A 45,393-nucleotide genomic window follows, 5' to 3' on the forward strand; every position below is an offset into this window, starting at 1 on the left:
GAGATGCCGGCGCCACGGCCGCGCTTCATCGCTTGACCGCGCCCGGGGAAATGGGTCACCTGTTCAAGGCGCTGGCCTTCTGGCAACCCGGCGCGCCGGTGCCGCCCGGTTTCGAACCCTTGGACAGGTGATGCAGACCACGCTGGAAATCCTGACCCATCCGCTGCTCGACACGGTGCGGCATGGCTTTTTCACCCGGCGCGGCGGCGCCTCCTCGGGGCTGTTTTCCGGGCTGAACTGCGGCTTCGGCTCCAGCGACCAAGCCGAGATCGTGGCCATCAACCGCGCCCGCGTCGCCGAGGCCATGGGCGTCGCGCCCGGCCGGCTGGCGACCGTGCATCAGGTGCATTCGGCCGAGGTCGCAGTGCTGCGCGCCGGCGACGAAGCCGCTGATTTCACGGGAATTCGTGCCGATGGCATCGTTACCGACCAGCCCGGCGTGGCGCTGGCGGTGCTGACCGCCGATTGCCAGCCGATCCTGCTGGCCGATCCGCAGGCGGGGGTGATCGGCGCCGTCCATGCCGGCTGGCGCGGCGCGCTTTCCGGCGTGATCGAGGCCGCCGTCGCCGCAATGCAGGACCTGGGCGCGACCCGCATCCGCGCCGTGATCGGCCCGACGATCAGCCAGCGCGCCTATGAGGTCGGCCCCGAGTTCATGGACGAGGTGCTGGCCGAGGATCCCGGCCACCAGCGCTTTTTCGCCGGAGGCCCGAACGGCCGGCCGATGTTCGACCTGCCGGGCTTTGGCCTGATGCGGCTGCGCGAGGCCGGGGTCGAGGCGGAATGGACCCGGCACTGCACCTATGCCGACCCCGAGCGGTTCTTTTCCTATCGCCGCAGCACGCATCAGAACGAGGCGGATTACGGGCGGCTGATCTCGGTCATCGCGCTGTGACGCAACGGGTGTGCGCAGCTTGCGCAACGCCGGTGCCAAGGGGTTGGTTTTTCTGAAAAACCGGGGGTGACAGCCGTACACTGCGCGTACACGGGTCGTGCACCGGGGGGCGGACATTCTGGAGCCGTCGCCAAGGGTGGCGTCCGCCGGCGGATGTCCGTTCTGCGGGGCGTTGCGGACATTTGCCACGGCTGAACGGCCTATCAAGGCCGTTCTAGCCATCATGGCTTAAGTCAGATTCAAACCGCCATCCGACAGCAGGATTTCCCCCGTGATGTAATCCGCCCTGATCAGCATCATAACCACCTGAGCAATGTCGGCTGGCCGCGCTGCCCGCTTCATCGGAGACTGCGCTTGCCACAACGCCTGCGCTTCGGTCCAGTCGGCAGTCAGCGGCGTGTCAACCAGCCCCGGCGCGACCGCGTTCACTCTGATCTCAGGCCCCAAGGTCCGCGCCAGAAGCCGCGTGACATGGTTGAGTGCCGCCTTCGTCGCCGCGTAAGGGATCGATCCGCCTTTAGGCCGCACACCGGCGTGCGAGCTGATATTGATAACGCAAGCGCCGCCATTTCTTTGCGCCGAGGCGCGCAGATGCTTCTCGCTCAGCGCGATAAGCTGAAATGGAGCGATGACGTTGACCTCATACTGCGCTCGCCAGATGTCAGGACTTGCCGCTGCAAGATCGTCATGCGGGATCAGCCCGCTGATCCCCGCATTATTGACCAGAACATCCAGCCTTCCAGTGATGGCAACCGCCTCTGAGATGAGCCTCACTCTCTCCGCCTCTTGAGAGAGGTCGGCCTGAATGTAGGCCGCAAAACCGAGCTCCGCGGCAAGCGCCGCGCCTTTTTCAGGTGACCTGCCTGAGTGCAGAATTACGAACAGGCCTTCGTCGACAAGCCGACGCGCAATCGCGGCCCCTATGCCAGATGTGGACCCTGTTACCAAGGCAACCTTTCGATTGGGCGCAGCCTGGTTTATCATCTCTCTCATGTTCTTCTCTTGTGCACGAGTAACCAAACCAAACCGACCGTCTGCGATGGGCTCGAAGCATCGCTCACCAGATTCGAGGCAGGATCAAGGCGCGCGCCTCCGGCGCGGCAGCGGCGATTACGAACACAGCGATTGTTTCAGTGAGCGAGGTTGCCAAAAGCAGCAAGACGACGTCGACTGCCGGCGGAGGGCTTTCTGCCCCCTCACCCCACTGCCGCCGCGCGTTCCTCGACCACGGTGAAGGGCACGCCCGGCTCGTCCTTGGCGCAGCGGATCACCAGCGAGGTCTTGACCGAGGCCACGTTCGGCGCCGCGGTCAGGCTTTCGGTCAGGAAACGCTGGAAGCTCGGCAGGTCGGGCGAGACGCATTTCAGGATGAAGTCGATCTCGCCGTTCAGCATGTGGCACTCGCGCACCAGGGGCCAGTCGCGGGCCAGGGCCTCGAAGGCCGAGAGGTCGCGCTCGGACTGGCTCTGCAGGCGGACCATGGCAAAGACCTGCACCTCGAAGCCCAGTTCGCGGGCGTCGATCTCGGCGTGATAGCCGCGGATATAGCCCATCTCCTCCAGCGCGCGGACCCGGCGCAGGCAGGGCGGGGCCGAAATGCCCACGCGCCGCGCCAGCTCGACATTGGTCATTCGACCGTCGCCCTGCAGCTCTGCCAGGATTTTTCGGTCGATCTCGTCAAGTCTGGCGCCGCTCATCTTTTCCTCTTGGGCCGTCTTCCGGCCAAAATCATGCGGGAAGCTACCCCGATGGGCAGGTTTGCGCAATATTCTTTCCGCCGTCGTCCTGCGCCCCGGGACGGATTGCATGAGGCGGCGGGGGTGATTACCTAGGCGGCGCAACGCGAAAGGTCCACATCCCATGTCACATGCCGCCGAAAGCCCCGATGCCGTGCTGCCCGCCCATACCCGGGTGCTGATCGTGGGTTCGGGCCCGGCGGGCTATACCGCCGCCGTCTATGCCGCGCGCGCGATGCTGAGCCCGGTGCTGATCCAGGGCATGCAGCCCGGCGGCCAGCTGACCATCACCACCGAGGTCGAGAACTGGCCCGGCGAGACCGAGATCCAGGGCCCCGACCTGATGGTGAAGATGGAGGCCCATGCCCGCGCCATGGGCGCGCGCATCTTCATCGACACGGTGACCAAGCTGGATCTGCAGGTGCGGCCCTTTGTCGCGACGCTGGATTCCGGCGCGCGCCTCACCGCCGATGCGGTGATCCTGGCCACCGGCGCCCAGGCGCGCTGGCTGGGCCTGCCGAGCGAGGAGAAGTTCAAGGGCTTCGGCGTTTCGGCCTGCGCCACCTGCGACGGCTTCTTCTATCGCAACCGCGAGGTGGTGGTGATCGGCGGCGGCAATACCGCGGTCGAGGAGGCGCTGTTCCTGACCAATTTCGCCAGCAAGGTGACGCTAGTGCATCGCCGCGACAGCCTGCGGGCCGAGAAGATCCTGCAGGAGCGGCTGTTCCGCCATCCCAAGGTCTCGGTCCTGTGGGACCACGCGCTGGCCGAGGTCGAGGGCACCGAGGCGCCGCTGGGCGTGACCGGGGTGCGGGTGCGGCATGTCACATTGGGGACCGAGCAGGTGATCCCGGCGGACGGGGTCTTCATCGCCATCGGCCATGCGCCGGCATCCGAGCTGGTCGCGGCGCAGCTGGAACTGCACAACGGCGGCTATGTGAAGGTCGAGCCGGGCACGACCCGGACCTCGATCCCCGGCGTGTTCGCCGCGGGCGACCTGACCGATCACATCTATCGCCAGGCGGTGACCAGCGCCGGCATGGGCTGCATGGCGGCGCTGGATGCCGAGCGCTGGCTGGCCGAGCATGACATGGCCGGCGCGCCGAACCCGCATGCGGCCGAGATCCCGGCGTGAGCGCCTTCGCCCCGCTGCCCGAGCTTTACGTCACCGAGGCCGCCGCCGAGGGCTTGCGCAATGAGGCCACCCGGCGGTTGCAATGGCGGCTGACGCCCGGGCAGATGCGCGATCTGGGCCTGCTGATGGACGGCGCCATGCTGCCCCTGCGCGGCTATCTGGACGAGGCGGATCACGCGGCGGTGCTGGCGGAGGGGCGGCTGGCCTCGGGGGCGTTCTGGCCGCTGGCGCTGGTGCTGGAGGTCTCGGACGGTTTCGCCCATGACCTGGAGACCGGCGAGGACATTGCGCTGTGCGGCCCGGACGGGGCGGTGCTGGCGATGATGTCGGTGACCGACCGCTGGGGTGCGGGGCCGGTGCGGCTGGGCGGGCGCGTCAAGGGGCTGGCGCCGGTGCCGGGACGCGACGGCGCGCTGACGCCCAATGCGCTGCGGGCGCAGTTCCGCGACCTTGGCGCGGGCCGGGTGGTGGCGGAACTGGGCGAGGGCGTGGTGCTGCGTCCCGATGCGGGCGAGGCGGTGGTGCTGCCGGTCACCGGCGCGGCCGCCTGGCAGGCGATCGCTGCGCGCAATCATGGCGCCACGCATCTGGCGACCGGCGGCGACGCGGCGCTGCGGGCCTTGGCGGCCGAGGTCGGGCTTGAAGCCGCCTAGCCGCGCGTTGACCGGAACGGAGGCATCGCCTATCGCTGGGCCAGCAACATGAGAGCGCCGATGACCGAGCCCGTCCTGATCTTGACCATGAAATGGGGCACCCTCTATGGGGCCGAGGACGTGAACCGGCTGGCGCGGCAGGTGCGCCGCCACCTGGCGCGGCCGCATCGCTTCATCTGCTTCACCGACGATGCGCAGGGCATCGACCCGGGCGTCGAGGCGCTGCCCCTGCCGGAACTGGGCCTGCCGCCCGGCCATGGCGACACGCGCTGGCGCAAGCTCGCGCTGTTCCGCCGCGACCTGGGCGGCTTTGCCGGCGCCACGGCGCTGTTTCTGGACCTGGACCTTGTGGTGGTTGACGATCTGGCGCCGTTCTTCGATCTGCCGGGCGATTTCTTCATCATCCGCGACGACGACCTGTTCCGGCCGAAGCCCTTGCGCAAGGTGAACCCGGCGCGCGACCGCTTCCTGCATTCGGTCGGCAATTCCTCGGTCTTTCGCTATGAGGTGGGGGCGCATGGCTATATTCTGGACGCCTATCTGGCCGATCCGGGGGCGGCGACGGCGAATTACGAGATCAGCCAGCAGTTCCAGAGCGCGCAGCTGGCGGCGCATGGCAACCTGCATTACTGGCCGCAGGGCTGGTGCGTCAGCTTCAAGAACGACTGCGTGCCGCGCAACCTGCTGAGCTATCTGTCGGATCCGAAACTGCCCGCGGGGGCGAAGATCGTGCTGTTCGCCGGCGCGCCGAAGATGGAGGACGTCTTTGCCGGGCGCGGGCACAAATGGTATCGCCGCATCGGCAATATCGACTGGCTGCGAAAGGCCTGGCAGGGATGATCGCGGATGCCTTCCGGCGCCTGAAGCAGGCCCGGCGCATCAGGGCGGCCGAGGCCGAGATCCTGGCCCGGCGCAGCGCGCCGCGGCCGCACGGGCTGGACGCGCCGCTGGTCGTCAGCCTGACCAGCTATCCCGCGCGTTTTGCGGCGCTGGAGCTGGTGCTGCGCTCGATCCTGACGCAAAGCGTGGCGGCGGATCGGGTCATCCTGTGGCTGGACGCGGGCGACGAGGACCGGCTGCCGCCCGGCATCCGCGCCTTGGACGTCGAAACCCGGATCTGCCCGAACTGGCGCAGCTACAAGAAGATCGTGCCGACCCTGGCCGAGGCGCCCGAGGCCTATGTCGTCACCGCCGACGACGATGTCCATTACCGCGCCGACTGGCTGGAAGGGCTGGTCGCCCGGGCCGGGGCGGGGGTGGTCTGCCACCGCGCGCATCGGGTGCTGCTGCGGGATGGCCGCCCGGCCCCCTATGGCGAGTGGCAGCGCAATATCGGCGCGCCCGAGGCCGGGCCGCTGGTGTTTCCGACCGGGGTCGGCGGCGTGCTCTATGCGCCGGGCGTGTTCCATCCCGACGTGACCGATTCCGAACTGTTCCAGCGGCTGGCGCCTTCGGCCGACGATGTGTGGCTGTACTGGATGCACCGGCTGCGGGGCTCGCGGCCGGAAAAGATCGGCGGGCGCTATCGCATCCTGGAATGGCCGGGATCGCAGGCGCAGAACCTGCGCGCCGGCAACCTGGCGGGCGACGGCAACGACCGCGCCGTCGCCGCCATGCTGGCGCATTACGGCTTTCCGGGCTGAGCCGCGCCTAGACCAGCTGCTTGTGGGTCAACCGGCCCGGGTCCAGCACCCGGATCATGCCGCGCCCCATCTCGATGATGCGCTGGTCGCGCAGCTGCGCCAGCGTGCGGTTCACCGTCTGGCGCGTGCAGCCGGCCAGCAGCGCGATCTGCGACTGGCTGATGTGGACCTCGTCCCGGTCGGTGCTGAGCCGCAAGAGGTGCAGGCAGATGCGCGCCTCGGCCGGGTAGAACTGGGCGATGGCGTGCAGCCGGTTGTCGCGCACCAGCCGGCCATGCAGGATGGCGGCGAAATTCTTCAGCAATCGCTCGGCCGGGACATATTTCATCAGCAGAACTTCGTTGAAGATCAACAGCTTGCTGTCCGGCAGCGCGCGGCAGGTCGCGGCGCAGGTCTTGCCCGAGAACAGCTCGACCTCGCCCATCACCTCGCCCGGGCCGGCGACATGGGCAAGCACGGTATTGCCGTTCAGGTCGACGAAGGTCACCTCGACCCGGCCCTCGACGATCAGATAGGCGGCATAGGCTTCTTCGCCCTGGCGCAGGATCTCGGCCCCCTGCGGATAGGCGCGCGGCGTGCATTCGGCGTAAAAGGCGCGGCGGCGTTCCGGGGACAGGCCGTCCAGCAGGTCGGGCAGCAGGTTGTCCCAGCGCGCATAGGGAAACCAGGGCAGGCCGTGATGCGGGTCGCGCGCGGTTCGGCCGCGCGAGGTCTCGCCTGTCGTCTTCTGCAAAACGGCGCCTCCCGAACCAGCCTTTCGTGATGGTAGGGATAGATCGCACAAGGCCGGCCAAAAAGGAACAAAAAAACCCGCGAAATGGCGGGTGGGCCGGCTTACGCGCCAGGGGATCCGCACTCATGACCCGATGCAACCAACAATGGATCCCCAGACGTGTCTTCTGATTTAGCGGATTTCCGCCGCAGCTATGTCAACTACCGGACACTTGGTGCGGAAAAATTCACCTTCCGGTAATTTTTCCGCGCCGCGAGGGGGTTAGTGGACGCTGACCGGCGTCAGCTCGTTCTGGCGCGCCAGCATGAAGGCCAGGCTGCGGTCCTTGACCAGGGCCAGCCGCTCGCCGTCGATGCCATGCACGGCATAGAGCGCATCGACGCCGGGCACCTGGCGGCGCACCTCGTCGGGCAGCGTGTCCATGGCCACGCGGCGGATGTAGACAGTGTTGCCGGTGCTGTCGTTCAGCGCCGGTCCGAAATCGAATTTCTCGTTCATCTGCGATCCCCTTTCACTTGCGGCTGATCGGTATGGTCTGGACGATGCTGTCGGGCACCGCGCGGCGCAGGTCTATGTCCAGGAGCCCGTTTTCCAGCCGGGCGTCCATCACCTCGACGCCATCGGCCAGCACGAAGCTGCGCTGGAAGGCACGGGCGGCGATGCCCCGGTGCAGGAACACCCGCTCATCCTCGGGTTCGGCCTGGCGGCCGCGAATCACCAGCTGGCGATCCTCGAGCGTAATGGCCAGGTCGTCCTCGGAAAAACCGGCGACGGCCAGGGTGATGCGGAAGCCGTTCGGCCCCTGGTGTTCGATATTGTAGGGCGGATAGCCCTCGGCGCCCTTGGCGGCGCGTTCGGCCAGGCGCTCCAACTGGTCGAACCCCAGCAGGAACGGATGAGCGGCCAGACTGATCTTGGTCATTCGCCAAGCCCTTTACATCAAAGCGACTGTCGGCCGGACCCCGGAACGGCGATCCGGCAGGACCAATATGTGAACGCGGCGGCCTGTCCGCAAGGGGCAGTGCCCGCGTTAACCCCGATTGGCAAAGCCATTAACACCGCGGTATCGGTGCGTTATAACCAATCGAGTCCAGCCCGAGGCCCGACATGAACGCCCAACACGAGATGTCCCACGAAGAGATCGCGCGCGCCCGGCTCGAGGTGCTTCGTCGCGAACATCGCGACCTGGACGAGGCCATCGCCGCGCTGGTCAGCCAGTCGCTGACCCATTCGCTGACGCTGCAGCGGCTGAAGAAGCAGAAGCTGGTGCTGAAGGACCGCATCGCCCGGCTCGAGGACGAGCTGACCCCCGACATCATCGCCTGATTGCATCCCGGCCCTGCCCGCGCTAGGGCGGGAAAAAAGGGGGCGATGATGGAAAAACCCGTCGGAATCATCATGGGCAGCCAGTCCGACTGGCCCACCATGCGCGAGGCGGCCGCGATCCTGGACGAGCTGGGCATCGGCTACGAGGCGCGCATCGTCAGCGCCCATCGCACGCCCGACAGGCTGTGGGATTACGGCAAGACGGCGGTGGCGCGGGGCCTGCGGGTCATCATCGCCGGCGCCGGCGGGGCGGCGCATCTGCCGGGCATGATGGCCAGCAAGACCCGGGTGCCGGTGATCGGCGTGCCGGTGCAGACCAAGGCGCTGTCCGGCGTCGATTCGCTTTATTCCATCCTGCAGATGCCCAAGGGCTATCCGGTCGCGACCATGGCGATCGGCGCCGCTGGCGCGGCCAATGCCGGGCTGATGGCGGCGGGCATCCTGGCGATTGCGGATCCCGATCTGGCGGCGCGGCTGGATGCCTGGCGCCAGGCGCTGAGCGATTCCATTCCCGAGGAGCCGAAAGATGAGTGAACTGCCGCAAGGATCGGTGATCGGCATCCTGGGCGGCGGCCAGCTGGGGCGGATGCTGTCCGTCGCGGCCAGTCGCCTCGGCTACCGCTGCCATGTCTACGAGCCGGGCGCGGCCCCCGCCGGCGACGTGGCGCATCGGGTGACGAATGCGCCCTATGAGGACGAGGCGGCGCTGCGGGCATTCGCCGACGCAGTCGATGTCATCACCTATGAATTCGAGAACGTGCCGACCTCGGCGCTGGACCTGCTGGAATCGCTGCGCCCGATCCGGCCCAATCGCCGGGCGCTGGCGGTGTCGCAGGACAGGCTGACCGAGAAGGATTTCCTGGCGGGCATCGGGCTGCGCACCGCGCCCTATCGCAATGTCGAAACCGAGGCCGATCTGCCCGCCGCGCTGGCGGCGCTGGGGGTGCCCGCGATCCTGAAGACCCGGCGCATGGGCTATGACGGCAAGGGCCAGGTCCGGTTTTCCGATGTGGGCCAGCGCGACTGGACGGGCGCGCCTTCGGTGCTGGAGGGGTTCGTGGAGTTCTCGGCCGAGATCAGCGTTATCGTCGCACGCGGCGCCGACGGCCAGGTCGCGGCCTATGATCCCGGCCTGAACGTGCATCGCGAGGGCATCCTGCGCACCACCACCGTGCCCTGCGGCCTGCCGGCCAGCCTGTTGACCGATGCGGTGCTGATGGCGGCGAAGATCGTCAATGCGCTGGATTATGTCGGCGTCATGGGTGTCGAGCTGTTCGTGACGCCGCAAGGGTTGGTGGTGAACGAGATCGCGCCGCGGGTGCATAACTCGGGGCATTGGACCCAGGCGGGCTGCGCCGTGGACCAGTTCGAGCAGCATATCCGCGCCGTTGCCGGCCTGCCGCTGGGCGACGGCCAGCGCTATGCCGATGTCGAGATGGAGAACCTGATCGGCGACGACATCCTGCGCCTGCCTGAACTGCTGAAGCGCCCGCGCACGCAGCTGCATCTTTACGGCAAGGGCGAGGCGCGCCCCGGTCGCAAGATGGGCCACGTCAACCGGCTGCTCTAAAGCGCCGCCGCCACGCGGTCGAATTCCTCGCGACTGCCGGGGATGCCGAGGCGGATCCAGCGCGGATGCCAGGGAAAGATCCGGCTCCAGATCCCGGCGCGGGCCAGCCGGCCCTGCGCCGCCGTGGCGTCGGGCGTCTGGTAGAGCCGGAACAGATGCGTGCCGCCGACCAGCGGCCAATGCGGCGTTACGATCTGGTCGAGATGCAGCGCCGCCTCGGAGAGCCAGGTCACGGTGTCGGCGTGCCAGGCGTCGTCCGCCAGCGCCTGGGTGCCGATCTGGATCGCCGGGCCCGAGACGCTCCAGGGTCCGGCGCGCTGCGCCAGCCGGGCCAGCAGGTCGGCCTCGCCCAGGGCAAAGCCCAGCCGCAGCCCGGCCAGGCCCCAGAACTTGCCGAACGAGCGCAGCACGGTCACATTCGCCGGCCGTCGGCCTGCGACCGACAGGTCGGGCCGGGCATCGGCAAAGCTTTCGTCCACCACCAGATGCGTGACCATGCCGGCGATCTCGGCGATCTCGGCGGGGGTGAAGCTGCGCCCGTCCGGATTGTTCGGGTTCACGATCACCGCGAGATTGGCGGCGGCCAGCCGCAGCGGGTCGGTGACCTGCTGCACCTGCCAGCCGGCGGCGGCAAGGCTGGCCGCGTGTTCGTTATAGGTCGGCGACAGCACCGCCGCGCGATGGCCCATCAGCACATGCGGCAGAAGCTGGATCGCCGCCGAGGCGCCGGCGAGCGCCAGCACCTGATCCGCCGGGCAGCCGAATCGGCCGGCGGCCGCGGCGTGCAGCGCGGTCCTGTCGGCCTCGGTCGGCAGCGCCGTCAGGGCATGGGCGGAGAGCGGTCCGGCCGGCCAGGGCCGGCGGTTGATCCCGGTCGACAGGTCGATCCAGTCGCCCCCGCCAAAGCGGCCCGCCGCCCGGTCGATGTCGCCGCCATGGTCCCGCATCCGTCGCCCTCCCGCCGTTTCCGGCGCCGGTTGAAGCCCGGCCGCGTGCTGGGGTCAAGCGCCGGCCCGGCACCGGTAACGGAATTTTCGCTTTACACCCTCATGGAACCGCACCACGATATATGGTGGGCGCACCGGGCAAGGCACGCCGGGTGTAGTCCGGGCCACAAAGGGTTGGGGATAACTCTGACCCGCAGTCAGGCAGGGGGACAGGACATGGCACAGTTGGATTTCATCCACAGCGAGGACATCCATCCCATCGATATCGTCGAGACGGTCGCCGCCCATCACGCATGGGATTTCGACCGGCTGGCCGAGGACCAGATCGCCATGGCGGTCGAGGGGCAATGGCGCAGCTATTCCATCACCCTGGCCTGGTCGGGCCGCGACGAGGTGCTGCGGCTGATCTGCACCTTCGACATGGACCCGCCGGCCGAGAAGCTGCCGGCGCTCTACGAGGTGCTGAACCTGGCCAACGACCAGGTCTGGGACGGCGGCTTCACCTTCTGGGCGCCGCAGAAGCTGATGGTCTGGCGTTACGGCCTGGTGCTGGCCGGCGAGGCCATCGCCCTGCCGTCGCAGATCGACCAGATGATCCGCAACGCGGTCGAGAATGCCGAGCGCTTCTATCCCTGTTTCCAGCTGGCCTGCTGGGGCGATGCCTCGCCCGAGGCGGCCATGGACATCGCCCTGTCCGAGGCCTACGGTCGCGCCTGATTTTCGCCGCGAGGCGCGGGGCAGGCAGGGGGCAGGGCATGGATTTTTCGGATGTGAACGCGCGCGGGCTGGTGCTGGTCGGCTGCGGCCGCATGGGCGGCGCGCTGCTGGACGGCTGGCTGAAGAACGGGCTCGCGGCGGGTTCGGTGCATGTGCTGGACCCGAATCCCCGGGCGGAACTGTCGGATCTGGGTATTTCCGTAAACGGAAAGTTGCCGGAGCACCCCGCCGTGCTGGTGATCGCCGTGAAGCCGCAGATGATGGCGGATGTGCTGCCGCGCCTGGCGGTCGGGGCCGATACGCTGGTCGTCTCGGTCGCGGCGGGGGTGACGATCGCCGCCTATGAGGCGGCGTTTCCGGCATCGAGCGTGGTGCGGGCGATGCCGAACACCCCGGCGGCCATCGGCCAGGGCATCACCGCGATCATCGGCAACGCCAAGGCCGGCCCGGCGCAGATGGACCTGGCCGAGGCGCTGATGGGCGCGGTCGGCCGCGTGGTGCGGCTTCAGGACGAATCGCAGATGGATGCGGTGACGGCGCTGTCGGGTTCGGGCCCGGCCTATGTCTTTCACATGATCGAGGCCATGGCGGCGGCCGGCGTGGCCGAGGGCCTGTCGCCCGAGCTGTCGCTGGCGCTGGCACGCGCCACCGTCGCCGGCGCCGGCGCCCTGGCCGTGGCCGAGGACCAGGATCCCGCCAAGCTGCGCGAGAACGTCACCTCGCCCGGCGGCACCACGGCGGCGGGACTGCGCGAGCTGATGGACGCCGAGACCGGCTTGCCGCCGCTGATGCGCCGCACCGTGGCCGCCGCCGCGGCGCGCGGCCGCGAACTGGGGAAGTGAGGGGGACAGGTCGATGAAACTTCTGGTGACGCGCCGCATGACCGATGCGGCGGAACAGGCGCTGAAGGCGCGGTTCGAAACCACGATCCTGGACCGCGACACCGGCTTTTCGCCCGAGGAGGCGGCGCAGGCGCTGGCCGATTACGACGCGATCGTGCCGACGCTGGGCGACCGCTTCATCGCCGAGGCCTTCGTCCAGGCGCCGCGCTGTCGCCTGCTGGCGAATTTCGGCGCCGGCTACAACCACATCGACGTGGCCGCCGCCGCCGCGGCCGGGGTCGCCGTGACCAATACCCCCGACGCGGTGACCGAGGCCACCGCCGACATCGCCCTGACGCTGATCCTGATGACCGCCCGCCGCGCCGGCGAGGGCGAGCGGCTGTTGCGGCGCGGCGCCTGGACCGGCTGGCAGCCGACGCAGCTTCTGGGCCGGCATGTCTCGGGCAAGACCGTGGGCATCATCGGCATGGGCCGGATCGGCAAGGCCATCGCCCGGCGCTGCCATTTCGGTTTTGGCATGGAGGTGGTGTTCCACAACCGCTCGGCCGTCTCGGCGCTGGATTTCCCGGCGCGGCAGGTCGGCGACCTGGACGAGCTGCTGGCGCTGTCGGATTTCGCCGTGGTGGCGGTGCCGGGCGGCGCCGGCACGCGGCACCTGATCGGCGCGTCCGAACTCGAGCGGCTGGGGCCGCGCGGCATCCTGGTCAATATCGCCCGCGGCGACGTGGTCCATGAGGCGGCCCTGGTCGAGGCGCTGGCGGCGGGCCGCATCGGTGGCGCCGGGCTCGACGTCTATGAGTTCGAGCCGAAGGTGGCGCCCGAACTTTGCACCATGGAGAACGTCACCCTGCTGCCGCATCTGGGCACCGCTGCCGAAGAGGTGCGCACCGCGATGGCCATGCGGGCGATGAACAATCTGCTGGCCTTCGACGAGGGCAGGGCGCTGCCCGACCGGGTGAACTGACCCGGCCGGCCGGCGCTTTCACCTTGGGCGCGAAGGGGTTCGACGGATGCTTTACAGCCATATCAGTCGGGGCGCCGGGCTTTTGCCGCTGCCCGAGGGCGCGCCCCTGGACGAGGCGCTGTGGATCGACCTCTACCGGCCGCTCGATTCCCAGGTTCGCGCGGTCGCGGCGCTGGGATACGAGATCCCGACCCTGGCCGACATGGAAGAGATCGAGATCTCGAACCGGCTCTACACCGACAACGGCACCATCTACATGACCGCCGTGCTGCCGGGGCAACTGCCGGACGGCACCCAGGTCGCCATGCCGGTCAGCTTCATCGTCGACGCGCACCGGCTGGTCACCGTGCGCCACCACGCCCCGCGCCCCTTCGAGACCTTCCCGACCCGCGCCGACCGCTCGAGCAGCGGCTGCGGCTCGCCGGCGCGGGTCTTCCTGGGGCTGATCGAGGAGATCATCGGCCGGCTCGCCGACCTGTCCGAGGGCGTGGCGCGCGCGCTGGACGCGACGGCGGCCAAGGTGCTGACCATGACCGCGGCCGGCGATGCGGCGTCGCTGCAGGTCTCGCTGGTGACGGTGGGTCAGCAGGCCGAGCTGATGAGCCGGGTGCGCATGGGCCTGTTGTCGATGGACCGCATCCTCGCCTATCACGCGGCGAATTCGGCGCATCAGCCGGAAAGCAGCCGCCTGCGGCCGCAGCATGCCGCGCTGCAACGCGACATCCAGGCGCTGGAGGTGCATGCCGATTTCCTGGGCTCGCGCATCGCCATGACGGTGGATGCGACCATGGGCATGATCGGCTTGCAACAGAACGACCGGGTGCGGATCCTGTCGGTGGTGGCGGCGCTGTTCCTGCCGCCGACGCTGATCGCCAGCATCTACGGCATGAACTTCACCCATATGCCTGAGTTGGAGCTCGACTGGGGTTTTCCCATGGCGCTGGGGCTGATGGTCGGCTCGGCCGTCGTCACCTTCCTGGTGCTGAAGTGGAAAAACTGGCTTTAGCCACGCAAGGGCACGTCCTCGACCAGGTGGAAGAAACCGTCCTCGGCCTCGCCCATCAGCGCCACCGCCTCGACCGGCATGGGCCGGGCGATCAGCGGCGCCAGATGCGGCGCCAGGGCCAGGCGCAGCGCCTCGGCCTGGGGCAGGGCCAGTTGGTTCGAGAGCGTCAGGTGATACTGGAACATGTCCAGCACGAAGGGATAGCCCCAATGGTCCAGATGCGCGCGGGCCTGCGGCGGCAGGGCGTCCGGGTTGCGGCGGTCGCGCTCGGCCCCGGTCAGGGGCGCGCGAAAGGCGTCGAGCCGCGTCACCAGCGCCGATTCCAGCGCCAGCAGTTCGGGCGGCTGCTGGCGCGGGCGCAGCGCGAGGAAGCCCCAGTCGATGCGCGGCTCCAGATCCAGCGCAAAGGGTGCCAGGTGGTCGCAGGCCAGCCGCAGGGCCAGGGCCAGCTCCTCGGGCCCGCGGCCTTCGGCCAGCCGGAACGGCGCCTTCAGCGTGGCGTGAAAGCCATAGCGGCGCGGCACCTCGGTCAGAGTCTCGGCCTCGGGCGGCAGGCCGTCCGGGCGCAGATGCACCAGGCCGTGGCGCGCATCCCAGCCCAGCCAAGCGCTGCCGAAATCGCCAAGCGCACCGCCGGGCAGGTGATAGACCGCATAGCGCCGGAACCGCATCGAGCACCTCCAAAGCGGGCCTTGCCTTGCCCGCCGTTGTGGCAGAGCCTATGACTTGGCCAACCGCCGCACAAGGACAGCCCGGATGAGATCGACCCTCAGCTACATGACCTGGCCCTTCATCGTGACCGGCATCGGCCTGGCGCTGGCAGCGGCCTTGGGCTGGCAATACAGCGGCACCGGCACGGGCGCGCTGGGCTTCTTCCTGATCGCGGCCATCCTCGCGGTGCTGGAAATCTCGCTGTCCTTCGACAATGCCATCGTGAACGCGCAGAAGCTGAAGCAGATGACGCCGAAATGGCAGCACCGCTTCCTGACCTGGGGCATCGTCATCGCGGTCTTCGGCATGCGAGTGATCTTTCCGCTGCTCGTCGTCGTCATCGCCGCCCGCCTCGCGCCATGGCAGGCGCTGCGCCTGGCCGCGACCCGGCCGCAGGAATATTCCGAGATCATCCACCAGGCGCATCTGCCCATCGCGGCCTTCGGCGGCGCCTTCCTGATGCTGGTGGCGCTGAACTATTTCTTCGACGAGGCCAAGGATGTCGACTGGATCAAGGGCGTCGAATCCTTCCTGCGCCGCCTGGGCGAGATCCGCGGCATGGAGATCGGCTTCGTGCTGATCTGCATGCTGGCGATCCTGCACTGGCTGCCCGATGCCAGCGAACATACCTTCATCATCGCGGCGATCTGGGGCGTCATCACCTATCTCGGCGTCGACATGCTGGGCCATGTGCTGGACCGCTGGGGCGGCGGGCCGACCTCGGGCGACATGGCGCGCGGCGGCCTCGGCGCCTTCCTCTATCTCGAGGTGCTGGATGCCTCCTTCAGCTTCGACGGCGTGATCGGCGCCTTTGCCCTGACGCAGAACCTGTTCCTGATCGCCATCGGCCTGGGCATCGGCGCGATGTATGTGCGCTCGATGACGGTGATGCTGGTCGAGCGCGGCACGCTGGCCGCCTTTCGCTATCTCGAGCACGGCGCCTTCTGGTCGATCCTGGTGCTCTCGGTGCTGATGTTCGTCCAGACCCTGCGCCCGATCCCCGAGGCCGTGACCGGCCTTCTGGGCGCCTGCTTTATCGGCATGGCCTTCATCAGCTCGGTGGCCTGGCGCCGCCGCCACCCGCAGGCCGCCCGGGAAAGCCTCGACGAAGACTGAGCCGAGGGGTCCAGCACCCCACCTCGGCCTTCTTTGCTCCCCCAAATACCCCGGCAACCGCGCCACCCGCCGGGCGGCGCCGGGTTAGCCCCTGCCGCTTCACCGTTTTCCAAATACTCCTGTGGCCGCGCCCGGATGCGCTGTCGCAGGGGTATTTCAGGAGCAAAGAAATCGTGCCGTCCGGCCTCGGCGCCGGCGGAGTATTTGAAAAACGGTGAAAGCGCCAGGCCGGGCGGCCGTCAGGCGCTGGCGCCCAGCGGCCGGGTCGCCAGATAGAGCCAGTCGCGGGTGGCCTCCGGGACCAGCGGCGCGATCTTGTCGAAGACCTCGGCGTGATAGGCGTCGAGCCAGGCGCGCTCGTCCTGCGACAGCAGCGCGGGGTCGATCAGCCGGCGGTCGATCGGGGCAAAGGTCAGGGTCTCGAAGCCCAGCATGGCGCGGCCGTCGGCGCTTTCGCGCGGCTCGACCACGATCAGGTTCTCGATGCGGATGCCGAATGCGCCCTCGCGGTAATAGCCGGGCTCGTTCGACAGGATCATGCCGGCGGCCAGCGGGATCTCGGAGATGCGCGAGATCCGCACCGGCCCCTCGTGCACCGACAGGCCCGCGCCGACGCCGTGGCCGGTGCCGTGGTCGTAGTCCATGCCCTCGGACCAGAGCGGCGCGCGCGCCAGCGCGTCGATGTGGCAGCCCGCGACCCCTTGCGGAAATTGCACCCGCGACACCGCGATCATGCCTTGCAGCACCCGTGTATAGGGCCGGCGCACGGCGGCATCGACCGGACCCATCGGCAGGGTGCGGGTGATGTCGGTGGTGCCCATGGCATATTGGCCGCCGGAATCGACCAGCAGCACCTGGCCGGGCAGGATGCGCAGGTCGCTGGCGCGGCTGACATGGTAATGCGGGATCGCGGCATGCGGCCCGGTGGCCGCGATGGTGTCGAAGCTGATGTCGAGGATGCCGCGCGCCCGGCGCAGCGCCTCGAGCTTTTCCGCGACGCCGATCTCGGTCAGCGGTTGCTCGTCCAGCTGCGGGGCGCGGCTGTCGAGCCAATGCAGCAGTTCGGTCACCGCCGCGCCGTCCAGCAGATGCGCCTCGCGCATGCCGGCGATCTCGGCCGGGTTCTTCTGCGCCTTCGGCAGGATGACCGGGTCGGGGCCTTCGGCGATGGGGGTGTTCATGCTTTCGATCAGCGTGAAGACCTGGTCCGGCGCGCTGGCCGGATCGACCCGGACGGGACCGGAGAGATTGGTCAGCGCCGGGATCAGCGCCTCGGGCGGCAGGACCGAGACCGCGTTGCCAAGCGCCGCCCGCACCTCGGCGCCGAATTTCGCCGGATTGGCGAAGACCGCGACATGGCCGTTGTCCTCGATGATGGCGAAGCCCTGCACCACCGGGTTCCTGGGCACGTCCGCGCCGCGGATGTTCAGAAGCCAGCTCAGCGAGTCGGGCAGGGTCAGCACCGCCGCGCGCTGGCCCGCCGCGCGCAGGCCGGCGGCGATGCGGGCGCGCTTGTCGGCGGCGCTTTCGCCCGCCACGGCATCGGGCCACAGCCGCACCGCGCCCACCGGCGGCTCGGGCTGGCCCTGCCAGATCGCATCGACCGGATTGTGCTCGACCGCGATCAGTGCGATGCCCGAGCCGGCCAGGCCCTGTTCCAGCGTGCGGATCTCGGCGCGGCTGTGCAGCCAGGGGTCATAGCCGATGCGGCCGCCCTCGGGCAGGGCGTCGCGCAGCCAGGCGGCGGGCTTCGTCTCGGGCCAGGGCACCGGGATGAAGGCGGCGGCGTCGACCTCGGCCTTGACCTGCACGCGGTAGCGGCCGTCGATGAAGACGCCGGCGCGGTCCGGGGTGACGATGCAGAAGCCCGCGCTGCCGGTGAAGCCGGTCAGCCAGGCCAGCCGCGCGTCCCGGGCCGCGACATATTCGCCCTGATGCGCATCGGCGCGCGGCACCAGGAAGCCGTCGAGCGCGCGCGCCGCCAGTTCGCGCCGCAGCGCCTCCAGCCGGGGCGGATGCAGGGCCGGGTTGGAATCGCTGTCATAGGTCTGAAACATGGGGTTGTCCTGGGGCTGTCCTGTCGTCTTGGCCTGCCCGTCTTACCCCCGCGCGGGGCTGCGTTCCAGCGCCTCGCGCGCGCCCGGCACGGTGCGGGCCAGCCCGTCGGCCACCGCCTCGGCGCTGCGGCGGTGGTGGAACTCGGCCGCGACCTTGGCGCGCGAGGCTTGCGCCAGCCGGCGCGCACCCTCGGGGTCGGCGTAAAGCCCGGCGATCGCCTCGGCCATCACCTCGGGCGCCTCGGCCGGCACCAGGATCGCGTCCTGCCCCGAGGCGATCAGCTCATGATTGCCACCGACATCGGTGACGACCACCGGCATTTCCATCGCCATCGCCTCCATGATCGCGACCGAGATGCCCTCGTTCAGGCTGGCGAGAGCAAAGACATGCGCACGCTCCAACCCCGCGCGCACCCGGTCCTCGCTGACCGCGCCCAGAAGCGTGACGGCATCGCCGAGGCCCTTCTCGGCGATCAGCGCGTCGAGATGGCGGTGGTAGCCGCTGCCGCCCTGTTCATCCTCGCCGGCGATGTCCAGCCGCGCGTCGATGCCTTGCGCGCGCAAGATCTCGACCGTGCGGATCAGGTGGTCGTGGCCCTTGACCGCGTTCAGCCGGCCGCAAGAGAAAAGGCGCAGCGGCTCGCCCGGCGCCGGCGGCTGCCAGGGCGCGGCGCGGCGGATCTGCGACAGGTCCACCCCCATCGGCGCGATATTCACCACCGCCGGCAGGTCCGGGCCGATGTCGCGCTGCGCCACGCCCATCAGCAGGCGTGAGATGATGGTCGCGAAACGGGCATGGCGCCATTTCTGGCGCTGGTTCGGGCCGTAGCCCTCCAAGGTCGGGCCGTGCAGCGTCAGGCTGTAGCTGGGGCCGCCCAGGCGCTCGGCGAACATGGCGATGTTCAGGCTGTCGGCGCAGCTGTGGACATGGACATGGCTCCAGCCCTGCTCGCGGGCGATGCGTTTCAGCCGCGCGCCCATGGCGAGCAGCGCCAGCATCCGCGCCCGGCCCTTCAGCCCCGGCGCCTCGGCCGTCAGCGCCGCGCCGAAGCCACGCGCCCAGCCGCCGGGCCCCGAGCGCAGGAACTCCGTCACGATTCCCAGCGCACCGCCCTGCAGCGGCATCAGATAGCGCGTCCGCCCCTGCGCCTCGGCGGCCCAGGCATGCGAGGCGACCTTGCGCGGCGGCGGCCGGGTCGAGACCAGGTCGGCCTCGATCCCCAGTTCGGCCAGCGCCTGCCGCTCGCGCCACAGGAAGATATGCGTCTGGCCCGGAAACTCGGGGATGAAGAAACCAATCTTGAGCACCTGAAAACCCGCAACAATACCCGTCCCGGAGGAGTGGTCGCACGGGACGGGGGCGCAATCAAGCAGGCGGAAAGGACAGGCTCAGCCGGCCCGGCGCAGGTTCATGGCCCGGGCGCGCTTGCGCGGGTCGCTTTCGAACAGCGCGGCCAACTGCTCGGTCATGGCGCCGGCCAGCTGCTCGGCATCGGTGATGGTGACGGCGCGCTGGTAATAGCGCGTCACGTCATGGCCGATGCCGATGGCCAAGAGTTCCACATGCTTCTTCTTCTCGATCATGGCGATCACGTCGCGCAGGTGCTTTTCCAGGAAGTTCGCCGGGTTGACCGACAGCGTCGAATCGTCCACCGGCGCCCCGTCCGAGATCACCATCAGGATCCGGCGCTGCTCGGGCCGCCGCACCAGCCGGCGATGCGCCCATTCCAGCGCCTCGCCGTCGATGTTTTCCTTCAGGAGCCCCTCTTTCATCATCAGGCCCAGGTTCGGCCGCACCCGCCGCCAGGGCGCATCGGCGCCCTTGTAGATGATATGGCGCAGGTCGTTCAGCCGCCCCGGCTGCGCCGGCCGCCCGGCCGCCAGCCATTTCTCGCGGCTCTGCCCGCCCTTCCAGGCCCGGGTGGTGAAGCCCAGGATCTCGACCTTGACCTGGCTGCGCTCCAGCGTCCGCGCCAGCACATCGGCGCAGATCGCGGCGATGCTGATCGGCCGGCCGCGCATCGAGCCCGAGTTGTCCAGAAGCAGCGTCACCACCGTGTCGCGGAACTCGGTGTCCTTCTCGACCTTGAAGCTCAGCGGCGTCGTGGGGTTCGCCACCACGCGCGCCAGGCGCCCGGCATCCAGCACGCCCTCTTCCTTGTCGAACTCCCAGCTGCGGCTCTGCTGCGCCTGCAAGCGGCGCTGCAGCTTGTTCGCCAGGCGCGAGACCGCGCCGCGCAGCGGCTCCAACTGCTTGTCGAGATAGGCGCGCAGCCGCTCCAGCTCGGCCGGGTCGGCCAGGTCCTCGGCGCGGATCTCCTCGTCGAATTCCTGGGTATAGACCTTGTAGTCGGGGCTCGCGTCGCTGACCGGAGGCGGCAGGTCGGGCGGCGTGTCGGCCTCGGACATCTCGGCCTCGTCGGCCATTTCCTCGTCCGACTGGTCGTCCATGCTGACCTGGGCCTGACGCTCCTCCTGCGTCTGGTCCTGGCTGCGCTCGGGGCTGGCCTCGGCCTCGTCGTCGGGGTTCTGGTCGCGGGACTGGTTGTCGCCGGCCTCCTCGTCCTGTTCGGCACTCTCGTCGGATTCGTCCTCTTGCGGCTCGTCCGGGTCCTCGCCCAGCTGGTCGCCATAGCCGAGATCCGAGATCACCTTGCGCGCCAGCCGCGCGAAGGCGGCCTGGTCGGCCAGCACCTCGCGCACCTGGTCCAGATCGGCGCCGGCCTGTTCCTCGACGAAGGGGCGCCACAGGTCGGCGACATGCTGCGCCGGGCCGGGCAGGGTGCGGCCCGTCGCCGCCTGCCGCACCAGATAGCCCGCGGCGACGGCCAGCGGCGCATCGGCCGGGGCCTTGATCTGGCCATAGCCCTTGCGCTCGGCCTCCTGGCCCAGCTTGGCGTCGATGTTCGACAGCGCGCCGGGCATGTCGCGCGCACCCAGGGCTTCGCAGCGCGCCGTCTCCATCGCCTCGTAGAGGTCGCGCGCCATCGGCCCGGCCGGGACGTATTTCGCATGGGTCGAGGCGTCGTGGTGGCGCAGCCGCATCGCCAGCGCATCCGCCGTTCCGCGCGCCAGCAGCACCTCGTCGCGGGTCATGCGGCGGCTGACCTGCGGCAGGCGCATGGTGTCGCCGCTGACGCCCGAGGGGTCGGCGCTGAAGGTCACGTTCAGCTCGTGCTCCTCGGCCATGGCGCGGGTGGCCTCGGTCAGGGCCTTCTTGAACGGATCGGCGGGGTTGTCGGATTTTTTCATGACTCGTTTCTGGGACAGATTGTCGCCTCTGTCGAGAGGTCTTGACGGAAAGTGGCGTGCGCACATAAATACACATATGGAGATCCTGCGGAGCAGCCGGGACATTGTGAGACGGCTGGAGGCCGAGGGGTGGGCCCTGATCTCGATCAGGGGCTCGCATCACAAGTTCCGCAAGGATGCGCGGACAGTCATCGTGCCGCATCCGAAAAAGGATCTGCCGATTGGAACCGCGCGCAGCATCGCGCGCATGGCAGGCTGGCTGGAGGGCGAATGAAAACCTATCTTGCGCTGGTGGAAAAGGATGAGGACAGCGCCTTCGGCATCCGTTTTCCGGACCTGCCGGGCTGCTTTTCGGCTGCGGATGCCGAAAACGACATCCTGCCCAATGCGGTCGAGGCCATTGAATTGTGGTTCGAGGACCAGCCCGTTACGGCACCGGGGTCCTTGCGCGATATCGCCGCGGAATGCGCCGAGGAGCTGGCGGCAGGGGCATTTCTGATCGCCGTGCCGCATGTCAGGCGCAGCACGCGGCAGCGCCGGGTGAATGTCAGCCTGGATGCCGGGACGCTGGAGGCGATTGATACGGCGGCGGGTCAGTTGGGGCTGACCCGATCAGGTTTTCTGGCGATGGCGGCCCTGAACGAGATCAAGGGCGGGCATTAGCCCGCCTTGACCGCCGCGCTCTCCGGCAGTTCCTCGTCGAACAGGCGCTGGTAGAACTCGGCCACCGTCTGCCGCTCCAGCTCGTCGCATTTGTTCAGGAAGGTCAGCCGGAACGCATAGCCCACGTTGTCGCCGAAGATCCGCGCGTTCTGCGCCCAGGCGATCACCGTGCGCGGGCTCATCACCGTGGACAGGTCGCCCTGCATGAAGGCGGTCCGCGTCAGGTCGGCCAGCGTCACCATCTGGTTGATGATCTTGCGGCCCTTCTCGGTGTTGTAGGTCGGGTTCTTGGCCAGCACGATGGCGGCCTCGGCGTCATGCGACAGGTAGTTCAGCGTCGAGACCAGAGACCAGCGGTCCATCTGGCCCTGGTTGATCTGCTGCGTGCCGTGATAGAGGCCGGTCGTGTCGCCCAGGCCCACGGTGTTCGCCGTCGCGAACAGGCGGAAATAGGGGTTCGGCGTGATGACCTCGTTCTGGTCCAAGAGCGTCAGCTTGCCGTCGGCCTCCAGCACGCGCTGGATCACGAACATCACGTCGGCGCGGCCGGCGTCGTATTCGTCGAAGACGATGGCGGTCGGGTTGCGCAGCGCCCAAGGCAGGATGCCCTCGTGGAACACCGTGACCTGCTTGCCGTCCACCAGCTTGATCGCGTCCTTGCCGATCAGGTCGATGCGGCTGACGTGGCTGTCCAGGTTCACCCGCACGCAGGGCCAGTTCAGCCGCGCGGCGACCTGCTCGATATGGGTCGACTTGCCGGTGCCGTGATAGCCCTGGATCATCACCCGGCGGTTGTAGGCAAAGCCAGCCAGGATCGCCAGCGTGGTGTCCGGGTCGAACTTGTAGGTGGTGTCGATCTCGGGCACGCGGTCGGTGCGCTCGGCAAAGCCCTTGACCTTCATGTCGCTGTCAAGGCCGAAGACCTCGCGCAGGTCGATTTCCTCGGTCGGTTTCGCGTTCACGTCCAGCATGGTCTCGGCCCTTTCATCGCAACGGCGCCTAGATTGCGCATTCGCCGGGCATAAGCAAGCGGACATGCGGAACCGGCCTTGTCCTTGCCGGATTATCCCCGCAGTTTCGGCAGGCAGGATCAAAGGGGAAAACGGATGAGCGGACTTCTGGCGCTGCTGGACGACGTGGCGGGGATCGCCAAGATCGCGGCGGCTTCGGTCGACGACGTGGCCGGACAGGCGGCCAAGGCCGGGGCCAAGGCGGCGGGCGCGGTGATCGACGACGCGGCGGTGACGCCGAAATACGTGCACGGCTTTTCCGCCGCGCGCGAGGTGCCGATCGTCTGGAAGATCGCCCGCGGCTCGCTCTTCAACAAGCTGGTGGTCCTGCTGCCGATCGCGCTGCTGCTCTCGGCCTTCGCGCCCTGGCTCATCACGCCTTTGCTGATGATCGGCGGCGCCTATCTGTGCTTCGAGGGTGCCGAGAAGATCTTCCACGCGCTCGCCCACGACCACGGCAACGACTCGCACCTGACCGTGACGCCCGGGGGCGCCGCGGGCCTCGAGGAAGAGCGCGTCAGGGGTGCGATCAAGACCGATTTCATCCTCTCGGCCGAGATCATGACCATCGCCCTGGCCGCGATTCCGAACGGCGACGCGATCTGGATGAAGGCGCTGATCCTCGCCGTGGTGGCGGTGGGCATCACCGCCGCGGTTTACGGTTTCGTGGCGCTGATCGTGAAGGCCGACGACTTCGGCCTGCACCTGCACGAGCGCGGCGGCCCCACTGCGGCGCTGGGGCGCGGCATCGTGCATGTCATGCCGGGCTTCATGAAGGTGCTGACCGTGGTCGGCACCGCGGCGATGATCTGGGTCGGCGGCCAGATCGTCGTGCACGGGCTGCACGTGCTGGGCCAGCACCAGCCCTATGAATGGATCCACCACATGGCCGAGGCGGCCGCCCAGGCCGTGCCCGCCGCGCCCGGCGCCGCCGCCTGGGTGACCACCGCCTTCTTCGACGGCATCTTCGGGGTGATCCTGGGCATGATCCTGATCCCGGTCGCGCATTATGTCGTCTCGCCTGCCATCGGCGCGGTCAAGGGGCTGTTCGGCGCGCGGGCGTAAGGCGGCCCGTCTTGCCGTCGGTCGTCGGGCGGGACTATGACCTGCCCTATCAGTTCAGGAGGAGCCCATGCCGATTCCCGCCGCCGCCGCCGAGGCGCTTGCCGCGCTGCTTGGCCCCCGCTTCTCGACCAGCGGCGCCGACCGCGAGCTGCATGGCCAATCCGAATCCTGGCACCGCGCGCCGCCGCCCGATGCCGTGGCCTGGCCCGAGACCACCGGCGAGGTCGCGCAGGTCGCCGCCATCTGCCATGCCCACCGCGTGCCGCTGATCGGCTGGGGCACCGGCACCTCGCTCGAGGCGCAGGCGCTGGCCACGCAGGGCGGGCTGGTCCTCGACATGCTGCGCATGGACCGGGTGCTCGAGATCCGCGCCGATGACCTGCAGGCGACCGTCCAGCCCGGCTGCACGCGCGAGGCGCTGAACCAGGAGCTGCGCGCCACCGGCCTGTTCTTCCCGGTCGATCCCGGCGCCAACGCCAGCCTCGGCGGCATGGCCTCGACCCGCGCCTCGGGCACTACCGCCGTGCGCTACGGCACCATGCGCGACAATGTCTTGGCGCTCGAGGTCGTGCTGGCCGACGGCCGCGTGATCCGCACCGGCACCCGCGCCGCGAAATCCTCGGCCGGCTACGACCTGACCGGGCTCTTCGTCGGCGCCGAGGGCACGCTCGGCATCATCACCGAGCTGACCCTGCGCCTGCACGGCCAGCCCGAGGAGACCGCCGCCGCGGTCTGCGGTTTTCCGACGCTGGAGCAGGCGGTGGAATGCGTGACCGCCACCATCCAGTCCGGCATCCCGATGGCGCGGATCGAGTTCATCGACGCCGACGTGGTGCGCGCCTTCAACCGCTTCTCGGGCACCCAGATGCACGAAGGCCCGCATCTGATGGTCGAGTTCCACGGCGCCCCCGCCTCGGTCCGGGGCGATGCCGAGGCCTTCGGCGCGCTGGCCGCGGACTTCGGCGGCACCGGCTTCGACTGGGCCACCACGCCCGAGGCCCGCGCCGCGCTGTGGAAGATGCGCCACAACGCCTATCGCTCGTGCCTCGCGCTGCGGCCGGGCTGCACGGCGGTCGTCACCGATGTCTGCGTGCCGATGTCGCACCTGCCGGCGGCGGTGGCCGAAGCCGCGGCCGACATCCGCGCCGAGGGCCTGCTGGGCCCGATGGTCGGCCATGTCGGCGACGGCAATTTCCACGCCCAGATCCTGGTGATGCCCGGCGACGCGGCCGAGCTCGCCGCCGCCAAGCGCGTCGCCACCCGCATGGCCGAGCGCGCGCTGGCCGTCGGCGGCACCATCACCGGCGAGCATGGCGTGGGCATCGGCAAGCTGCCCCTGATGCGCGCCCAGCACGGCGAGGCGGTCGCGGTCATGGCCGCGATCAAGCAGGCGCTGGACCCGCAGGGCATCATGAACCCCGGCAAGCTGGTGCCGGGGGTGGGCTGAGCGGTCAGGGCGTGGGGCAATCGAGGGGCGGCATCTCGGGCAGGGGTGGCGCCGAAAGCGTCAAGTCCAGTCGAAGCGCGCCGCGAGCCGCACCGTCCTCTCCATCGTTCTGATGGACGAGATGCAATTCCTTTTCGACTTGATGCAATTGCCCGCTTCCCTCGGGAAGGCTGGCAAGCAATTCGTCCACAGGCATGGTGAGACTACCGTCGAAATGACGGTTGGCAAGCAGCCTGCGATGCTGCTCCAACTCTAGCTTCACCGTCAGATCCTTGCTTATGTCCAGCCCGCTGGCCGGCATCGGCACGGTCAGGCGAAATCCGCCGGTCTTGCTGGCCTCGTATCTGTCTAGCGTGCTGGTCCGGCCGTTGATTGTCACGCGCCCCGAGACGTCCCGGTCGGCGCGAAGCTGCACGGGCAGGTTGCCCACGATCATGACGTGGGTCAGGTCGAGACGGGGGAATTTGTCGTTCAGGGCTGACCGCATCGCCGGGGCGATCTTCGCCATGGCAGGGACCTCGTTCAGCGCTTCAAGCTGAACCAGCAGTGCGTTGATCGCCTCCAGGCGGCGCAGCGACAGGTTTTCGCGCATGGCATGATAGCGACCCAGAACCTCATCTGCCAGCCGACACTGTTCGGCGCTGCCGCCTTCCTTGACGGCGCGTGCGGTGAAGTGCTTGTTGACGGCGTGCCGGCCGCTTTTCTCCATCTCTTCGGCCTTGATCCCCAATGCCTGAATGATCGCTTCGCGGGTTGCCGCCTTGTGATCGGCGATCTGCTTGCGCAGGTCCGCTTCGAAATCGTCCCGGTTGAAATACTCGTCCAGGCGGATCACCGCCGCATCGACCGCGACCCAGGCAATGACGGCGCCGCCGACACCGCAGGCGGCGGCGGCCGGCCCGCTCCACGCACAGGCCGCGGCCCCCGATCCCGCACCGGTCAACACCCCGCCCAGCTTGGTCGCGCCCTTGGCGGCCGCCTTTTGCGCGATCTTGGCCCCCAGTTTCTTGGCGACCGTCTTGGACAACAGCTTGGTCGTGCCCAGCACCGCCATCGTCGAGGCAGCCGAGGCGACCGGCGCCGTTACCGTCACCCGCTGCATCAGGTCGCCCTTGATGGTTTCCAGCAGATCGGCGGGAAGTGTTTCCTTTTCCGAGGCGGACAGCTCGTCCAGGGCCAGGCTCATCTCCTCGATGTATTTCTCGATGAACGCGATCTCGGTTTCCTTGGCCACCGCCTGCAAACGCCCGTCCAGCCCGGCAAAGACGCGCTTGTCCAGCTCCGTTTCGGACCGGTCCAAGGCGGTGCCCAGCAGTTCGGTATATTCCCCCAGAATCGAATAGTGGAAATCGGCATAGCCGTGAATCGCATCGAAAGCCGGCTGATAGGTGCGGTCGAGTTCATCATCCAGCTTGTCTTCCACCCAATCGCGGCCCTCTCGTGGAAGCTTTTCCAGCGCCTTTTCAGCCCTGGTCTTTTGCTGACGCAGATTTTCCACCTTGGCGGTTTCGACGCTTGCCGGCTTATCCGCTCCAACAGGCTGGCGCAGCGCGCCAACCACCATCAGCCCGACCGTGGCCAGCAACAATCCGACAATCGTGGCCCAGAAGAAGAACGAGGTGATCCTGCCATGCGCCCGGCGCCTTTCGGGCGTTTTCCTTGGAAGGGAAGCGGTCATGCAACATCCTCGGACGGGGTTGTCTGCTGTGCCAGCAGGAAATGCTCGGCCAGGTCGGTCATCAGGATGCTGGCGCGGGTGGCAAGAAAGCCGAACAGCGCGGCATCCATGCTTAGCAACAGGGTCAGCCAGGGATAGTTCTTGCTTTGGACCAAGAGCCATGTCTTGCCGCCTTGAAAGGCATAGAAAGGCATCAGGATTGTCTCCAGCAAGCCGTCCCGTTCGGGCATCTCTGACATTCCGAGTTTAAGGGCGTCGATGAAACCCGCTTGCAGATATGCTGGGGGATGCCCGGTATAGCTCCACGTGACCCAGGCGATCACCGGACAGGCCAGCGCCGCGCAGAGCCAGCTTGACAGGCGCAGGGCATAGGCGCGGGCAAAGGGCGGGTTGAACGAGCGCGCCAGCCGGCGCTCGATCCCCACGAAGACCCAGCCCGAGATCATGCAGGCGGCGCTCACCAACCCGGCCTCGGCCGGGGTCAGGTGCAGCGCCTGCCAAGCCAGGACCGGAATCGAGATCGCGACGAAGACCAGCGCGCCGGCCGACGAGCTCAGCCGCCCGGTCAAGATCCGCGTCAGGCGCGAACCCGGCCGCAGCGTCAGCAGCATGCGGGCCCGGTAGTCCTCGCGCAGGATGGGCATCTGCGCCAGGAACAGCAGCACCGACAGCGGCACGAGGCAGGCCACCGCCCAATCGCTGACGGCATAGACATATCGCCACAGGTAGAGGCTGCAGGCGATGATGAGCACCGCCAGAGCCGGGGACAGCAATCTGATAAACATGGGAAAACCCTGTAACCACGCGGCGCGCATCATGCCGAATTTCGCGGCTTGCACAAGCAGCGCCGCTGCTGCTCCTTCGGGCACCTCGACCGTCGCCCTTGCCTCCGCAGGCACCGCCCGGGTCGCGCCATCGGCATACGCCCTGTGTACGCGCGGTGTACGCCCGCTGCACCCGTGTCACAGCCGAAATCCGCACCTTTCCAGCGGCTTGCCGGCCCGCGCCCTGCCGACCCCGCATCCCGCACAAACTCGTGAGCGTCACGCCATCGTGACATGGCGCCCCACCTTTGCGATAAGGGGCAAAAGCGCCGAGGACAGGCGCATGGGGCAGAGGACAAGATGAGAATTCTCGGCAGAATATTGACGGTCTTGTTGCTGGTCGCCGTGGCGGCCTGCGGGCGCGGCCCGTCGCACAGCCGCGCGGTGATGGCAGGACAGGGGCTGGGGCCGAAGTTCGGCGACAGCGCCCCCCATGCCTGGGTCGGCGGCCATCCCTATGACCATCCGGTGCATGGTATTGATATCTCTCGCTATCAGGGGAATATCGACTGGGGCGCGGTGCGCGGATCCGGCATCAGCTTCGCCTTCATCAAGGCGACCGAGGGCGGCGACTGGGTCGACCCGAGCTTCCGCCGCTACTGGGCCGAGGCGGCGCAGGCCCGCATCCCGCGCGGCGCCTATCACTATTTCTATTTCTGCCGCTCGGGCACGCAGCAGGCGGCCTGGTTCATCCAGAACGTGCCGCGCGAACGCGGCGCCATGCCGCCGGTGGTGGACCTGGAATGGACGCCCTCGAAAACCTGCCCGCGCCGGCCGCCGGCCGACGAGGTGCTGCGGGAAGCCAAGATCTTCAAGGACATCCTGCACCAATACTACGGCCAGCGCCCGATCATCTATACCACGGTGGACTTCTACCGCGACAACAACCTGTCGCGCTGGCCCGAGGAATTCTGGCTGCGCTCGGTCGCGGGTCACCCGCGCATCGTCTACCCCGGCCAGCCCTACAGCTTCTGGCAATATACCGGGACCGGCGTGGTGCCGGGCATCGGCGGCAACGTGGACCTGAACGTGTTTGCGGGTTCTCCCGCCCAGTGGCGGGCATGGCTGAACCGGCGGCTTCAGTAAACCGCGCCCTGCTCCGGGCCGAGTTCGCGGCGCTCTATATCGGGGCGCCGCTGGCCATTGCGCTGTTCATGCCCGGGCATATGCTGTTCGAGGCGCTGGCCCTGTTCAGCTTGGCGGGACTGGCGCTTCTGTGGTTCACCGGCGGCTTCGACTGGCGCGGGCTGGTCTATGGCTGGGGCCGGCTGCCCTGGCTGGAAATCCTGGGCATGATCCTGATCACCACCGCGCTGGGCGCCGCGATCCTGTGGTTCTCGCGCCCCGGCGCCATCTTCAGCATGGCGCGGCAGCGGCCCGAGTTCCTGCTGGTGATCTGGAGCTTCTACCCGATCCTGTCCGCCCTGCCGCAAGAGCTGATCTTCCGGCCGCTGTTCTTTCACCGCTATGGTGCCATCCTGCCGCGCGGGCAGGCGGCCATCGCGCTGAACGCGGCGGTGTTTTCCTTTGCGCATCTGATGTACTGGTCCTGGATCGTCGCGGCGCTGACGCTGGTCGGCGGCTGGTTCTTCGCCCGCGCCTATCTGAAGTTCGGCTTCCCGGCGGCCTGGGCCTTGCATGCCGTGGCCGGGAACGCGCTGTTCACCGTCGGCATGGGGGTCTATTTCTATTCCGGCAACGTGGTGCGGCCGTTCTGATCGCTTGACTTCCCCCGGCGCAGGCGGTTCATGCGTGACCGAATACGCAAGGGGAAAATCGATGAGCGCCTATCGCAGCCACACCTGCGGCCAGCTGACGGCCGCCAATGCCGGTGAAACCATCCGCCTGTCGGGCTGGGTCCACCGGGTCCGAGATCATGGCGGCGTGCTGTTCATCGACCTGCGCGACCATTACGGCATCACCCAGGTCATCGCCGACAGCGACAGCCCGGCCTTTGCCGCCCTGGAAAAGCTGCGCGCCGAGACGGTGATCCGCATCGACGGCAAGGTCAAGCTGCGCGACGCGAGCCTGGTGAACCCCAAGCTGCCCACCGGCGCGATCGAGGTCTATGCCACCGATGTCGAGATCCTTGGCCCCTCGGACGACCTGCCGCTGCCGGTCTTCGGCGACCAGGACTATCCCGAGGAGACGCGGCTCGCCTATCGCTTCCTCGACCTGCGCCGCGAGTCGCTGCATAACAACATCATGCTGCGCAGCCAGGTGGTCCGCTCGATCCGCAACCGGATGTGGGACCAGGGTTTTACCGAATTCCAGACTCCGATCATCACCGCGTCCAGCCCCGAGGGCGCGCGCGACTTCCTGGTGCCCTCGCGGCTGCATCCGGGCAAGTTCTATGCCCTGCCGCAGGCGCCGCAGCAGTTCAAGCAGCTGATCATGGTCGCGGGCTTCGACAAGTATTTCCAGATCGCGCCCTGCTTCCGCGACGAGGACCCGCGCGCCGACCGCTCGCCCACCGACTTCTACCAGCTCGACCTTGAAATGTCCTTCGTCGAGCAGGAGGATGTGTTCGCCGCCATCCAGCCGGTGATCCAGGGCCTGTTCGAGGAATTCGGCGGCGGCCGCCCGGTCGATGCCGACTGGCCGCGCATCCCCTATGCCGATGCGATGCTGAAATACGGCAGCGACAAGCCCGACCTGCGCAACCCGATCGAGATGCAGGTGGTCAGCGAGCATTTCCGCGGCTCGGGCTTCGCGATCTTCGCGAAACTCCTGGAACAGGACGGCACCGAGGTCCGCGCCATTCCCGCGCCGACCGGCGGCTCGCGCAAGTTCGCCGACCGCATGAACGCCTTCGCGCAACAGCAGGGCCTGCCGGGCATGGGCTATATCTTCTGGCGCAAGGCCGAGGGCGGATCGACCGAGGCTGCCGGCCCCATCGCCAAGGCGCTGGGTGCCGAAAAGACCGAGGCGATCCGCCTGCAGCTGGGCCTGGGCGAGGGTGACGCCGCCTTCTTCCTGGGCGGCAAGCCCGAGACCTTCGAGGCCGTGGCCGGCCGGGCCCGCAACGAGATCGGCCGCGAGCTGGGGCTGACCGACGAGCACCAGTTCAAATTCGCCTGGATCGTCGATTTCCCGATGTATGAAAAGGGCGAGGACGGCAAGATCGACTTCTCGCACAACCCGTTCTCGATGCCGCAGGGCGGGCTCGAGGCGCTGTCGGGCGATCCGCTGGCGGTCAAGGGCTATCAGTATGACCTGGCCTGCAATGGCTACGAGCTGATCTCGGGCGCGATCAGGAACCACAAGCCCGAGATCATGTTCAAGGCCTTCGAACTGGCCGGCTATGGCCATGACGAGGTCGAAAAGCGCTTTGGCGGCATGGTCAAGGCCTTCCGCTATGGCGCACCGCCGCACGGCGGCTGCGCGGCCGGCATCGACCGCATCGTCATGCTGCTGGCGGATGAGCAGAACATCCGCGAGGTCATCATGTTCCCGATGAACCAGCGCGCCGAGGACCTGATGATGGGCGCGCCCAGCGAGCCCACGAACGAGCAGCTGCGCGAATTGCGGCTGCGCGTGCTGCCGAAGGAATGACGGGAGGCGGCCCGCGCCATGCGCGGGCCTTTGCCGCATTGCGGCACTTGAAGAAAGCGTGAACTGACCTTTGCCGCCGACCGTGCCATAACCCGTTCGGGGACGCGCGATCCCCGGCGATGGAAGGCACGCATGAGCATTGGTTTTCCCGAGATGGCGGCGATCCGGCTGGGCTTCGGCCTGTCGCCGCTGATGCCGCCGCCGGCCGATGCGGCGGCGGTGCTTACTGGCCCCGCCAATGCCGGCCCGGGCCCCGAGGCCATGACCACCGCCGAGGCCAGCCGCATCGCCCGCACCTTCCGCGAGGGGATCAAGGCCCGCCGCGAGGGCCGGCCCGAGCCGCCCGAGTCGATCGCGGCCAACCGCCAGCTGGGCACCCTGCAGGTCGATGACCTGCGTCGCCGGGTGATTCGCGCCGTGGACGACCCCATCGGCTTCGGCGAAAGGCTGGTGCAGTTCTGGTGCGACCATTTCACCGCGCGCGCCATCAACAAGGTCAATATCGGCCTTGGGCTGGCCTATCAGGACGAGGCGATCCGCCCGCATGTGAACGGCCGCTTCGAGGACATGCTCTTCGCCGCCGAGACGCATCCGATGATGTTGATCTATCTCGACCAGGTGTCGAGCCGGGGGCCGAACTCGCCCTTCGTCAAGCGCCGGCCCGACCGCCATTTCGGCCTGAACGAGAACCTGGCGCGCGAGGCGATGGAGCTGCATACGCTGGGCGTCGGCGCCAAATACAGCCAGAAGGACGTGCGCCAGCTGGCCGAACTGCTGACGGGCCTGGGCTTTTCGCATGACGAGGGTTTCACCTTCAAGCCGGCGCTCGCCGAGCCGGGGGCCGAGACGGTGCTGGGCAAGAGCTATGGCGGCAACCGGCGCGGCGGGCTCGACGACATTCGCGCCGCCTTTCGCGACCTCGCCCGCCGGCCCGAGACCGCGCTTTACGTCTCGAGGAAGCTGGCGGTGCATTTCGTCTCGGACAATCCGCCGCAGGATCTGGTGCAGGCCATGGCCGATGTCTGGCGCGAAAGCCACGGCAACCTGCCGCAGGTCTATCGCGTGCTGGTGACGCATCCGGCGCTGGCCCGGAACCTGCGCGCCAAGGTGCGCCAGCCCTTCGACCTGACGGTGACGGGGTTGCGCGCGCTGGGGGTGACGGGACAGCAGATCGCGGCGCTGGACGAGCAGATGTTCCGCCGCGCGGTTTGGAACCACCTGCCGGTGATGGGCCAGCCCTGGAACCAGCCCAAGGGTCCCGACGGCTGGCCCGAAGAGGCCGGGGCCTGGATTGCGCCCCAGACCATGGCCGCGCGCATCAACTGGGCGCTGCGCATGCCGCGCCTGCTGCTGCCGGAACTGCCCGACCCGCGCGAGATGCTGGTCTCGGCCTTCGGCGGCACGCAATCCGAGCAACTTTCCTGGGCGGTGCCCAAGGCCGAAAGCGCGGCCGAGGGCGTGGTGCTGATCCTCGCCTCGAGCGACTTCAACCGGAGGTAGGCGATGCTGCAACTGGACCGCAGGCTGTTTCTGAAAAGCGCGGCGCTGCTCGGCTGCTCGGCCGCGGCGCATCCCCTGATGAGCAGCATGACCTTTGCCGCGCTGCCCTCGGACAACCGGCTGGTGGTGATCATCCTGCGCGGCGCCATGGACGGGCTGGACGCGATCCAGCCCTATGGCGACCCGATGCTGCGCAAGCTGCGCCGCGACCTGTCGCTGGGGCCCGATGCCGGGGCGCTGGACCTCGACGGCTTCTATGCGCTGCACCCGCGGCTGGGGCCGCTGCTGCCGCTGTGGCAAAAGGGCGAGCTGGCCTTTGCCCATGCCGTCTCGACCCCCTATCGCGACAAGCGCAGCCATTTCGACGGCCAGGACGTGCTCGAGGCCGGGACCGGCAACGACCTGCCGGTGGACCGGCGCCTGGGCGGCTGGCTGAACCGCCTGCTGCAGGCGGTGCCGGGGGCGAGTTCGGAAACCGCCTATGCGGTCGGGATCGAGCAGATGAAGATCCTGGAAGGCGAGGCCGCGCATATGGCCTGGGCGCCGCGCGCCGCGCTGAGCCTGTCGCCGCAGGCGCAGCTGCTGCTGGAGCATGTCTATCACGACGACCCGCTGTTCCGCGACGCCGCCCGCGATGCGGTGCAGATCGGCGCCGAGAGCCCGGCCATGGAAAAGACCACCGGCCCGACCGGCGATGCGCAGTCTCTGGCCGCCTTTGCCGCCAACCGGCTGAACGGGGAAAGCCGCATCGCCGCTTTCTCGATCCCGGGCTGGGACAGCCACGCCAATCAGGCGCCGGTGATCGGGCGCGGCTTCGACCGGCTCGCCGCCGCGATCCTGGCGCTGCGCGACGGCCTGGGTGCGAACTGGCAGCGCACCACCGTGCTGGCCATGACCGAATTCGGCCGCACCGTGCGCGAGAACGGCTCGGGCGGCACCGACCACGGCACCGGCGGCGCGCTGATCATGGCCGGCGGCGCGATCAACGGCGGCCGCGCCTATGGCGACTGGCCCGGCCTGGGCGAGGGCCAGCTTTACGCCGGCCGCGACCTGATGCCCCTGCGCGACATCCGCGCCTATGCCGCCTGGGCGATGCGCGGGCTCTTCGGGCTCGAGCCCGGGGTGCTGGAGCGCGCGGTGTTTCCGGGGCTTGACCTTGGCGGCGATCCAAGGATGCTCGCCTGAGCCTTCAGGGAGAGCAGCATGGCAGAGCGTCCGACCGGCCCCGTCGTCACCGGCTTCGTCCCGCCGCCCGCCCCCGGTCCGGAGCGGATCGAGGGCCGGTTCGTCACCCTGGAACGGCTGGACCCGGCACGCCATGCCGAGGACCTGTTCGCGGCCAACCAGGGCCAGGATTGGGTCTGGGACTATCTCGGCTATGGCCCCTTCGCCGACCTGGAGGCCTATCGCGCCTGGCAGGCGGGCATGGCCGAAAGCCGCGACCCGTTCTTCTATGCCCTGCGCGACCGCGCCAGCGGCAAGGTGGGCGGGCTCGCCTCGTTCCTGCGCATCGATCCGCGCAACGGCGTGATCGAGATCGGCCATATCGAGATCGCGCCGGCGATGCAGCAGACCCCGGCCGCGACCGAGGCGATTTCGCTGATGATCGGCTGGGCCTTCGGTGCCGGCTATCGCCGGGTTGAGTGGAAATGCGACGCGCTGAACGCACCGTCGCGCCGCGCCGCCCTGCGCTATGGCTTCAGCTTCGAGGGCATCTTCCGCCAGCACATGATCTATAAGGGCCGCAACCGCGACACCGCCTGGTTTGCCATCATCGACCGCGACTGGCCGCGTCTGGCCCGGGCGCATGCGGATTGGCTCGCGCCGGGGAACTTCGACGGCAAGGGCGGCCAGCGCCAAAGCCTGTCGGCACTGACGGCCCCGTGACGCGGGCTCAGTGACCGCCGCCGCCGCCCGCGCCGGCTTGCGGCTTTTCCACGAACAGCAGCAGCAAGGCCAGCGCGGCGAAAAGCCCGGTCAGCAGCACGAAGATGTCGGCCAGCGACATCACCACCGCCTGCAACTGCGCCATGCCCGAGATGCTGGCCAGCGCCGCGGTCTCGGCCGCCTCGCCCAGGGATGAATAGGCCCGCTCCAGCATGCCGATGGCGCCGGTCGCGGCCTGGTTGCCCGGATGCACGCTCTCGGCGATGCGGGCATAGTGGAAATCCTCGCGATTGCGCAGGATCGTGTTGATCAGCGCCAGCCCGACCGCGCCACCCAGGTTGCGGGTCAGGTTGAACAGGCCCGAGGCGTTCTTGACCTTCTCGGGCGGCAGCATGCCAAGCGCGATGTTCGACACCGGCACCATGCAGATCATCAGCGAGATCCCGCGCAGGATCTGCGGCAGGAAGATCTCCCAATAGTCCCAGTCCTCGGTCAGCCCGGCCATCATCCAGCAGCTGAGCGAGAACAGCGCGAAACCCGCCCCCATCATCAGCCGCGGGTCCAGCTTCTGCGACAGCCGCCCGGCGACGGGCGCGGTCAGAAACATCGAGATGCCCGAGACCATCATCGCCTCGCCGATCTGCAGCGAGTTGTAGCCGCGGATCCCCGACAGATAGACCGGGAAGATGTAGATCAGCCCGTAAAGCCCGATACCGAGACCAAAGGAAAACACCGAGCCCATGGCGAAGTTGCGGTCGGTAAAGGCTTCCAGCCGCACGATGGGCTCGTCGGCGGTGAAGGCGCGCCAGAAGAACAGGAAGCCCCCGGCCAGCATCACCCCGGTCATGGCGACGATGCCCTCATCCGCGAACCAGTCGTCGCCGGCGCCTTCCTCGAGCACGTATTCCATCGCGCCCAGCAGCAGCGCCAGCCCCAGGAAGCCCCACCAGTCGAAGCGCTGGAACAGGCTCAGCTCCGGCTTGTCGAAGTCGATCAGCAGAAAGGCCGCCGTGGTGACGATGATGCCCGGCACCACGTTGATGAAGAACAGCCAGTGCCAGCTGAGATATTCGGTCAGGTAGCCGCCCAGCGTCGGCCCGATGGTCGGCGCCAGCGTCGCCACCAGCCCGATCATGGGCGAGACGATATGCATCTTGGAGCGCGGAAAGATCGTATAGGCGCAGGCAAAGACCGTCGGGATCATCGCCCCGCCGACAAAGCCCTGCAACGCGCGCCAGACGATCATCTCGGACATCGAATTCGACAGCCCGCACAGCAGGCTCATCAGCGTGAAGCCGCCGGCCGAGATGGTAAAGACCCAGCGCGTCGACAGCATCCGCGACAGATAGCCCGACAGCGGGATCATGATGACCTCGGCGATCAGGTAGGAGGTCTGGATCCACGGGATCTCGTCGCTGGAGGCCGCCAGCCCGGCCTGGATTTCGGACAGCGAGGCCGAGACGATCTGGATGTCCAGGATCGCCATGAACATGCCCAGCACCATCAGCATGAAGGTGACCAGGCGGCGCGGGTCGATGCGGTCGGGATCCGGCGCGGGCAGGGCGCCCGGCAGGGTCGCGGCCGGGCTGGCGGCAGCCATGGCCTAGCCCCGCATGCCGGGGGCGCCGGAGTCCAGCGCGCTGGTCGCGGCCGCGCCCGGTTCGACCCGGGCCGGGTCGGCGGCGGGGGCGGGCATCAGCGGCCGATCCTCGCCGGTGCGGGTGTCGACCTCGACCACGACGGACATGCCGGGGCGCAGCGGCAGGCGGCTGCGGTCCTGGTCGTCGATGCGGATGCGCACCGGCACGCGCTGCACGACCTTGGTGAAATTGCCGGTGGCATTCGACGAGGGCAGCAGGCTGAACACTTGGCCGGTGCCGGCGGTCAGGCTTTCCACCGTGCCGTGCAGCAGCTCGTCGGGCCAGGCGTCGACGCGGATCTGCACGCTGCCGCCCGGGCGGATGCCGGCGATCTGCGTCTCCTTGAAGTTCGCGCCGACATAAAGGTTCTCGACCGGGACCAGCGTGCCGATACGCGAGCCCGGCGCGACATAGGAGCCGACCTCGATCTGGCGCTCGGTCAGGATGCCGGCGAAGGGCGCGCGGATCTGGGTGAAGTCCAGATCGCGCTGCGCCTGGCGCAACCCGGTGCGGGCGGCGCGGACCTGGAGTTTCGCGCTGTCGGCTTCCGCGTTCAGGACCGCCAGCTGCGCCTCGGCCTGCGCCAGCGCCGCCTTGGCGCTTTCGACCTGGGCGGCGGCGGATTTGGCGCTGGCCTCGGCCGAATCCAGCGAGGCCTGGGTGCCGACCGACGTGGTTTTCAACTCGCGCGCCCGGCGATAGGCCTTTTGCGCGCCGTCATTGGTGGCTTGGGCGGCGGTCAGCGCCGCCTCGGCCTGCTGGATGCCGGCCCGGCCCGCGGTGATCTGCGCCTCGAGCTGGCGGGTCGCGCTTTCGGCACTCGCCAGCGTATTGGCGGCGTTTTCCAGCGCCAGCTGGTAATCCTGCGGATCGATGCGGGCAATCACCTGGCCCTTGGCCACCGGGGCGTTGGGCGCGACCAGGATCTCGGCGATATAGCCGGTGTCGCGGGCCTGCAGCATCACCAGGTCGGCCTGCAGATAGGCATCGTCGGTTTCCTGGTGAAAGCGGCCGTGGGTGAACCAGCGAAAGCCCTCATAGCCGATCACGGCCAGCACCAGCAGGGCGACGATGCCCAGGATGCGCTTGGCCTTGCCGGATTTCGGCTTGCTCGCAGGGGTGCCGGGGGCCGGGGGCGCGTCGGGGGTCGAAGTCATCACTGGGCCTTTCAGAACGCAAGCCGCCGTTGCGCGCGAACCCGGCCTTTGGCGAGTCGGGTCGGTGGTTGCGGCTCCATACCATTGACCGAACGGTTCGGTCAATGGTATCCGGGGCCGTCGGCGGGCTGGACCGCGCTGCCGGCGGCGGCGTAATCTGCCGCGCAACCCGTAAGGAGGCAGGCTTGAACGATCCCGTCAGCACCGGCTGCGACTGCGACCCGCGCGCGGACGTCGAGGACAACCCCAAGCGTCGCCAGATCCTGGACGGCGCGCGGCGGATGTTCCTGTCGCAGGGGTTCGAGGGCGCCTCGATGCAGGATGTCGCCCGGGCGGCAGGGGTCTCCAAGGGCACGCTCTACGTCTATTTCGACAGCAAGGAGGCGATGTTCGAGGCGCTGGTCCTGCATGAATGCGGCCGGTTGCAGCGCACGATCCGCGAGCTGGGCAGCGGCAAGGGCGCGGTCGAGGACGAGCTGTGCCAGATCGCCCGCACCATGATCGACACGCTGCTGCAGGGCGAGGTCCTGGCCGCGATGCGCATGATGATCGGCGCGGGCGAGAAGTTCCCGGACCTCGCGCGCCGCATCTATCGCGCCGGACCGATGCATTCGATCGAGACCCTGGCCGAATATTTCCAGGGCCGCGTGGCGCGCGGCGACCTGGCGATCCCCGACTGCACCGAGGCCGGGGCGGAATTCGTCGACCTGGTGCTGGCCGGGTTGCAGCGCCGGGCGCTGCTGATGATGGACCCGCTGGAGCCGGCGCAGATCGACGGCTTCGTCCAGCGCCGCGTCGCGCGCTTCCTCGCGGTCTATGCCCCGCCGGGCTGAATTTGCGCGTCGCCCTCGGGGCAGGCCCAGCGGCGCAGGCAAGCGGCGGAGGCGGTCGAGGATGAGCCCGGCCCGGCAAAGCTGGGCAGGTGGCGGCAGACCGGAGATGCGGATCGGCCATCGCGCAGCATCGTATGGCCGCTGACCAGCCCGGCGAGCACGACGCTGCCATGCAGAGCCCTGGATGTCCGCCGGTCCTGCCTTGCAACCACGCGGAAGCGGGCATTTCCATTGCCAAGCCCCACATCATCCGGCGGCAGGCGTCCAGTTCCGGCCAGCATGAATTCGTTCGCGCGGTGGGCGCGGGCGATGGGGCCGGCCCGGAGATGATCGAGGGGGGTGCCGGCGGCATGGAGCAGCCCTGCCTCGGTGCCGTAGCTGACCGAAAGCAGCGCCTCCTGCCCGGTCAGCCGCGCAGGTCGTCGGCTTCGGGCGGCGGCAGGGCGGGATAGCTGGAAAGCTCGGCCCAAGACACCCGCACCCCGCGCGCGCCGCGAGTTCGGCCAGGATCTCGGCCGTGACCTGCTGGGGCGCCTGGCCGGAGACCGCGCGGACCTTCCTGGCCGAGAAGGCCTATTGGTCGCAGGGCCTCGACCGCCCGCGGCTGGAACCCGCGCTGGCGGGCGCGCTGCCGATGGCGGTGATCGCGCCGGATGGGGCGATAGCGGGTTTCGCGCGGCTGTTCATGGATTACACGGTCTTTGCCTATCTGCGCGGCCTCTTCATGCTGCCGGCGCATCGCGGGCGCGGGCTGGCCGAAGCAATCCGCACCACCCCGAGCTTGCCGGAGTCACAACTTGGATGCTGGCGACGCGCGATGCCCGTGCGGTCTGTGAAAAAACCGGTTTCTGCCCGGTCCCGCATCCCGAAATTACATGGCGGTGCCGAAGGCGCTGTGCCATCGGTCCGTGGCAGTCAATGGCGAACGGGTCAGGGAGCGGGCAACGGCTTATCGCATCGGCGTGGTGTCGGCGGGTCCTTCACGGATCTCGCGGTGCTCGAGGAGGGCAGCGGGCAGTTGCGCACGCTGAAGGTGTTCTCGGCACCGGCGCCGCGTGGCCTTCGTGATGAGCCTGCAGACCGTCCGCATGTTCGGCGTAGTGGGCGGCCGGCCCTGAAAGCCCCGGAGAAGGTCCCCGTGACCCGGCCGGTTGGCCATGCCCTGCTGTTTCGGCGCCTTCACGGCGCGTCAAGCTCGCCTGCGCAATGGCGTCGATCGACAGACGCCCCTAGGCACGCAGCGAGACAAGAGGGTCGTGGACGCATTCACCGGTGCGGCCGGTCGACTGCCTGATCGGTTGGCCGTGGGCGCGGCGATAGGCCTTGCTCAGCGAAGCCGCATCGCAATAGCCGCAGCGCAGGGCGATTTCGCGCAGGCCGAGCCCGGTGCTGGCGGCCAGCTCGCGCGCCTGCGACAGCCGCAGCATCTGGAAATAGCGGCCCGGCGCCATGCCGGTCTCGGCCCGGAACAGCCGGTCCAGCTTGCTGAGCGAAACGCCGCAGCGCGCGGCGATCTCGGGCAGCGGCATCGGCGTCTCGATCGACCCGATCATCAGGTTCATCGCCTGCCGCAGCCGCGCCGTGCCCTTGCGGGGCAGGCCGGGCAGGGCCGGGCCGGCCTCGCCCCGGCCGGCGTCATGCAGAAACATCGACGAGGCGACGAAGGCATTGGCCTGGCCGAACCGCCGGGCGATGAAGGCCAGGATCAGGTCCAGCGCACCGGCCGCGCCGCCACAGGACCAGAAGCGGTCCGCCATCACATAGGGCGCGGGGTCGGCCTGCACCTCGGGAAAGGCCTCGGCGAATTCGCCGAGCAGCGACCAGTGCAGGGTGGCGCGTCGCCCGCGCAGCAGGCCCGCCGCCGCCAGAAGCCACGGCCCGCTGTCGGCGCCGATCACGATGCGGCTTTGCCGCGCCAGCGCCAGGATGCGGCGCGGCCCGGCGCCGCCGGCGTGGTCGCGATAGCCATAGCCCGCGACCACCACCAGCAGTTCGAAATCCGTCGCCGCAGCGTCGTCGGGCGCGACGGACAGCCCGCTCGAGGACCGCACCGGGCCGCCGTCGGGGGTCATGACCTGCCAGCGGATGTCGATCCCGGCCTGGTCGCGGACCGCCCGCAGGGGTTCCAGCAGGCAGGACAGGACCATGTTCGAGAAGCCGTCGAAAAGCAGGAAGCCGACGCGGACCATGAAATGCTGACCTGTTTGGACAATCCGATGACAGGATAGGACAATCCAGAAGCCGTGCAACCCCCTAGCATCGGGCATGCCAACCAGGAGTTCGCCATGCCCCTTGCCATGAATCGGGACGTCTTCATCACCTGCGCCGTGACCGGATCGGGCGGCACGCAGGACCGCTCGCCCCACGTGCCGCGCAGCCCGAAACAGATCGCGGAAAGCGCCATCGCGGCGGCCAAGGCGGGGGCGGCGGTGGTCCATTGCCACGTCCGCGACCCCGAGACCGGCGCCCCCTCGCGCAAGCTGGACTATTACCGCGAGGTGACCGACCGCATCCGCGCGGCCGAGGTGGACGTGGTGCTGAACCTGACCGCCGGCATGGGCGGCGACATCGTCTTCGGCAATACCGAGGCGCCGTTTCCGCTGAACGCCGCCGCGACCGACATGGTCGGCGCCACCGAGCGCATGGCCCATGTCGCCGAATGCCTGCCCGAGATCTGCACCCTCGATTGCGGCACGATGAACTTCGCCGAGGCCGATTACGTGATGACCAACACGCCCGGCATGTTGCGGGCGATGGGCGGCATGATGACCGCCCTGGGCGTCAAGCCCGAGATCGAGGCCTTCGACACCGGCCACCTGTGGTTCGCCAAGCAGCTGGTCGAGGAAGGCACGCTGGCCGGCCCGGCGCTGGTGCAGCTGTGCATGGGCGTGCCCTGGGGCGCGCCGAACGACCTGAACACCTTCCTTGCCATGGTGAACGCGGTGCCCTCGGACTGGACCTGGTCGGCCTTCAGCCTGGGGCGCGACCAGATGCCTTTCGTCGGCGCCTCGGTGCTGGCGGGCGGCAATGTGCGCGTCGGCCTTGAGGACAACCTGTGGCTGGGCAAGGGCCAGCTTGCCACCAATGCACAGCTGGTCGAGCGTGCCGCGACCATCATCGAGAACCTGGGCAGCCGCGTGATCGGTCCTGCCGAGGTGCGCGAACGCCTTGGCCTGGTGAAGCGCGCGCCGAAAGGAGCCGCGGCATGAGCAAGGCGGCGATCATCGGCGGCGGCGTCATCGGCGGCGGCTGGGCCGCGCGTTTCCTGCTGAACGGCTGGGATGTGGCGGTCTTCGACCCCGACCCGCAGGCCGAGCGCAAGATCGGCGAGGTGCTGGCGAATGCCCGCCGGGCGCTGCCCGCGCTCTACGACCGCGCGCTGCCGCCCGAGGGCCGGCTGACCTTCCACGCCGACATGGCCGAGGCGGTGGCGGGCGCGGCCTGGATCCAGGAAAGCGTCCCCGAGGTGCTGGCGCTGAAGCACAAGATCCTGCCCGCCATTGCGGCGGCGGCCGGGCCGGAGGCGGTGATCGGCTCGTCCACCTCGGGCTTCAAGCCGTCCGAGCTGAACGCGGCCGGCACCAACGCGGTGGTGGCGCATCCCTTCAACCCCGTCTATCTGCTGCCGCTGGTCGAGCTGGTGGGCGATGGCGCGACCTGCGCCCGGGCCGCCGACATCCTGCGCGGCATCGGCATGTTCCCCCTGATCGTGCGGAAAGAGATCGACGCCCATATCGCCGACCGCCTGCTCGAGGCGGTGTGGCGCGAGGCGCTGTGGCTGGTCAAGGACGGCATCGCCACCACCGAGGAGATCGACGAATCGATCCGCATGGGTTTCGGCATCCGCTGGGCGCAGATGGGCCTGTTCGAGACCTATCGCATCGCCGGCGGCGAGGCCGGGATGAAGCATTTCATGGCCCAGTTCGGTCCGGCGCTGTCCTGGCCCTGGACCAAGCTGATGGACGTGCCCGAGTTCAACGACGAACTGGTCGACCTGATCGCCAGCCAGTCCGACGCGCAATCCGGCCACCGCTCGATCCGCGAGCTGGAGCGGCTGCGCGACGACAACCTGGTCGGCATGATGCGGGCGTTGCGTCGTTCGGGCAGCGGTGCCGGCGGCGTCCTGCGCGCGCATGAGGCGCACCTGCCCGACCCGGGCGAGCGCGACGGGTTGCCGATCACCGCCGCGCGCCAGGTGCCGGTGACCTGGACCGACTACAACGGCCACATGAACGAGACGCATTACCTGGAAGCCGGCTCGCTGGCCACCGACCGCTTCATGGAGATGATCGGCGCCGATGCCGATTACGTCGCCGCGGGCCAGAGCTATTTCACGGTCGAGAACCACATCCGCTATCTGGACGAGATCCACGCCGGCGCCCGGCTGGTGGTCACGACCCAGGTGCTGGCGGGGCAGGGCAAGAGGCTGCACCTGTTCCACCGGCTCTGGCGCGGCGAGGTGCTGGCCGCCACGGTCGAGACGCTGCTGCTGCATACCGACCTTGCCACCCGCCGCACCAGCGCGCCCGCGCCCGCGGTGGCGGCGGCACTGGCCGATTGGGCCGGCCGCCATGCCGCCATGCCGGCCGAAGGGGCGGGCCGCTTCGTCGGCCAGCCCCGGCCTTGAGGCATGGGTGGCACGGGTGACGTGACGCTGTTCCAGCGCTCCGACCAACCCCTGTGCGCCACGATCCTGGTGCTGCCGGAGGCATCGCTGATGAGTCTGGCGGCCACGCTGGACCCGCTGCGCGCGGCGAATCGCGTCATGGGGGCGGAATGCTATCGCTGGCAGGTCGTCTCGGTCGACGGCAAGCCGGTGGCGACCAGCTCGGGCCTGCCGGTGCAGGTCGACGGCCCCTTCCGGCCGCAGCAGGCTTGCGACCTGCTGGTCGTGGTCGCGGCCTTCAATGTCGCGCGCCATGTCGCCCCGGCGGTGCTGGCCGCCGTGCGGCAGGGCGCGCGGCGGGCGCGGCTGGTCGGCGGCGTCGAGGCCGGCAGCTGGGTGCTGGCCCGCGCCGGCCTGCTGGACCAGCGCAAGGCCACCACGCATTGGGAGGATCTCGAGGATTTCGCCGCCCGCTTCCCGCAGGTGCGCGCCATCCCCGACCGCTGGGTGATCGACGGCCCGGTCTTCACCACCGGCGGCGCCGCGCCCACGCTGGACTTCATGCTGGCGCTGGTCCGCGCCCGCCAGGGCTTCGACGCGGCGCTGAACGTGGCCAGCCTTTACGTCTATGAAGAGATGCGCCTGCCTTCGGACGCGCAGCCCCTGGTCTCGCTGGGCCGGGCCGGGCGGATGGAGAGCCGCGTCGCCCAGGCCATCGGCATCATGGAGGCGCATCTGGACAGCCCGCTGCCCGTTGCCCGCATCGCCGGCGCGGTGAAATGCTCCAGCCGGACGCTGGAGGGGCTGTTTCGCGACATCGTCCAGACCTCGCCCGCCGCCTATTACCAGTCGCTGCGGCTGCAGGCGGCGCGGCGGCTGATCACCGACACCGACCTCGGCATGGCCGAGATCGCGGTCAGGACCGGATTCGCCTCGATCGCCTCGCTGTCGCGCGCCTTCCGGCGGCGGTTCGGCCATCCGCCGACCGCCGCCAGACGCGGTTCAAAGACCTAGCGCCGCCTTGGCCGCGGGCAGGCCCGGCTCGCCCGCGACGGTGGTGACATCGGCAAGCCAGGCGTCCAGCGCGGCCGGGTTTTCCTTGAGCCAGCGTTCGGCCGCGGCCTTCGGCTCCAGCCCCTCGTCAAGGACATAGGACATCATCACGTCCTCGGCCTCGACCGTGAAGGCGAGGTTCGACAGGAACTTGCCCAGGTTGGGGCATTCCCCGGACAGGCCGGCGCGGGTATTGGTCAGCACGCTCGCGGCGCCGTCATCGGGCCCGAAGGTGTCGTTGCCGTCGGTCAGATAGGCCAGTTCATAGCGCACGTTCATCGGATGCGGCCGCCAGCCGAAGAACAGGATCGGCTGTTCGGCCTGGATGGCGCGCTGCACCTGGGCCAGCATGCCCTGCTCGCTGGATTCGACCAGCTCGAACCCGCCCAGGTCGAAGGCATTGTCCGAAATCGCCTGCAGGATCGTGCTGTTGGCGCTGCTGCCGGCCTCGATGCTGTAGATCTTGCCGCCGAGCTGGTCCTTGAACTTGGCGATGTCGGCATAGGTCTTGAGCCCGGCCTCGTGCGTGTAGGCGGGCACGGCGAAGCCGATCAGCGCGCCTTCCAGGTTCGGGCGCACCACCTCGATCTGGCCGGCATCGACCAGCGGCTTCTGGATCGGCTCCTGAAGCGGCATCCAGTTGCCCAGGAAAATGTCGGTATCGCCCTGTTTCAGCGATTCGAAGGTGACGGCGACGGACAGGATCTGCACCTCGGGCGCATAGCCCAGGGCCTGCAACACCATGGCCGACATGGCGGTGGTGACCGAGATGTCGGTCCAGCCCACGTCCGAGAAGCTGGGGGAATGGCAGGCGGCGGGCTCGGCGGCCTCGGCCCTGGGCAGCGCGGCCAGCGAGGCCAGGACTGCGACGGCGATCTTGCGCTTCATTTTCTCTCCTCCGTTGTTGGTCCAGCCGATCCGCCAGGGTCAGCCCTGCGGAAAGGATAGCCGAGAGTTCCGCGGCAGGTTGACCCGTTGCGCAGCAATTTTTGCGATTTGCGCAGAGAACGGCGGGTTTCGGACAATTGGTCGCCGTTCGTGCGCCCGGTGGGGCGGCGCGGGGCGTGGACCGGCCCGGTTGCCATCCTGCCACGGGTCTTTCATCCAGCTGCGGCCGGAGTTTCCGGCCTTTTGCCCTGCCTACCAATTTTGGACCATCTAAAGCCGGAGTT

Annotated in this window: 46 protein-coding genes (1 of these 46 cut by a window edge); 29 read left to right on the forward strand and 17 right to left on the reverse strand. The window is 68.6% G+C overall.

The window, feature by feature from the left end; genetic code table 11:
* Window positions 1–131, forward strand: partial view of a class I SAM-dependent methyltransferase gene (locus E3D03_RS09230; RefSeq protein WP_263566712.1) — the 3' portion only. Its footprint begins 913 nt before the window's first position; 131 of the gene's 1,044 nt are visible here — the last part of the coding sequence; its start codon lies off the left edge, out of view; it ends in the stop codon at window positions 129–131.
* Entirely contained in the window at window positions 131–895 is a 765-nt protein-coding gene (gene pgeF, locus E3D03_RS09235) for a peptidoglycan editing factor PgeF (RefSeq protein ID WP_263566713.1), read from the forward strand. The genes E3D03_RS09230 and pgeF overlap by 1 nt, the downstream gene beginning before the upstream one ends.
* Before the next feature lie 228 nt (window positions 896–1,123).
* Here pgeF and E3D03_RS09240 read toward each other — a convergent pair whose 3' ends face one another.
* On the reverse strand, window positions 1,124–1,888 hold the full coding sequence (locus E3D03_RS09240; protein ID WP_263566714.1) for an SDR family NAD(P)-dependent oxidoreductase: 765 nt from the start codon (window positions 1,886–1,888) through the stop codon (window positions 1,124–1,126).
* 203 nt (window positions 1,889–2,091) lie between these two features.
* The gene (locus tag E3D03_RS09245) at window positions 2,092–2,592 is read right to left on the reverse strand and encodes an Lrp/AsnC family transcriptional regulator (RefSeq protein ID WP_062562574.1); all 501 of its coding nucleotides are present in this window, start codon (window positions 2,590–2,592) and stop codon (window positions 2,092–2,094) included.
* 163 nt (window positions 2,593–2,755) lie between these two features.
* Here E3D03_RS09245 and trxB point away from each other — a divergent pair, with 163 nt between their 5' ends.
* From trxB to E3D03_RS09265, 4 genes are read left to right on the forward strand one after another with little or no spacing between them, the layout of a single operon-like run.
* Window positions 2,756–3,766 (forward strand): thioredoxin-disulfide reductase, encoded by a 1,011-nt coding sequence (gene trxB / locus E3D03_RS09250; protein WP_263566715.1) that lies wholly within the window; start codon window positions 2,756–2,758, stop codon window positions 3,764–3,766.
* Window positions 3,763–4,419 carry a transcription antiterminator BlgG gene (locus E3D03_RS09255; protein ID WP_263566716.1) on the forward strand — a complete coding sequence of 219 codons (657 nt, stop codon included), beginning with the start codon at window positions 3,763–3,765 and terminating at the stop codon, window positions 4,417–4,419. Before trxB ends, E3D03_RS09255 begins: the two co-directional genes overlap by 4 nt.
* Before the next feature lie 60 nt (window positions 4,420–4,479).
* The gene (locus E3D03_RS09260) at window positions 4,480–5,259 is read left to right on the forward strand and encodes a hypothetical protein (protein WP_062562571.1); all 780 of its coding nucleotides are present in this window, start codon (window positions 4,480–4,482) and stop codon (window positions 5,257–5,259) included.
* Entirely contained in the window at window positions 5,256–6,062 is an 807-nt protein-coding gene (locus tag E3D03_RS09265; RefSeq protein WP_263566717.1) for a glycosyltransferase family 2 protein, read from the forward strand. The genes E3D03_RS09260 and E3D03_RS09265 overlap by 4 nt, the downstream gene beginning before the upstream one ends.
* 7 nt (window positions 6,063–6,069) lie before the next feature.
* Here E3D03_RS09265 and E3D03_RS09270 read toward each other — a convergent pair whose 3' ends face one another.
* From E3D03_RS09270 to E3D03_RS09280, 3 genes are all read right to left on the reverse strand, one after another.
* Window positions 6,070–6,795 carry a Crp/Fnr family transcriptional regulator gene (locus E3D03_RS09270; protein WP_263566718.1) on the reverse strand — a complete coding sequence of 242 codons (726 nt, stop codon included), beginning with the start codon at window positions 6,793–6,795 and terminating at the stop codon, window positions 6,070–6,072.
* A gap of 261 nt (window positions 6,796–7,056) precedes the next feature.
* The gene (locus E3D03_RS09275; RefSeq protein ID WP_263566719.1) at window positions 7,057–7,293 is read right to left on the reverse strand and encodes a DUF1150 domain-containing protein; all 237 of its coding nucleotides are present in this window, start codon (window positions 7,291–7,293) and stop codon (window positions 7,057–7,059) included.
* A 13-nt stretch (window positions 7,294–7,306) separates the two neighbouring features.
* Window positions 7,307–7,717, reverse strand: coding sequence for an Hsp20 family protein (locus E3D03_RS09280; RefSeq protein WP_263566720.1), 411 nt, complete (start codon window positions 7,715–7,717; stop codon window positions 7,307–7,309).
* Window positions 7,718–7,902: 185 nt separating this feature from the next.
* On the opposite strand from E3D03_RS09280, the gene E3D03_RS09285 reads away from it, so the two are divergent.
* Genes E3D03_RS09285 through E3D03_RS09295 form a run of 3 tightly spaced genes read left to right on the forward strand, consistent with a single transcriptional unit; the run spans window position 7,903 to window position 9,691 of the window.
* Window positions 7,903–8,121, forward strand: a complete 219-nt coding sequence (locus E3D03_RS09285; RefSeq protein ID WP_018000856.1) for a YdcH family protein — start codon at window positions 7,903–7,905, stop codon at window positions 8,119–8,121.
* 45 nt (window positions 8,122–8,166) lie between these two features.
* Window positions 8,167–8,655: a 5-(carboxyamino)imidazole ribonucleotide mutase gene (gene purE, locus E3D03_RS09290; RefSeq protein WP_263566721.1), complete on the forward strand. Its 489-nt coding sequence runs from the start codon at window positions 8,167–8,169 to the stop codon at window positions 8,653–8,655.
* Window positions 8,648–9,691, forward strand: a complete 1,044-nt coding sequence (locus tag E3D03_RS09295) for a 5-(carboxyamino)imidazole ribonucleotide synthase (protein ID WP_263566722.1) — start codon at window positions 8,648–8,650, stop codon at window positions 9,689–9,691. Before purE ends, E3D03_RS09295 begins: the two co-directional genes overlap by 8 nt.
* Here the strand turns inward: E3D03_RS09295 and cobD are convergent.
* Complete coding sequence (gene cobD / locus E3D03_RS09300) at window positions 9,688–10,638, reverse strand: threonine-phosphate decarboxylase CobD (RefSeq protein WP_263566723.1); 951 nt, start codon at window positions 10,636–10,638, stop codon at window positions 9,688–9,690. The two genes, E3D03_RS09295 and cobD, sit on opposite strands and share 4 nt — an antisense overlap.
* 216 nt (window positions 10,639–10,854) lie before the next feature.
* Between cobD and E3D03_RS09305 the strand changes: the two genes are divergently transcribed.
* Genes E3D03_RS09305 through E3D03_RS09320 form a run of 4 tightly spaced genes read left to right on the forward strand, consistent with a single transcriptional unit; the run spans window position 10,855 to window position 14,167 of the window.
* A complete protein-coding gene (locus tag E3D03_RS09305) occupies window positions 10,855–11,355 on the forward strand; it encodes a YbjN domain-containing protein (RefSeq protein ID WP_263566724.1) in 501 nt (166 codons plus the stop codon).
* Window positions 11,356–11,393: 38 nt separating this feature from the next.
* Window positions 11,394–12,197 carry a pyrroline-5-carboxylate reductase gene (gene proC, locus E3D03_RS09310; protein ID WP_263566725.1) on the forward strand — a complete coding sequence of 268 codons (804 nt, stop codon included), beginning with the start codon at window positions 11,394–11,396 and terminating at the stop codon, window positions 12,195–12,197.
* Window positions 12,198–12,210: 13 nt separating this feature from the next.
* Window positions 12,211–13,161, forward strand: a complete 951-nt coding sequence (locus tag E3D03_RS09315; RefSeq protein WP_263566726.1) for a 2-hydroxyacid dehydrogenase — start codon at window positions 12,211–12,213, stop codon at window positions 13,159–13,161.
* A gap of 46 nt (window positions 13,162–13,207) precedes the next feature.
* Window positions 13,208–14,167, forward strand: coding sequence for a magnesium transporter CorA family protein (locus tag E3D03_RS09320; protein WP_263566727.1), 960 nt, complete (start codon window positions 13,208–13,210; stop codon window positions 14,165–14,167).
* Here the strand turns inward: E3D03_RS09320 and E3D03_RS09325 are convergent.
* Complete coding sequence (locus E3D03_RS09325; RefSeq protein WP_263566728.1) at window positions 14,164–14,838, reverse strand: DUF1045 domain-containing protein; 675 nt, start codon at window positions 14,836–14,838, stop codon at window positions 14,164–14,166. The genes E3D03_RS09320 and E3D03_RS09325 overlap by 4 nt on opposite strands.
* Before the next feature lie 85 nt (window positions 14,839–14,923).
* Between E3D03_RS09325 and E3D03_RS09330 the strand changes: the two genes are divergently transcribed.
* Complete coding sequence (locus E3D03_RS09330; RefSeq protein ID WP_263566729.1) at window positions 14,924–15,994, forward strand: DUF475 domain-containing protein; 1,071 nt, start codon at window positions 14,924–14,926, stop codon at window positions 15,992–15,994.
* A 239-nt stretch (window positions 15,995–16,233) separates the two neighbouring features.
* Here E3D03_RS09330 and E3D03_RS09335 read toward each other — a convergent pair whose 3' ends face one another.
* The 3 genes from E3D03_RS09335 to cobT all read right to left on the reverse strand — a co-directional run bounded on the left by E3D03_RS09335 (window position 16,234) and on the right by cobT (window position 21,303).
* Window positions 16,234–18,051: an aminopeptidase P family protein gene (locus E3D03_RS09335; protein WP_263566730.1), complete on the reverse strand. Its 1,818-nt coding sequence runs from the start codon at window positions 18,049–18,051 to the stop codon at window positions 16,234–16,236.
* 42 nt (window positions 18,052–18,093) lie between these two features.
* Window positions 18,094–19,359: an exopolysaccharide biosynthesis GT4 family glycosyltransferase EpsE gene (gene epsE, locus E3D03_RS09340; RefSeq protein ID WP_263566731.1), complete on the reverse strand. Its 1,266-nt coding sequence runs from the start codon at window positions 19,357–19,359 to the stop codon at window positions 18,094–18,096.
* Between the two features lie 81 nt (window positions 19,360–19,440).
* On the reverse strand, window positions 19,441–21,303 hold the full coding sequence (cobT, locus tag E3D03_RS09345; protein ID WP_263566732.1) for a cobaltochelatase subunit CobT: 1,863 nt from the start codon (window positions 21,301–21,303) through the stop codon (window positions 19,441–19,443).
* Between the two features lie 76 nt (window positions 21,304–21,379).
* Here cobT and E3D03_RS09350 point away from each other — a divergent pair, with 76 nt between their 5' ends.
* The gene (locus E3D03_RS09350; RefSeq protein WP_198019311.1) at window positions 21,380–21,577 is read left to right on the forward strand and encodes a type II toxin-antitoxin system HicA family toxin; all 198 of its coding nucleotides are present in this window, start codon (window positions 21,380–21,382) and stop codon (window positions 21,575–21,577) included.
* The gene (locus E3D03_RS09355; protein ID WP_263566733.1) at window positions 21,574–21,966 is read left to right on the forward strand and encodes a type II toxin-antitoxin system HicB family antitoxin; all 393 of its coding nucleotides are present in this window, start codon (window positions 21,574–21,576) and stop codon (window positions 21,964–21,966) included. Before E3D03_RS09350 ends, E3D03_RS09355 begins: the two co-directional genes overlap by 4 nt.
* Here E3D03_RS09355 and cobS read toward each other — a convergent pair.
* Window positions 21,963–22,937: a cobaltochelatase subunit CobS gene (gene cobS / locus E3D03_RS09360; protein ID WP_018000870.1), complete on the reverse strand. Its 975-nt coding sequence runs from the start codon at window positions 22,935–22,937 to the stop codon at window positions 21,963–21,965. The two genes, E3D03_RS09355 and cobS, sit on opposite strands and share 4 nt — an antisense overlap.
* A gap of 135 nt (window positions 22,938–23,072) precedes the next feature.
* Between cobS and E3D03_RS09365 the strand changes: the two genes are divergently transcribed.
* Together E3D03_RS09365 and E3D03_RS09370 are read left to right on the forward strand one after the other, a co-directional pair.
* Window positions 23,073–24,041 (forward strand): DUF808 domain-containing protein, encoded by a 969-nt coding sequence (locus E3D03_RS09365; RefSeq protein ID WP_263566734.1) that lies wholly within the window; start codon window positions 23,073–23,075, stop codon window positions 24,039–24,041.
* Window positions 24,042–24,108: 67 nt separating this feature from the next.
* A complete protein-coding gene (locus E3D03_RS09370; RefSeq protein WP_263566735.1) occupies window positions 24,109–25,488 on the forward strand; it encodes an FAD-binding oxidoreductase in 1,380 nt (459 codons plus the stop codon).
* Between the two features lie 4 nt (window positions 25,489–25,492).
* On the opposite strand, the gene E3D03_RS09375 is transcribed toward E3D03_RS09370, so the two are convergent.
* Together E3D03_RS09375 and E3D03_RS09380 are read right to left on the reverse strand one after the other, a co-directional pair.
* The gene (locus E3D03_RS09375; RefSeq protein WP_263566736.1) at window positions 25,493–27,166 is read right to left on the reverse strand and encodes a hypothetical protein; all 1,674 of its coding nucleotides are present in this window, start codon (window positions 27,164–27,166) and stop codon (window positions 25,493–25,495) included.
* Window positions 27,163–27,951, reverse strand: coding sequence for a hypothetical protein (locus tag E3D03_RS09380; RefSeq protein WP_263566737.1), 789 nt, complete (start codon window positions 27,949–27,951; stop codon window positions 27,163–27,165). Before E3D03_RS09380 ends, E3D03_RS09375 begins: the two co-directional genes overlap by 4 nt.
* A gap of 339 nt (window positions 27,952–28,290) precedes the next feature.
* Between E3D03_RS09380 and E3D03_RS09385 the strand changes: the two genes are divergently transcribed.
* The 6 genes from E3D03_RS09385 (at window position 28,291) to E3D03_RS09410 (ending at window position 34,932) form a co-directional block, all read left to right on the forward strand.
* Window positions 28,291–29,076, forward strand: a complete 786-nt coding sequence (locus tag E3D03_RS09385; protein ID WP_263566738.1) for a glycoside hydrolase family 25 protein — start codon at window positions 28,291–28,293, stop codon at window positions 29,074–29,076.
* Complete coding sequence (locus E3D03_RS09390) at window positions 29,052–29,708, forward strand: CPBP family glutamic-type intramembrane protease (protein ID WP_062562549.1); 657 nt, start codon at window positions 29,052–29,054, stop codon at window positions 29,706–29,708. The genes E3D03_RS09385 and E3D03_RS09390 overlap by 25 nt, the downstream gene beginning before the upstream one ends.
* Window positions 29,709–29,769: 61 nt before the next feature.
* On the forward strand, window positions 29,770–31,545 hold the full coding sequence (gene aspS, locus E3D03_RS09395) for an aspartate--tRNA ligase (RefSeq protein WP_263566739.1): 1,776 nt from the start codon (window positions 29,770–29,772) through the stop codon (window positions 31,543–31,545).
* Window positions 31,546–31,677: 132 nt separating this feature from the next.
* Window positions 31,678–33,045: a DUF1800 family protein gene (locus E3D03_RS09400; RefSeq protein ID WP_263566740.1), complete on the forward strand. Its 1,368-nt coding sequence runs from the start codon at window positions 31,678–31,680 to the stop codon at window positions 33,043–33,045.
* A gap of 3 nt (window positions 33,046–33,048) precedes the next feature.
* Window positions 33,049–34,230, forward strand: a complete 1,182-nt coding sequence (locus tag E3D03_RS09405) for a DUF1501 domain-containing protein (protein WP_263566741.1) — start codon at window positions 33,049–33,051, stop codon at window positions 34,228–34,230.
* 18 nt (window positions 34,231–34,248) lie between these two features.
* Window positions 34,249–34,932 carry a GNAT family N-acetyltransferase gene (locus E3D03_RS09410; protein ID WP_263566742.1) on the forward strand — a complete coding sequence of 228 codons (684 nt, stop codon included), beginning with the start codon at window positions 34,249–34,251 and terminating at the stop codon, window positions 34,930–34,932.
* A gap of 7 nt (window positions 34,933–34,939) precedes the next feature.
* Here E3D03_RS09410 and E3D03_RS09415 read toward each other — a convergent pair whose 3' ends face one another.
* Both E3D03_RS09415 and E3D03_RS09420 read right to left on the reverse strand, forming a co-directional pair.
* Window positions 34,940–36,532: a DHA2 family efflux MFS transporter permease subunit gene (locus E3D03_RS09415; RefSeq protein WP_263566743.1), complete on the reverse strand. Its 1,593-nt coding sequence runs from the start codon at window positions 36,530–36,532 to the stop codon at window positions 34,940–34,942.
* A 3-nt stretch (window positions 36,533–36,535) separates the two neighbouring features.
* Window positions 36,536–37,729: an HlyD family secretion protein gene (locus E3D03_RS09420; RefSeq protein ID WP_263566744.1), complete on the reverse strand. Its 1,194-nt coding sequence runs from the start codon at window positions 37,727–37,729 to the stop codon at window positions 36,536–36,538.
* Window positions 37,730–37,914: 185 nt separating this feature from the next.
* On the opposite strand from E3D03_RS09420, the gene E3D03_RS09425 reads away from it, so the two are divergent.
* Both E3D03_RS09425 and E3D03_RS09430 read left to right on the forward strand, forming a co-directional pair.
* Window positions 37,915–38,562 carry a TetR/AcrR family transcriptional regulator gene (locus E3D03_RS09425; protein WP_263566745.1) on the forward strand — a complete coding sequence of 216 codons (648 nt, stop codon included), beginning with the start codon at window positions 37,915–37,917 and terminating at the stop codon, window positions 38,560–38,562.
* 517 nt (window positions 38,563–39,079) lie between these two features.
* Entirely contained in the window at window positions 39,080–39,856 is a 777-nt protein-coding gene (locus E3D03_RS09430; protein ID WP_263566746.1) for a GNAT family N-acetyltransferase, read from the forward strand.
* On the opposite strand, the gene E3D03_RS09435 is transcribed toward E3D03_RS09430, so the two are convergent.
* Window positions 39,792–40,751, reverse strand: coding sequence for a GlxA family transcriptional regulator (locus E3D03_RS09435; protein WP_263566747.1), 960 nt, complete (start codon window positions 40,749–40,751; stop codon window positions 39,792–39,794). The two genes, E3D03_RS09430 and E3D03_RS09435, sit on opposite strands and share 65 nt — an antisense overlap.
* A 96-nt stretch (window positions 40,752–40,847) precedes the next feature.
* Here E3D03_RS09435 and E3D03_RS09440 point away from each other — a divergent pair, with 96 nt between their 5' ends.
* Genes E3D03_RS09440 through E3D03_RS09450 form a run of 3 tightly spaced genes read left to right on the forward strand, consistent with a single transcriptional unit; the run spans window position 40,848 to window position 44,182 of the window.
* Window positions 40,848–41,771: a 3-keto-5-aminohexanoate cleavage protein gene (locus E3D03_RS09440; protein ID WP_263566748.1), complete on the forward strand. Its 924-nt coding sequence runs from the start codon at window positions 40,848–40,850 to the stop codon at window positions 41,769–41,771.
* Entirely contained in the window at window positions 41,768–43,189 is a 1,422-nt protein-coding gene (locus tag E3D03_RS09445; RefSeq protein ID WP_263566749.1) for a carnitine 3-dehydrogenase, read from the forward strand. Before E3D03_RS09440 ends, E3D03_RS09445 begins: the two co-directional genes overlap by 4 nt.
* Before the next feature lie 3 nt (window positions 43,190–43,192).
* A complete protein-coding gene (locus tag E3D03_RS09450; RefSeq protein ID WP_263566750.1) occupies window positions 43,193–44,182 on the forward strand; it encodes a GlxA family transcriptional regulator in 990 nt (329 codons plus the stop codon).
* Here E3D03_RS09450 and choX read toward each other — a convergent pair.
* Window positions 44,171–45,109: a choline ABC transporter substrate-binding protein gene (gene choX / locus E3D03_RS09455; RefSeq protein WP_263566751.1), complete on the reverse strand. Its 939-nt coding sequence runs from the start codon at window positions 45,107–45,109 to the stop codon at window positions 44,171–44,173. The genes E3D03_RS09450 and choX overlap by 12 nt on opposite strands.
* Window positions 45,110–45,393 lie beyond the last annotated feature (284 nt).

Origin of the sequence: Paracoccus sp. DMF, from assembly GCF_004407025.1 — a bacterium.
Lineage (GTDB): Bacteria > Pseudomonadota > Alphaproteobacteria > Rhodobacterales > Rhodobacteraceae > Paracoccus > Paracoccus aminovorans_B.

Coding starts and splice junctions, on each gene's coding strand:
- E3D03_RS09350 (WP_198019311.1), top strand. CDS start 21,380: ATGGAGATCCTGCGGAGCAGCCGGGACATTGTGAGACGGCTGGAGGCC.
- E3D03_RS09330 (WP_263566729.1), top strand. CDS start 14,924: ATGAGATCGACCCTCAGCTACATGACCTGGCCCTTCATCGTGACCGGC.
- E3D03_RS09400 (WP_263566740.1), top strand. CDS start 31,678: ATGAGCATTGGTTTTCCCGAGATGGCGGCGATCCGGCTGGGCTTCGGC.
- E3D03_RS09295 (WP_263566722.1), top strand. CDS start 8,648: ATGAGTGAACTGCCGCAAGGATCGGTGATCGGCATCCTGGGCGGCGGC.
- E3D03_RS09365 (WP_263566734.1), top strand. CDS start 23,073: ATGAGCGGACTTCTGGCGCTGCTGGACGACGTGGCGGGGATCGCCAAG.
- E3D03_RS09265 (WP_263566717.1), top strand. CDS start 5,256: ATGATCGCGGATGCCTTCCGGCGCCTGAAGCAGGCCCGGCGCATCAGG.
- E3D03_RS09240 (WP_263566714.1), bottom strand. CDS start 1,888: ATGAGAGAGATGATAAACCAGGCTGCGCCCAATCGAAAGGTTGCCTTG.
- E3D03_RS09370 (WP_263566735.1), top strand. CDS start 24,109: ATGCCGATTCCCGCCGCCGCCGCCGAGGCGCTTGCCGCGCTGCTTGGC.
- E3D03_RS09280 (WP_263566720.1), bottom strand. CDS start 7,717: ATGACCAAGATCAGTCTGGCCGCTCATCCGTTCCTGCTGGGGTTCGAC.
- E3D03_RS09315 (WP_263566726.1), top strand. CDS start 12,211: ATGAAACTTCTGGTGACGCGCCGCATGACCGATGCGGCGGAACAGGCG.
- cobS (WP_018000870.1), bottom strand. CDS start 22,937: ATGCTGGACGTGAACGCGAAACCGACCGAGGAAATCGACCTGCGCGAG.
- purE (WP_263566721.1), top strand. CDS start 8,167: ATGATGGAAAAACCCGTCGGAATCATCATGGGCAGCCAGTCCGACTGG.
- E3D03_RS09335 (WP_263566730.1), bottom strand. CDS start 18,051: ATGTTTCAGACCTATGACAGCGATTCCAACCCGGCCCTGCATCCGCCC.
- E3D03_RS09275 (WP_263566719.1), bottom strand. CDS start 7,293: ATGAACGAGAAATTCGATTTCGGACCGGCGCTGAACGACAGCACCGGC.
- choX (WP_263566751.1), bottom strand. CDS start 45,109: ATGAAGCGCAAGATCGCCGTCGCAGTCCTGGCCTCGCTGGCCGCGCTG.
- E3D03_RS09325 (WP_263566728.1), bottom strand. CDS start 14,838: ATGCGGTTCCGGCGCTATGCGGTCTATCACCTGCCCGGCGGTGCGCTT.
- E3D03_RS09390 (WP_062562549.1), top strand. CDS start 29,052: ATGGCTGAACCGGCGGCTTCAGTAAACCGCGCCCTGCTCCGGGCCGAG.
- E3D03_RS09435 (WP_263566747.1), bottom strand. CDS start 40,751: ATGGTCCGCGTCGGCTTCCTGCTTTTCGACGGCTTCTCGAACATGGTC.
- trxB (WP_263566715.1), top strand. CDS start 2,756: ATGTCACATGCCGCCGAAAGCCCCGATGCCGTGCTGCCCGCCCATACC.
- E3D03_RS09415 (WP_263566743.1), bottom strand. CDS start 36,532: ATGGCTGCCGCCAGCCCGGCCGCGACCCTGCCGGGCGCCCTGCCCGCG.
- pgeF (WP_263566713.1), top strand. CDS start 131: ATGCAGACCACGCTGGAAATCCTGACCCATCCGCTGCTCGACACGGTG.
- E3D03_RS09420 (WP_263566744.1), bottom strand. CDS start 37,729: ATGACTTCGACCCCCGACGCGCCCCCGGCCCCCGGCACCCCTGCGAGC.
- cobT (WP_263566732.1), bottom strand. CDS start 21,303: ATGAAAAAATCCGACAACCCCGCCGATCCGTTCAAGAAGGCCCTGACC.
- E3D03_RS09375 (WP_263566736.1), bottom strand. CDS start 27,166: ATGACCGCTTCCCTTCCAAGGAAAACGCCCGAAAGGCGCCGGGCGCAT.
- E3D03_RS09380 (WP_263566737.1), bottom strand. CDS start 27,951: ATGTTTATCAGATTGCTGTCCCCGGCTCTGGCGGTGCTCATCATCGCC.
- proC (WP_263566725.1), top strand. CDS start 11,394: ATGGATTTTTCGGATGTGAACGCGCGCGGGCTGGTGCTGGTCGGCTGC.
- E3D03_RS09320 (WP_263566727.1), top strand. CDS start 13,208: ATGCTTTACAGCCATATCAGTCGGGGCGCCGGGCTTTTGCCGCTGCCC.
- E3D03_RS09450 (WP_263566750.1), top strand. CDS start 43,193: ATGGGTGGCACGGGTGACGTGACGCTGTTCCAGCGCTCCGACCAACCC.
- aspS (WP_263566739.1), top strand. CDS start 29,770: ATGAGCGCCTATCGCAGCCACACCTGCGGCCAGCTGACGGCCGCCAAT.
- E3D03_RS09445 (WP_263566749.1), top strand. CDS start 41,768: ATGAGCAAGGCGGCGATCATCGGCGGCGGCGTCATCGGCGGCGGCTGG.
- E3D03_RS09410 (WP_263566742.1), top strand. CDS start 34,249: ATGGCAGAGCGTCCGACCGGCCCCGTCGTCACCGGCTTCGTCCCGCCG.
- E3D03_RS09440 (WP_263566748.1), top strand. CDS start 40,848: ATGCCCCTTGCCATGAATCGGGACGTCTTCATCACCTGCGCCGTGACC.
- E3D03_RS09405 (WP_263566741.1), top strand. CDS start 33,049: ATGCTGCAACTGGACCGCAGGCTGTTTCTGAAAAGCGCGGCGCTGCTC.
- E3D03_RS09355 (WP_263566733.1), top strand. CDS start 21,574: ATGAAAACCTATCTTGCGCTGGTGGAAAAGGATGAGGACAGCGCCTTC.
- E3D03_RS09385 (WP_263566738.1), top strand. CDS start 28,291: ATGAGAATTCTCGGCAGAATATTGACGGTCTTGTTGCTGGTCGCCGTG.
- E3D03_RS09245 (WP_062562574.1), bottom strand. CDS start 2,592: ATGAGCGGCGCCAGACTTGACGAGATCGACCGAAAAATCCTGGCAGAG.
- E3D03_RS09285 (WP_018000856.1), top strand. CDS start 7,903: ATGAACGCCCAACACGAGATGTCCCACGAAGAGATCGCGCGCGCCCGG.
- E3D03_RS09305 (WP_263566724.1), top strand. CDS start 10,855: ATGGCACAGTTGGATTTCATCCACAGCGAGGACATCCATCCCATCGAT.
- cobD (WP_263566723.1), bottom strand. CDS start 10,638: ATGCGGGACCATGGCGGCGACATCGACCGGGCGGCGGGCCGCTTTGGC.
- E3D03_RS09260 (WP_062562571.1), top strand. CDS start 4,480: ATGACCGAGCCCGTCCTGATCTTGACCATGAAATGGGGCACCCTCTAT.